The organism is Pseudomonas sp. Z1-29 (assembly GCF_051131995.1).
Taxonomy (GTDB): domain Bacteria; phylum Pseudomonadota; class Gammaproteobacteria; order Pseudomonadales; family Pseudomonadaceae; genus Aquipseudomonas.
Window position 1 is genome coordinate 2,741,489 of the sequence record NZ_CP071645.1, and the last position, 57,671, is coordinate 2,799,159.

Sequence of the window (57,671 nt, forward strand, 5' to 3'; positions counted from 1 at the left end):
ACCCGGACTTCGGTGTCATCGGTATCCCCCAGTTCATACAGGGTGAACAGGTAGTCCTGGCCAGCCAGATCATCCCGGGCCCGGCGATCTTCGGCCCGCAGGCCGACGCCGCAGATTGCCCAGTCGAGGCCTTCGCCGGTGTTCATCAACGCATCGGTGTAATACGCCTGGTGCGCACGGTGGAAACCGCCGACCCCGATGTGGGCGATGCCCTGGCGGCGGTCGCCCAGGTTGTAAGCGGGCAGGGCGACCTCGGCGTTGAGGTTGTGCAGGTTCTGTCGGTTGAGTTTCATCGCAAATCTCGGCAATCAGGCGGCAGCGCGCAGCGCGCGGGAAACCGCAACGCCTTCGGCATCGAATAAGTGGCAGTGTTCGGCGTCCAGGTGCAGCTCCAGTTGCTCGCCGAAACGGCTCGCCAGGTCACCACGCACGCGCATGGTCAGGGCTTCGCCGGAGGCGGTGACGACGTGGCAGAAGGTGTCGCTGCCCAGGCGTTCGCTGACATCGGCGGTGACCCGCAGCGTGCAATCACCCGGTTGCGCCAGGTTCAGGTGTTCCGGACGAATCCCCAGGGTTACCGCGCCGCCGACGCTCAGGTTGGCACCGCTGCGCGGCAGGCTGATGCGGGTGCCGGCGTCCAGCAGCACTTCACAACCCTGGCCGTCCAGGCCGGTGACCTTGCCCTTGAGAAAACCCATCTTCGGCGTGCCGAGGAACCCGGCGACGAACAGGTTGGCCGGTTGGTGATACAGCTCCAGCGGCGAGCCGACCTGCTCGATGCGACCGCCGTTGAGCACCACCACCTTGTCGGCCAGGGTCATGGCTTCGACCTGGTCGTGGGTCACGTAGATCATGGTTGCCTGCAACTCTTTATGCAGGCGCGCCAGTTCCAGGCGCATCTGCACGCGCAGGGCGGCGTCGAGGTTCGACAAGGGCTCGTCGAACAGGAAGATCTTCGGGTTGCGCACGATGGCCCGGCCGATCGCCACGCGCTGGCGCTGGCCGCCGGACAGCTGCTTGGGCTTGCGCTCCAGCATCGGCCCCAGTTCGAGGATGCGCGCCGCTTCGTTGACTTTCTTTTCCACCTCGGCCTTGGGCACACCGGCGAGGTCGAGGGCGAAGGACATGTTCTTGCGCACGCTCATGTGCGGGTACAGGGCATAGGTCTGGAACACCATCGCCAGGTCGCGCTTGGCCGGGCTGACTTCGGTGATGTCACGGCCGTCCAGCTCGATGGTGCCGTCGCTGACTTCTTCCAGGCCGGCGATCAGCCGCAGCAGCGTGGACTTGCCACAGCCCGAGGGGCCGACGAAGACCACGAATTCGCGGTCGTTCACTTCAAGGTCAATGCCCTTGATGATGGAAAAGCCTTCGAAGCCTTTTTGCAAATTCTTGATTTTCAGGTTGGCCATGATGATGGGCCTCCACTTCTGATGACTGTGTAGGGCGCGTTACTTCACCGCGCCGAAGGACAAACCGCGCACCAGCTGTTTCTGGCTGATCCAGCCGAAAATCAGGATCGGCGCGCAGGCCAGGGTCGAGACGGCGGACAACTTGGCCCAGAACAGGCCCTCGGGGCTGGAATACGAGGCGATCAGTGCTGTCAGCGGCGCGGCTTTGGATGAGGTCAGGTTGAGCGACCAGAACGCCTCGTTCCAGCACAGGATCAGCGACAGCAGTACCGTTGACGCGAGACCGCCCTTGGCGATCGGCAGCAGCACGCGGACCATTTCCTGCCACAGGGTGGCACCGTCCAGGCGCGCGGCTTCGAGGATGTCGCGGGGGATGTCCTTGAAGTAGGTGTAAATCATCCAGACCACGATGGGCAGGTTGATCAGCGTGTAGATGATGATCAGCGCGAGGCGCGTGTCCAGCAGGCCGAACTGCTTGGCCAGCAGATAGATCGGCATCAGCACGCCCACCGGCGGCAGCATTTTGGTGGAGAGCATCCACAGCAGCGTGCCTTTGGTGCGTTGGGTTTCGTAGAACGCCATGGAGTAGGCCGCCGGCACCGCGATCAGCAGGCACAGGGCGGTGGCGCTGAAGGAAATCACCACCGAGTTCCAGGCGAAGCTGAAGTAGTTGCTGCGCTCATTGATGTGCAGGTAGTTCTCCAGTGTCGGCGCGAAGATGAACTGCGGCGGCGTGGCGAAAGCGTCGATTTCAGTCTTGAAGCTGGTCAGCACCATCCAGAAGATCGGAAAGAAGATCAGGATCGCGATGGCCCAGGCCAACGTGCCCAGCAGCAGGCTTTGCAGGCGACGGGATTGTTGAAGAGTCATGGCGACGGCCTCAATGCTTGTCGGTGAGGTTTTTGCCGATCATCCGGACCAGGATGATGGCGGCGATGTTGGCGATCACCACGGCAATCAGGCCACCGGCTGACGCCATGCCGACGTCGAACTGCACCAGCGCCTGGTTGTAGATCAGGTAGGCGAGGTTAGTGGAGGCGTAGCCAGGGCCACCGTTGGTGGTGGTGAAGATCTCGGCGAACACCGACAGCAGGAAAATCGTCTCGATCATCAGCACCACGGCAATCGGACGCGCCAGGTGCGGCAGGGTCAGGTGCCAGAAAATCGCGATCGGTCCGGCACCGTCCAGGCGCGCGGCTTCTTTCTGTTCCTGGTCGAGGGACTGCATGGCGGTCATCAGGATCAGGATCGCGAAGGGCAGCCATTGCCACGACACGATGATGATGATCGACAGCAACGGGTAATGCGCCAGCCAGTCCACCGGCTGGGCACCGAAGAGTTTCCACACCGAGGCGAGGATGCCGGAGACCGGATGGAAGATCAGGTTCTTCCAGATCAGCGCACCGACGGTGGGCATGATGAAAAACGGCGAGATCAGCAACACCCGCACGATGCCGCGACCGAAAAACTCGCTGGCCTCCAGCAACGCGCTGATCAACACGCCGAGCACGATGCTGATCAGCAGCACGCTGCCCACCAGCAGCAGGGTATTGGTGGCGCCGGGCATGAAGCCCGAATCGGTCAGAAAGTAAGTGAAGTTCTCCAGCCCGACGAATTCGTTTTCGCCGGGGTAGAGCAGGTTGTAGCGGATCATCGAGAAATAGACGGTCATGCCCAGCGGCACGATCATCCACAGCAGTAACAAGGCGACCGACGGGCTGACCAGGAACCAGCCGGGGTTGGCCAGGCGGATCTTGCGGGCTGGCGGAGCTATTTCGATGGGAGCTTTGACTGTTGTCGTTGAGCTATTCATGAGCGCTTACTCTTATGCGACACATTCCCTGTGGCGAGGGAGCTTGCTCCCGCTGGACCGCGCAGCGGGCCCATGCCGATAGGCAATCTTTCTGATCGCCAGGGCGGGCTTTGCCCGCCAGCGGGAGCAAGCTCCCTCGCCACAAATGGATATTTACAAGTCTTTACTTTGGATACCCGGCGCGTTTCATCTCGCGCTCGGTGGTGGACTGCGCGGCGGTCAATGCCTGGTCCACGCTCTGCTGGCCGGTCAGCGCGCCGGAGAAGAACTTGCCGACCTGGGTGCCGATGGCCTGGAATTCAGGAATGGTCACCAGTTGGATGCCGATGTAAGGCACGGGCTTGAGCGTCGGTGCTTTCGGGTCGGCGACTTTCAACGACTCCAGCGTCACCTTGGCAAACGGCGCGGCCTTCATGTACTCGTCGCTGTAGGTCGAGGCGCGGGTGCCTGGCGGTACGTTGGCAATGCCGTCGGTCTTGGCGACCAGTTGGCCGTATTCCTTGGACGTTGCCCAAGTGGTGAAGACCTTGGCCGCGTCCTTGGCTTTGGAACTGGTCGGGATGGCCAGCGACCAGGAGTACATCCACGAAGTGCCCTTGTCGGTTTTTTCGTGGGGGGCGAAGGTGAACCCGACGTGATCGGCCACCTTGCTCTGGGTCTTGTCGGTCACGAACGAGCCGGCGACGCTGGCATCGACCCAAATCGCGCACTTGCCGCTGTTGAACAGGGCCAGGTTCTCGTTGAAGCCGTTGCTGGACGCGCCCGGCGGGCCGGATTTCTTCATGTTGTCGACGTAGAAGTTCAGGGCATCCTTCCACTCAGGCCCATTGAACTCCGGCTGCCACTTCTCATCGAACCAGCGCGCGCCAAAACCGTTGGCCAGGGTCGTGATCAGCGCCATGTTCTCGCCCCAACCGGCCTTGCCCCGCAGGCACAGGCCATACTGTTCCTTGGACTTGTCGGTGAGCTTTTGCGCGAATTCACCGACCTGGGTCCAGGTCGGGTGCTCAGGCATGCTCAGCCCGGCGTTCTTGAACAGGTCCGTGCGGTAATAGGTGATCGAGCTTTCGGCATAGAACGGCAGGGCGTACAACGAGCCCTTGACCGACAAGCCATCGCGCACGGAAGGGAAGACGTCTTCCAGGTCGTAGGACGCCGGCAGGTCCTTCATCGGCTCCAGCCAGCCCTTGGCTCCCCACAGTGCGGCTTCGTACATGCCAATGGTCAACACATCGAACTGTCCACCCTGGGTGGCGATGTCCGTGGTCAGGCGCTGGCGCAGGACGTTTTCTTCGAGCACCACCCAGTTCAGCGTGATTTCCGGGTGCTCGGCCTCGAAAGTCTTCGAAAGCTTTTGCATGCGGATCATGTCGCTGTTGTTGACGGTGGCAATGGTCAGGGTTTGCGCGCCGAAACTGACGCTGCTGAGGGTCATGCAGGTGGAGACAAGCAGAGCTTTTACCGAAGGTTTCATCGCGCACTCCTTTTCCGCGCCCACGGGCTGCAGAAGGACAGTTATTGTTTTTGTGTCTTCCGGATGAGAGGAAGAATGTGCGCTGATTACAGCCCTCAATGGATTGCATGACAAATCATTCGTCGCACTTTTACTGATACTTTTTTGCACTTAAGAGCAGGCAAGGTAGAGATCAGGCCTGGTTCTGCTCGGTCAGCCGCTGCACCGCCAGCCGCCGGTAGTGCGAGGGGGTCATGCCCTTGAGTTGCTGGAAGCGTCGGTTGAAGTTGGAAATATTGTTGAAGCCCGACTCGAAGCACACATCGGTCACTGGTTTGTCGCCATCGGCCAGTAGCTCGCAAGATTTGCTGATGCGCAGGCGATTGACGAATTCGATGAAGCAACGCCCCGTGGCTTGCTTGAAAACCCGGCTGAAATAGGTGGGTTTCATGCCCAGGTGCTCGGCGACTTCTTCCAGGGGCAACTCCCTGGCGTAATGGGCAAAGATGTAATCCACCGCGCGGTTGGTGCGGTCGATGCTGTGCTCGTCCGCCGCGTGTGGTGTGGTGGCGCCCGAAAGCAGCTGGAAGTCGTCGCAGGCCGCCAGCAGCTCCATCAGGATAAAAAAGTAGCCCAGCCGGCTCATGCCCTGGGCGTCGGCGATGCGTTGCATCAACGTCATGGCCTGGCGGATGGTGCGCTTGCAGCGAAATTCGATGCCGTGCTGGGCACGCTCCAGCAGCGGAGCGAGGGTCTTGAGCTCGGCGAACACCTGGTTGCCGCTTTCAAACAGCTCATCGGTGAAGTTCACCAGCATGTCGCGCTTGGGCACCACTTCGTCCTCGGCCACCTGGCTGATCCAGTTGTGGGGCAGGTTGGGGCCGGTAAGGAACAGCGACTGCGGAGAAAAATTGCCGATGTAGTCGCCGATGAAGACTTTGCCCGAACTGGCGACGATCAGGTGCAGCTCGTATTCCTTGTGGAAATGCCAGCGCACCAGCGGGCAAGGAAAGCCGTGCTGGCGATAGATGATGGACAGCCCGTTGTGGTCGTCCATCAACTCGTAGGAAGGGTCGGTGACTCTGGCTGTTCGGGTCATGGGCCTGGCGCTTTTATTGTTATCGCCGCTGGATAATGCCCCCTTCGCCGCGCAGGTTCCAGCCCCGGGACGAGGGCCGGTCAGCTGTTGCGGTTCTTCTCTTCGATCCACTGGGACATGTACTGGGTGCTCTTGTGCTGGTGATGGCGCAGCATGCTGCCGGTGAAGTTGTCCCGGCGTCGGCGCGCCAGATCGGCACGACAGGCATTGATGCTGTCGATCAGCGCCGGGCCGTGCACCTGCCGGCGAAAGCGCGCCGCCAGCAAAGCCAGCCCGGCGTCCTGGGCATCGGCCCAGCGTGCCTGATCGCTATACAAGTGTACGGCGGCGTTGGCGATGTCCTCGGCGCTCTGCGCGATGACACCGGGCCAGGGCATGCCGGCGTGCATGGCTTCGGCACCGATGGGCGTGGTGACGCTCGGCGTGCCGCAGAGCATGGCTTCGATCAGTTTGCCCTTGATACCGGCGCCGAAACGCAGGGGGGCCAGGCAGATGCGCGCTGCGGACATGACCTGCAAGGCATCCTCTGCCCAGTTCATGATATGGAAGCCTTGGGCCGGGTTATGCAACGCGGCGGCCTTGGGCGGGGTGTAGGCGCCATACAGGTGCAGCTGTGCACCGGGCAGTCGCTGGCGAATCAGCGGCCACACGGCATTTTTCATCCAGAGTACGGCGTCCCAGTTCGGTGCATGGCGGAAATTGCCGATGCTGAGGAAGTGCGCCCGTTCTTCGAAAGGTACGAAGGCTTGCTCAGGCAGGTCGAGCATCAATGGGCACCAGAGCAACAGCTCACGGGGCACCTTGAAGTGCTCCACCAACAGTTCGATCTCGACTTCCGACACCATCAGGTTCAGATCGCATCGATACAGAGCGGCAATCTCGCGCTTGGCCAGGTCGGTGTCGGCCATCAGCTCGAATTCTTCGCGCAGGGCGGGGGCGAACAGGTCGCTGAAATCCTCGCAGGTTTCATTGGCTTTCAAACGATCCTTCAAGCGCTGATGCCGCGCGTGGCGCAGGCTTTGCAGGTCGGAGGTTTCCAGCACGCGCAGGGCGTCGGGGCAGTGCTTCTCGACTCGCCAGCCAAACTGTTCTTCCATCATGTACTGGTCGAACAGGACGACATCGGGCGCGAGTTCGCTGATGAATGCGTCAAAACTGCTGCTATTGAGCTCGATCGGTACCTCGCGGATGCCCAGGGCGATCAGGTCGGCGCGGTTTTCCCCGGGCCTGGCGGGGCTGCTGAAAGTGATGTCCCAGCCTTGCCCGAGAAAAGCCTCCAATAACTGCATGACATGCCCACCGGCCGCCGATGAGCGTGGCTCGGGCCAGACATAGCCGATCACCAGGACTTTGGTGGCGGTGGGATGAGACATGAGGGACATTCCTTGAGGCGGGTCAGGCGCGGTCGGCGCGCGGGGCGCCGATAGTGACCAAGAATGCGCCTGGGCTCAAGAAAGAATCTTTTTGACCTTGTCGCGCAGTTGGTCGATGGAGAAGGGTTTGCCGATCACGTTCATGCCTTCGGGCACATCGATGCTTTCGGCATAACCGCTGGCGAACAGGATCGGCAGCCCTGGCCTGGCCAGTTGGGCCCGTTTCGCCAGTTCGCGGCCGTCCATGACCGGCAGGCCGACGTCCGTCATCATCAGGGCGATGGGCTGAGCGTCATCGTTCAGAAACTCAAGTGCCTGCTCGCAGCCGTCAGCTTCCAAAACCTTGTATTCCAGTTCTTCCAGGACATCGACAATCAACATGCGCACGATGTTGTCGTCTTCGACTACCAGGATGGTGGAGGGGGTGTCAGAAGCGGGGACGGACATAATAGACTTCTCGGAAGATGGAATCGGTAGGGGCGCGGCAAAAAGTAGCCGTATGCATGAGTAAGTAGCGAAGCGGTACAAGTTCCCGAGGTTGTACAAGAAAGGATCTATAGTACAAGAGCTGACAAGGATAGTCGCATCCTTATGACCCGGTCGTACCGTCAGGAAATTGTGGCATTGCCTTGTCAGATGTGTGGATCCAACCCGTATTTTTGGGCAAACTCCATCGTCTTCAACTGTCCACCAAGGCCTTTTCCATGACTCCTTCGTCTTCGGTCGACGAACAAAGTTTTCGCAAGCTCCTGAGCCGCAATATCAGCCTGCCGCTGGGCATGGGTGCACTCAGCGCGGTGTTTTTCATCGTGTTGATCACTTATCTGCTGTCGGTGATCCAGTGGGTCGGGCACACCGATCGCGTCATCAACAATGCCAATGAAGCGCTGAAGCTGAGCGTCGATCTGGAAACCGGCATGCGCGGCTACCTGCTGAGCGGCGACGAGCATTTCCTCGACCCTTACGAGGTGGCCAAGCCGCGCATCGCCGTGGCCCTGGATACATTGTTGGAACTGACAGCCGACAATCCCGTCCAGACCGATCGCCTGCGTAAGGTCCAGGCACTGCAGACGGAATGGGCCAACTATGCCCAGAGCATGATCGACCTGCAGCGCAGTAGCGGTGATTACCGCGGCGCGGTGAAGAAGGGGCGTGGCAAACGGTTGACGGACGAGATCCGCACGACCTTCGAAGACATCGTCGAAACCGAGCAGCAGTTGCGCGCCGAGCGCAACGAGCAGGTGCGTACCACCACGCTCTGGAGCATTGCCCTGTATTTGCTCTTCGTCGCGGCCATCAGCGGGTTGCTGGCCTACGTGGGGCGGCGCGATCTGTTGGCCCTGTCGAGCAACTACAGCGCGAGCCTGAAAGTCCAGCAAGAAAGCGCCCTGCATCTGGAAAAGCAGGCGTGGTTGCGCAACGGCCAGACTCAACTGGCCGAGCAGGTGCTCGGCCAACTGACGCTGAATCTGTTGGGGCGCAACATCCTGCAGTTCTGCGCCCAGTACCTGGGCAGCGTTGTTGCCGCACTGTATGCGCGGGAAGAAAACGGCGTGCTCAAGCGCATCGCCACCTATGGCATGTCCCGGGAAGACGACGAACAGCACCAGATGGTCATGGACGGCGAAGGCATCGTCGGGCAGGCCGTGCGCCAAGGGCGGCTCATCCGTCTGGATGACGTGCCACGCGATTACCTCAAGGTCAGCTCAGGGCTGGGCCAAGGGTTGCCCAATTGCGTGATGGTGGTGCCGACCCGCGACGACGACCGCATCAATGGTGTCATCGAGTTGGGCTTCCTGCGCCCCCTGGCCGGGCGGGACATCGAGTTGCTGGAACTGGTTGCCGGCAATATCGGCACCTCCATCGAGGCGGCCCGTTACCGTCAACGTCTGCAGGAAGTACTGGCCGAAACCCAGCAGCTCAACGAAGAGTTGCAGGTGCAGCAGGAAGAACTCAAGACGGCCAACGAAGAACTCGAGGAACAGTCGCGCATTCTCAAGGAATCCCAGGCCCACCTGGAAGCCCAGCAGCAGGAGCTGGAGCAGACCAACGAGCAATTGGCCGAGCAGCGCGACGCCATGGACCAGAAGAACAGCGAGTTGAACCTGGCCCAGATCCAATTGCAGGAGCGCGCCGAAGAGCTGCAGCGTTCGAGCAAGTACAAGTCCGAATTTCTCGCCAATATGTCCCATGAGCTGCGCACGCCGCTCAACAGTTCGTTGATCCTGTCCAAGCTGCTGGCGGAGAACCCGCAGAAGAACCTCAGCGACGAACAGGTCAAGTTTGCCGAATCGATCTACTCCGCCGGCAATGACTTGCTGAACCTGATCAACGACATTCTGGACATTTCCAAGGTCGAGGCCGGAAAACTCGAGGTGCGCCCGGAAAACACCAGCGTGCCTCGCCTGGTCGAGGGGCTGCGGGATATGTTCAAGCCGCTGGCGGCGGACAAGGGCCTGAGTTTCGAGGTGCAGTTGCAGCCTGACGCGCCGTCGATGCTGTATACCGATCGCCAGCGCCTTGAGCAGGTGCTCAAGAACCTTTTGTCCAACGCGGTGAAGTTCACCGAGCAGGGTTCCGTCTGCCTGACCATCACCGGCCAGCCCGGCTCGGGTATCGCGTTCATGGTGCGCGACTCGGGGATCGGCATCGCCGCCGACCAGCAGCAGAGTATTTTCGAGGCGTTCCGCCAGGCCGACGGCACCACCAATCGGCGTTACGGCGGCACAGGCCTGGGGCTGTCGATTTCCCGCGATCTGGCGACGTTGCTCGGCGGCTCGATCTCGGTCTCCAGCGAGCCGGGGCAGGGCAGTGTGTTCACGCTGGTGATGCCTGGGCGTTATGTCGAGCCAGGGGAGGCGCCTGTCGAACCGATGGCGTTCACCCCGACGACCACTGCCCCGGCCCATGTGCCGCCTCCGACACTGGTCGCCGAGGTGGAAACCCCTGTCCCGCAATTTGCCGATGACCGGGACAAGGCGCCTTTCGCTACCCGTTGCATTCTGGTTATCGAAGACGAACCGAAGTTCGCCCGTATCCTGTTCGATCTGGCCCATGAACTGGGCTATCAGTGCCTGGTCGCCCATGGCGCTGACGAAGGCTTTGACCTGGCCTTGCAACTGAGCCCGGACGCGATCCTGCTGGACATGCGTTTGCCGGACCATTCCGGGCTGACCGTGTTGCAGCGGCTCAAGGAGCAGGCCCAGACCCGGCACATCCCGGTGCACGTCATTTCCGTCGAGGACCGCGTCGAAGCGGCGATGCACATGGGCGCGATCGGTTATGCCGTCAAACCGACGACCCGAGAAGAGCTCAAGGACGTTTTCGCGCGCCTGGAAGCCAAGCTGACCCAGAAGGTCAAGCGCGTGCTGCTGGTGGAAGACGATGACTTGCAGCGCGACAGCATTACCCGGCTGATCGGCGACGATGACATCGAAATCACCGCGGTCGGCCTGGCCCAGCAGGCCCTGGACCTGCTGCGCACGCATGTCTATGACTGCATGATCATCGACCTCAAGCTGCCGGATATGCTCGGCAATGACTTGCTCAAGCGCATGTCCAGCGAGGAGATCTGCTCGTTTCCGCCAGTGATCGTCTACACCGGGCGCAACCTGACCCGTGATGAAGAAGCCGAACTGCGCAAATACTCGCGCTCGATCATCATCAAGGGCGCGCGTTCGCCGGAACGCCTGCTGGACGAAGTCACACTCTTTCTGCACAAAGTCGAATCGCGGTTGTCCCATGAACGACAGCGGATGCTGCAGACCGCCCGCAGCCGCGACAAGGTTTTCGAAGGCCGCAAGGTGCTGCTGGTGGACGACGATGTGCGCAACATTTTCGCCCTGACCAGCGCCCTGGAGGCGAAAGGCGCCGTCGTGGTCATCGGCCGTAACGGTTACGAAGCGATCGAACGCCTGAACGAAGTCGAGGATATCGATCTGGTGCTGATGGACGTGATGATGCCCGAGATGGACGGCTTTGAAGCCACCGCGCTGATCCGCAAGGACCCGCGCTGGCGCAAGTTGCCGATCATCGCCGTGACCGCCAAGGCCATGAAGGATGACCAGGAGCGTTGCCTGGCGGCGGGCTCCAACGATTACCTGGCCAAGCCGATCGACCTGGATCGCCTGTTCTCACTGATTCGCGTGTGGTTGCCGAATATGGAAAGAATCTAGTGGAACGAAACACTGACATCGAACTTCGTTTGTTGATCGAAGCGATCTATCTGAAGTACAGCTACGACTTTCGTGACTATTCCGGCGCCTCCATCAAGCGCCGGGTCCTGCATGCGTTGAATCAGTTCGAATGCAAGACCATCTCGGCCTTGCAAGAACGCGTACTGCACGACCCGAGCGCGTTCATGCAATTGCTCCAACTGCTGACGATTCCGGTCAGTGAGATGTTTCGCGATCCTGCGCACTTCCTGGCCATTCGCGAGGAAGTGGTGCCGCTGCTCAAGACGTATCCCTCGATCAAGATCTGGATCGCCGGCTGCAGCACCGGTGAAGAGGTCTACTCCATGGCGATCCTGCTGCACGAAGAAGGGCTGTTGGACCGCACGTTGATCTACGCCACGGACATCAATCCGCGTTCACTGGAGAAAGCCAAGCAAGGCATTTTTTCCCTGGAGAATGTCCGGGCCTACACCCAGAATTACCAGCTCGCCGGAGGCCGGCGTTCGTTTGCCGACTACTACACGGCCGCCTACGATTACGCCATGTTCGACAAAACCCTGCGTCAGAACGTGACCTTTGCCGATCACAGCCTGGCGACGGACAGTGTGTTTTCCGAAACTCAATTGATTTCCTGTCGTAACGTATTGATTTATTTTAATAAAAAGCTGCAAGATCGCGCATTTGGATTGTTTCATGAGTCCCTCTGCCATCGTGGTTTCCTGGTGTTGGGCAGTAAGGAAACACTGGATTTTTCGGCTTTCGGCAAGCAGTTCGAGCCGTTGGTCAAACAGGAACGGATCTATCGCAAGTTATGAGCCCAATGACGGACAGATCCAGGCCCCTGATCGAGGCCATCGTAGTCGGCGCTTCCGCCGGAGGCGTCGAGGCGCTGCTCAACATCTTCACGCCTCTGCGCAAGGGCTTCAGCCTGCCTGTCCTCGTGGTGCTGCATTTGCCCGACGAACGTAACAGCCAGTTGGCCCAGGTGTTTCGTCATCGCCTGGCGATACCTGTCGAAGAAGTCCAGGACAAGCAGGACATACGCCCGGGCACGTTGTATGTCGCAACGCCGGGTTATCACCTGTCGATCGAGGCTGATCGCAGCCTGTCACTGAGCCTTGAAGCGCCGGTGCACCATTCGCGGCCATCGATCGACGTGTTGTTCGAGTCGGCCGCCGATGTCTATGGTCCTCGTCTGCTGGCAGTGGTCCTGACTGGTGCCAACAGTGACGGCGCCAGGGGGCTGGCCAGGGTGAAAGAGCTGGGCGGCATCACCGTCGTCCAGGACCCGAGGGAGGCACAGGTTTCCACCATGCCCGAAGCGGCGCTTACGTTGCATGAGCCCGACCATATCCTAACTTTACAGGGCATCGGCCAGTTGCTGGCCGGGCTGGAATGAACCACATGCCAAGAGATATTCAAGCCAAACTGCTGATCGTCGACGATCTGCCTGAGAATCTGTTGGCCCTGGAAGCGCTGATCAAGCGCGAAGACCGCGAGGTCTTCAAGGCCTTGTCGGCGGATGAAGCGCTCTCGCTGCTTTTGCAACACGACTTTGCCCTGGCGATCATTGATGTGCAGATGCCGGGCATGAACGGATTCGAACTGGCCGAGCTGATGCGCGGCACGGAAAAGACCCGCAGCATCCCGATCATTTTTGTCAGCGCCGCCGGCCGCGAGCGCAACTATGCATTCACCGGCTATGAAAGCGGCGCGGTGGATTTCCTGCACAAGCCGCTGGACACCCACGCGGTCAAAAGCAAGGTCAGCGTGTTCGTCGAGCTCTATCGCCAGCGCAAGGCGATGAAGGAACAGGTGCTCGCTCTCGAGCAGAGTCGCCGGGAGCAGGAGCAATTGCTCCAGCAGTTGCAAGCCACCCGTGGCGAGCTCGAGCAGGCGGTGCGCATGCGGGATGATTTCATGTCGATCGTCGCCCACGAGGTTCGTACGCCGCTTAACGGCCTGATCCTGGAAACGCAGTTGCGCAAGATGCACTTGGCGCGCGACAACGCCTCGGCGTTCACCCTGGACAAGATCAAGGCGATGGTTGAACGCGATGAGCGCCAGATCAAGAGCCTGATCCGCTTGATCGAGGACATGCTGGACGTGTCCCGGATTCGCACCGGGAAGTTGTCCATCCGTCCGACCCGCTTCAACCTGACGGCGCTGGTGGAGAACCTGCTGCGCAACTTCCAGCCGCAGATCGCCGCTGCCGAATGCTCGGTGAATTGTACCGCCGAGCCTATGGTGGAAGGGCACTGGGATGAGTTTCGCATCGAGCAGGTGGTCTCGAACCTGCTGACCAATGCGTTGCGTTATGGCAGCAAGAGCCCGATCGAAGTGCGCGTCTACCAGACGCCCGACCACGCCTGCATCGAAGTGCAGGATCACGGTATCGGCATCAGCGAAGAGAACCAGAAACGCATCTTCCAGCAGTTCGAGCGGGTATCGTCCAAGGCCGCCACCGCTGGCCTGGGGCTGGGCTTGTTCATCTCCGAGCAGATTGTCACCGCCCATGGCGGTATCATCACGGTCAATAGCCGCCTCAACGAAGGGGCGTTGTTTCGCGTTTGTCTGCCTTTTCAGAAAACTGGCGAACGGACGCAACCTCTGAGTGGCCCCAAGGTCGTATCAGCAGCTATTGATCCAACAAAGGCTTCTCATGAGTGAAGATGCGCAAGACGTTGTACTGATTGTCGAGGATGATCCGTCGATCCTGATGGTGCTGTCGGCCTACCTGTCTGGCGAAGGGTACCGGGTGCTCCAGGCTGAAAACGGCGAGCAGGCGTTCGAGATTCTGGCGAGCAAGCCTCACCTGGACATGATGATTACCGACTTCCGTCTGCCGGGGGGGATTTCCGGGGTGCAGATCGCTGAGCCTGCGGTGAGGTTGCGTCCGGACCTGAAGGTCATCTTTATCAGTGGGTATGCTCAGGAAGTGCGCGAGACTGACAGCCCCATCACGCGCAAGGCGCCGATTCTGGACAAGCCGTTTGATCTGGATGTGTTGCAGAAGATCATGCAGGGGATGTTGTCGTAGTTCAGCCGGGCGGTTCGCTGTTGGGCTTGGGTGTATATCCATTTTTTGCGTGACGGCCGCTTAGGGTTCCGCCCTTACGGCGGGTCACTTTTTTCAGACGCCAAAAAAGTAACCAAAAAGGCTTTGCGGTATGACTCACCCACATAGGTTACAAATCAGTTCACTCACATAGGTAACAGTTTTTAACTGGCAGGGTCGGTTTTCGAGGATCTGACCATGCCATGGCGAGAGCTGAAACCTATGGACCTGAAACTGCTATTCATCGCGGACTACATCAAAGGCCCGCCAAGCTTCAGTGCGCTTTGCCAGGCTTACGAGATCAGTCGCAAGACTGGCTATAAATGGGTCGAGCGGTATGAGAAGGAAGGGCCGGCGGGACTGGAAGAACATAGTCGTCGTCGGCTTACCCAGGAATGGGTAGTGCCCCTGGCTGTCCGTGAGGCGATCATTGAATTACGCGGTCGGGGTGAGACAGAGCCTGGCCCCAAGAAAATTCAGGCGGCTTTGCTCGAGCGTTTCCCTGACCAGACGCCGCCATCAAAGACGTCGATCTACAACATTCTAAAGAAAGCTGAGCTGGTCAAACCACGCCGATTGCGTCAACGGGTGGCGGTTTATCCCAAACCACTGCAGAAAGCAGAGGCTCCCAACCAGCTATTCAGCGCCGATTACAAAGGCCAATTCCTGACAGGTGCGGGTGTCTGGTGCTATCCATTGACGATCATGGACCATGCCAGTCGTTTCTTGCTCGCTTGCCACAGCATGGCTAACACCAACTTCCAGGAAACCCAGGCGGTGTTTACTCAGGTGTTTCGTGAGCATGGTCTGCCGGAGCGCATTCGTACCGACAATGGTGTTCCGTTTGCGAGCAAAGGGCGTGCGGGCCTTTCCCAATTATCCATCTGGTGGTTGCGTCTAGGGATCATTCCTGAGCGGATCGCACCCGGCAGGCCGGAGCAAAATGGCCGGCATGAACGTATGCATCGAACGTTGAAAAGTACTCTTCCGTCACCACCAGCGGTAGCGTGGGAGGCCCAACAACGGCACTTTGATCGTTTCAGGCAACATTACAACTATGAGCGTTTCCACGAGGCTCTAAAGCAGAAGACACCCGCGTCCTGCTATGAGCCTTCGTCCCGCCAATACCCTGAGAAGCTTCCTGAGATGACCTACCCGAGCCATATCGATAGCCTCCAAGCGGACTGCTCGGGCATCGTCAATCGTCGTGGTCTAAGGATCTACGTCGGCTATGTGCTCAAGCACCAGACCATTGGACTGGAGCAAATAGAGGACGGGATCTGGGATGTTATCTTCGGCCCAATCATCCTTGGACGGATTGACGTAAGAGATGCCATTGATGGCTACGTGACACTCCGGGTGTTACCTATGTGAGTGCACTTTTTTGTAACCCATGTGGGTGATCCGTATATTGCCCCACCACTCGGTGCCTCGCCAAGGCTCGGCATGCCCTCACTTCGGCATTGCTCCGTGGGCCCGCCGCGAAGGGCCGTCCCTGGCCCAGCGCGGCTATCCCGGCATCCATGCCGGGATGCCCACTGCACAATGCCTGCGTTCGGCCAGCGTGGTTAACGGGGCGCTGAGATCAACATCAAAAGCACAGCAAGAGCAAGAGCAGCAGCGGGCACATGCAAGCATTTGCGTAGCTGACCCACCGCTATCGCGAGCAAGCTCGCTCCCACATTGGACCTTCGACAGACACAGGCCTCACGGCACACTCTAATCCCTGTGGGAGCGAGCCTGCTCGCGAAGGGGCCAGCCCATCCAACATCTGTATTGACTGACACTCAGTCTTCGCGAGCAGGCTCGCTCCCACGTTGGATTTTGGGGAGACACAGGCCCCACGGCACACAGGATCCCTGTGGGAGCGAGCCTGCTCGCGAAGGGGCCAGTCCATCCCACATCTGCATTGACTGACACTCAGTCTTCGCGAGCGGGCTCGCTCCCACAATTTGATCGACGTACAGCCGTAAGAATCGCCAGCCTGGCTGGAGGCGTTGATTCGGCGCCCCGTTAATGACGCTGGCTGAACGGAAGTGTCAAACCTTGATCATCTCCCGCACCTTCGCCGTCAACAGATCAAACGTGAACGGCTTGGTGATCATCTGCATGCCTGGGTCGAGGAAGCCACCGCGCACCGCCGCGTGTTCGGCGTAACCGGTGATGAACAGCACTTTCAGATCGGGGCGGATCTGCCGGCCGATTTCGGCCAGTTGCCGCCCATTCATGCCGGGCAGGCCCACATCGCTGATCAACAGGTCGATGCGCTGGTTCGATTGCAGGATCGGCATCGCCGCGTTTGCGTCGCCGGCCTCGACGAAGGCGTAGCCCAACTCGCTCAGCACTGCGCTGACCAACACCCGCACCGCCGCATCATCTTCGACGATGAGCACGGTTTCGCCATCCTGCGCATAAGGCGCCTGCTGGGTGACGGCGGCTGGTTCGTGTATCTCCTCACCCACAAAGCGCGGCAGATAAAGGTTCACGGTGGTGCCTTTGTCGACCTCGCTGTCGATGGTAACGTGGCCACGGGACTGCTTGCTGAAGCCATAGATCATCGAAAGACCCAGGCCGGTGCCCTGGCCGATCGGCTTGGTCGTGAAGAAAGGATCGAACGCACGGTGCATCACCGATTCCGGCATGCCGCATCCGCTATCCTGCACGCTTAACACCACGTAGTCCCCGGGCTCCAGGTTGGTGTAGGCGTCGGTGAAGCCGGTGTCCAGGTAACGATTGAACGTCTGCACCAGCAGTTTGCCGCCACCGGGCATGGCATCGCGGGCGTTGAGTACCAGGTTGAGCAGGGCGCTTTCCAGTTGATTGGGGTCGGCTTCGGCGATCCAGAGCTGCTCGTCCAGTTGCATCTCCAGGCGGATACTCTCGTTGAGGCTGCGCTGCAGCAACTCGCCCATGGATAATACGAGCGTGTTCATTTGCACAGCCTTGGAGTCCAGCGATTGCCGCCGGGAAAAGGCCAGCAGCCGATGCGTCAGGCCTGCCGCGCGGTTGGCCGAGGTCACGCCCAGGTCGATCAGGCTGTCCAGGTCTTCGGTGCGGCCGCGCGCCAGGCGTCGGCGCAGCAGTTCGAGGCTGCCGATGATTCCGGTGAGCATGTTGTTGAAGTCATGGGCGATGCCGCCGGTCAATTGGCCGACGGCTTCCATTTTCTGCGACTGGCGCAGGGCTTCTTCGTTATGTCGCAGCTGGGCGGTGCGCTCCTCGACCTGTTGTTCCAGGGTTTCGAGGGTCGTTTGCAGGCGCAGCTCGCTGTTGCTCAGGTCGATCAGCCGGTCCCGCGCTTCGTATTGCCTGCGGCGTCCGCGCAGCGCGGTGGTCACCAGGCTGACGAGCGTCACCGGATGGAACGGACGCTCCAGGAACGTCACGTTGCCCAGCTGCACGCCGATGCGTGCCACCGGGTTCTGCTCCGGGCCACCGTGATGAGTCAGCAGGACAATCGGCAAGTCGGACCAGGCCGGCTGCTGTTCGATGTGCTGGAACAGGGTCTCCAGATCCGGCCCGACCAGGGCTTCCGATGAAATCACCAAAAGGCCTGCGCCTTGCCCCAATTCTTCGCATAAATGGCCCAGATGACTGCAAACGAGGCCGTTGAAACCGGCTTCCTTGAGAATCATCAGGGCAATCTGGCTGTCCCGTCCGAGCGGCGCGAGAATCAGCGCCCGCTCGGACAGTGGCTCGGCCGACGTCACGGAGTGCCATCCTCAAGCAACGGGTTGTCCGCACCCATATAGGTCGGTACGCCACGCAACACGCCCTGGAATGCTTCCAGCGGTTGGCCGATGGTCATGCCCAGCTTGCTGATGCGATATTCACGGATAGTCGACTCATGGGCGCCGGTGCGCTTCTTGATAACGGAAACCGCCCGGCGAACCTTGCCCAGCGCTTCGAAGTAACGCAGCAGGATGACGGTGTCGGCGAGGTAGGTAATGTCCACTGGAGCCTGCATGTCGCCCACCAGCCCGTGTTGCGCGACGGTCATGAAGGTCGCCGCGCCTTTGCGGTTGAGGTAGAGCAACAGCTCATGCATATGCAAGACCAGGGCGTTTTCTTCCGGCATGGCGGCCTGGTAGCCGTTGATGCTGTCGATCACCACGGTCTTGATATTGCCGTCACTGACGCAACGCCGCACACGATGGGAAAACTCACCCGGAGACAGCTCCGCGGCATCGACCTGCTCGATCAGCAGATTGCCGGTTTTTTGCAATTCGTGCAGATCGATGCCGATGTTTTTCATGCGCTCGAACAGCAGGCCCAACTCTTCGTCGAAGATGAACAGCGCGGCTTTTTCTCCGCGGCGTACGGCAGCTGCAGCAAAGATCAACGAGATCAGCGATTTGCCGGTACCGGCCGGACCGAGAATCAGCGTGCTGGAGCCGGTCTCGATGCCACCGCCCAACAGGGCGTCCATTTCGGCGATGCCGCTGGACAGCTGTTGACGCAAGTACTGGCCACGATGCTCGGCGGCCACCAGGCGAGGGAAGACGTGCAGGCCGTCGCTCATGATGGTGAAATCGTGGTAGCCGCCACGGTATTTCTGCCCGCGATACTTGACCACCCGCAGCCGGCGCCGTTCGGCACCGTAGTTGGGGGTCAGTTCCTCGAGGCGGATGACGCCGTGGGCCACGCTGTGCACGGTCTTGTCCAGGGATTCAGTGGTCAGGTCATCCAGGAGCAGGACCGTGGCGTCATAACGCACGAAGTAGTGTTTGATCGCGAGGATCTGCCGACGGTAGCGCAGAGAGCTTTGCGCCAGCAGGCGAATCTCCGAAAGACTGTCCAGCACGACCCGGGTCGGCTTGATGCGCTCCACCACTTCGAAGATCTGCCGGGTCGCTTCCCCCAGTTCCAGGTCGGAGGAATACAGCAGGCTCTGCTGCTGATCGGCGTTGAGCAGGCTCTCGGGCGGGGTCAGCTCGAAGATGTGGATGCTCTCATCGAGCGTCCATCCATGGGAGGCCGCGCCCTGACGCAATTCACGCTCGGTTTCCGACAGCGTGATATACAACGAGCGTTCGCCGGCCTTGGCGCCGGCCATCAGGAAATGCAACGCGACCGTGGTTTTACCGGTGCCCGGCTCTCCCTCCAGGAGAAACACGTGACCCCGGGACAAACCACCGGAAAGGACATCGTCCAGCCCTTCGATCCCGGTGGCGGCTTTTGCGCTGATCGACTCGTTAGATGTAATCAAAAATAACCCTCTCATGACTAGGGAAGTGGGCAGCAGGCGGGGTATCGCCTGAAAATGAACTGCCTGAACACTTGACCTTTGGCAGTGATGGCGGTTCCGCTTCCTTTGACAAAACGCGCACTGCTGCACAACTTTCCACCCGCGCGAATGGGCCTACAGGCCTTGTTGTATCGCCGGGTCGTCGGGGTTCAGTTGTTCCAGTTGGGCCAATAAAACCTGGACATGCTGCAACTGACCGGTCTCCTTCCAATAATTGATCAGCAATACCCGCGCCTTGCGATCGGCGGGGTAGCGCTGGACGATTTCCTGTAGCTGCTTCTGCGCGGCTTCCACCTCCTGCTCGGCGTGCAAAGTGGTCGCCAGGTCATAGCGGTAGTGCCGGTTCTCAGGCTCAAGCTCCACCGCTTTGGCCAGGCCAAGCACGGCGTATTCGGTCTGCCCGTGCTGGAGCAGCCACATGCCCAGCGCATGTTGCAGATAAGCCGATGCCGGCTGGGTTTGCAACTGCCGGGCGAGCAGTTGTCGTGCAGCTTCGGCCTGGCCTTGTCGGTCCAGCACATCGACCTGCATGACCAGCGCCGGCAGGTTGTCCGGCTGCAGGCGCAGGGCCTGCTCCAGCGCCTGCTGGGCTTTTTCCAGGTCAGCGTTATGCAGGTACAGCCGGGCGAGCTGATAGAGCGACTCGGTGGTGGGCGGAGCGTCGCTGAGTACCTGCTTCCAGGTATCGGCGGCGATCTGCATCGCGCCGAAATACAGGCCCAGTTCATCTGGCGAAAGACCCAGCAGGGCATTCACGGCGGCAAACCGGACGTCCGGCTCGTTGTCCTCCAGGAGCGGGCCGAGCAACAGGCTGCGCTGGGCGTTCGGTACCAGCCCGACGATGCTGTCGATGGCCGCGCGGCGCACCTGCGGCGATTCGCTGTGCAAGTCCGCTTGTGCCAGTTTCAGGGCCTGGGGGCTCGGGTAGTTGGGTAGCTCGGCGTGCAAGCGTACGCGGCGCTTGGGCGAGAGGTCCGGGCGTCCGAGTTGCTGGTAAAGCATCCGCGCCGCGCCGGGCTGCCCGTTGCGGGCGTTGTCCAGGGCCTCACTGTAACCACGCTTGATTGCTTCGGGGATTTGCGGCGTGGTGCTGCGTAGCCATATCGCGACGAGACCGATGACCAGGACGACGGCGAGGCTGAGGAGCAGATAGCGGCGAGACGAGGACATTCAGGTAATCCGTAACCAGAAGCGTGAAGTGTCGCAAGCTTCGGTCAGGTCCGGGCTTGAGTCAAACCTGAATAGCGGTGAAGGACCTGTGGGAGCGAGCTTGCTCGCGATGACGGTGGGACAGGCAATGACATTTCATCGCCAGGAACCCGATATATCAGACAACGCTGTGGCGAGGGAGCTTGCTCCCGCTGGCCGGCAAAGCCGGCCCTGGCTGTCTTCAGGCAGACCGCGTCAGCCGGTTTTGCGACTGCTGCGCAGCCGAGCGGGAGCGAGCCCCCTCGCCACGGGGTATCTGGGCTGGCCTCATCGCGAGCAGGCTCGCTCCCACAACAGGCTTTTCCAAAAGCGCTGGTCGATAAACAAAAAAGCCCCGCGACCGAATGAGACGCGGGGCAAAGGGATTGGTTGGTTGCGGCCAACCAAAGGAGCTCGGTTGGGGAGGGCTCAGTTGCTGGCGACGGTTTCCGGTTGCCAGCCGCCGCCCAGGGCCTTGTAGATCGCGACGATGCCGCGATACAGGTCCACTTCGGCCTGGGCCTGGCTGTCCTCGGCAGCGAGGCGTTCACGCTGGGCGTCGAGCAGCACGAGGAAGTCCTCGGTGCCTTCACGGTAGCGAATCTCGGCCAGGTCGGCGGCCGCGCGGCTCGATTCGCTCTGGCGGATCAGCGAGATCAGCCGCTGTTGGCGTTTGCCGTAATCGCTGAAGGCGTTTTCCGACTCTTCCAGGGCCAGCAGCACCTGCTGTTCATAGTTCGCCAGGGCGCCATCAGCCTCGGCGCTGGCACCGCGCAAGCGCGCTCGCACACTGCCCAGGTCGAACGCGGCCCAGGTAATGCTTGGACCCAGCGCCCAGGCATTGGCCGCCGAGGAACCGATCTGCGAGCCACGCCCGGCGGTGAAGCCGAGGAAGCCGCTGAGGCTGACCCTTGGGAACAGGTCGGCCTTGGCCACGCCGATGCGCGCCGTGGCAGCTGCCAGTTGACGCTCGGCACTCAGGACATCCGGACGGCGTTGCAGCAGTTGCCCGGGGTCGCCAATCGGCAGGGCCTTGGCAATCGCCGGCAGCTGTTTAGGGCTCAGGTCCACGCTCAGCTTGTCCGGACGCTCGCCCAGCAATGTCGCGATGCGGTTGCGCTGGCGCGCCTGTTCGGCTTGCAGTTGCGGCACGCTGGCTTCCACCGCGGCCAGGCGCGCATCGGCACGCACCACGTCGAGCTGATCGCCGACGCCGGCATCACGCAGGCTTTCGGTGATCTTGCGCGACTCCTGCTGGTTCTGCAGGTTGGCCAGGGCGATTTTTTCACGCAGTTGGGCGCCGCGCAGTTGGCCGTAGGCGTCCACGAGTTCGGCGATCATGCTCACCTGCAACTGATAGAGATCGGCCTCGGCGGCCTGCTGGTCGGCATCGGTCGCTTCCAGGTTGCGCTGGATGCGGCCGAACAGGTCCAGTTCCCAGGCCATGTCCAGGCCCAGGTCATAACGCTCGGAGTTGACCCGGTCGTCGGTCTGCCCCATCGGGTTCTGGCCTTTGCCCAGTTCGCTGCTGGCGCGGCTGGTGATGGTCGGCATTGCATCATTGCTGGCGTCGTCGCGAATCGCCCGGGCGGCCCGCAGGCGGGCGAAGGCCACGCGCAACTCGCGGTTGCCGTCCAGGGAGCGAGTCACCAACGCGTTGAGGGTCGGGTCGTCGAACTGCTGCCACCAGATACCTTCGAACCGCGCGCGGTCGAAGTTCTTCTGGCCGGCGGCGCCGTCGGTGGCGGTGGTGATATTCGCCGCCTCCGTTTGCGGGGCCTTGTAGTCCGGGCCTACAGCACAGGCACTCAAGGCCAACACCAGCAAGCTCGGCACGAACGCTTTCAAACTCATTGTTGCGCCTCCAGTTTCAAGGCCCGGGCCGCTTTGCGGGCCTCGCTGCGCTCGACGAAGTTACGGATCAATACGTAGAACACCGGGGTCAGCAGCAGGCCGAAGAAGGTCACCCCAAGCATGCCCGAGAACACCGCGACACCCATGGCGTGGCGCATTTCCGCACCGGCGCCGCTGGAGAGCACCAGGGGCACCACGCCCATGATGAAGGCGAAGGAGGTCATCAGGATCGGCCGCAGACGCAGGCGGCAAGCTTCCAGTACCGCAGCCAGCGGGGTCATGCCTTCGAGCTGTTTATCCTTGGCGAACTCGACGATCAGAATCGCGTTCTTGCAGGCCAGTCCGACCAGTACGATCAAGCCGATCTGGGTGAAGATGTTGTTGTCGCCACCGGAGAGAATCACCCCGGTAATCGCCGACAGCAGCGTCATCGGTACGATCAGGATCACCGCCAGAGGCAGGCTCCAGCTTTCGTATTGGGCCGCGAGCACCAGGAACGCCAGCAATACGCAGAGCGGGAACACGAACAACGCGGTGTTGCCCGAAAGAATCTGCTGGTACGTCAGGTCGGTCCACTCGTACGTCATGCCGTTGGGCAATTCGTCCTTGAGCAGTTTCTCGATGGCTTTTTCAGCCTGGCCGGAGCTGTAGCCCGGGGCGGCGGCACCGTTGATTTCAGCGGTGATGAAGCCGTTGTAGTGCATCACGCGGTCCGGCCCCGAGGTGTCGCTGACCTTGATGAAGGTCGCCAGCGGGATCATCTCGCCACGGTTGTTGCGCACCTTGAGCTGGCCGATCTGGTCCGACTCGAGGCGGAACTGTTGCTCGGCCTGGACGTTGACCTGGTAGGTACGGCCGAAGCGGTTGAAGTCGTTGGCATACAGCGAACCCAGGTAGATCTGCAGGGTGTCGAAGATGTCGCTGACGGCTACGCCGTGGGTCTTGGCTTTTTCACGATCGATGGCGGCATCGACCTGAGGCACGTTCACCGTGTAGCTGGTGAACAACCCGGCCAGTTCCGGCACGTTGTGGCTCTTGGTGATGATGTTCATCGTTTCTTTGTACAGCTCGTCGTAGCCCAGGTTGCCCCGGTCTTCGATTTGCAGGCGGAAACCACCGATCGTGCCCAGGCCCTGTACCGGCGGCGGCGGGAAGATCGCCATGTAGGCTTCCTGGATCTCCGAATACTGGCCGTTCAACGCACCAGCGATGGCACCGGCCGACATACTCGCGTCCTTGCGCTCATCAAAAGGCTTGAGGGTCACGAAGACGATGCCGGCGTTCGGGCTGTTGGTGAAGCCGTTGATCGACAGGCCCGGGAAGGCCACCGCGCTTTCAACGCCCGGCTGCTTGAGGGCCATTTCGGACATGCGCTTGATCACGTCTTCGGTGCGGTCCAGGCTCGCGGCGTCGGGCAGTTGCGCGAAGGCCACCAGGTATTGCTTGTCCTGGCCAGGCACGAAACCGGTTGGCGTGTTGGAGAAACCGAAGAAGGTCAGCACCATCAAGCCAGCGTAAACGATCAGGGCAATGCCGCTGCTGCGGATCACGCGGCCGACGGTGCCCACGTAACCGTGGCTGGCGCGGTCGAAGAAGCGGTTGAACGGACGGAACAGCCAGCCGCCGAAGATCTTGTCGAGGAGCCGCGAGAAACGGTCCTTGGGCGCGTCATGGCTCTTGAGCAATACCGCGGCCAGGGCTGGCGACAGGGTCAGCGAGTTGAACGCCGAGATCACCGTCGAGATGGCAATGGTCAAGGCAAACTGTTTGTAGAACTGCCCGGTCAAGCCGCTGATGAAGGCGGCGGGAACGAATACCGCACACAGTACGAGTGCCGTGGCGATGATCGGCCCGGTCACTTCGCCCATGGCGCGCTTGGTGGCTTCCACCGGCGTGAGCCCGAGGCCGATGTTTCGTTCGACGTTCTCCACCACCACGATGGCGTCATCCACGACGATACCGATGGCCAGTACCAGCCCGAACAGCGACAGCGCATTGAGTGAGAAGCCGAACAGGTGCATGACCGCGAATGTACCGATCAGCGACACCGGCACTGCCACCAGCGGGATGATCGAGGCGCGCCAGGTCTGCAGGAACAGGATCACCACCAGCACCACGAGGATCAGCGCTTCGAACAGGGTATGCACCACCGCTTCGATGGAGCCGCGCACGAAGATCGTCGGGTCATAGACGATGCTGTAGTCCATGCCGGCCGGGAAGCCTTTTTTCAGCTCATCCATTTTCTCGCGCACATCGTTGGAAATCTGGATGGCATTGGAACCCGGGCGCTGGAAGATCGGGATCGCCACCGCCGGCTGGTTGTCGAGCAGCGAACGCAGGGCGTATTGGCTGGAGCCCAGCTCCACCCGTGCGATGTCTTTCAGGCGAGTGATTTCACCATTGGCGCCGGAACGGATGATGATGTTCTCGAACTCTTCCTCGCTGACCAGGCGCCCCTGGGTGTTGACCGAGAGTTGGAACGCCTGGGCATTCGGCGCTGGAGGCGCGCCCAGGGCACCGGCGGCAACCTGGCGGTTCTGCTCGCGGATCGCCGTGACAACGTCGGTAGCGGTCAGGTTGCGCGACGCAGTCTTGTTCGGATCCAGCCAGACCCGCAGCGAATAGTCGCCCATGCCGAACAACTGCACATCACCGACGCCGCCGAGGCGCGCCAGCTCATCCTTGATGTTGAGCAAGGCGTAGTTGGACAGATAAAGCATGTCGTAGCGTTTGTCCGGCGAGGTCAAGTGCACGACCATCGTCAGGTCGGGCGACGCCTTGTCCACCGTGATGCCGATCCGGGTCACTTCCTCCGGCAACTTGGGCTCGGTGCGGGTGACGCGGTTCTGTACCTGCACCTGGGCGTTGTCCAGGTCGGTGCCCAGGGCGAAGGTGATGGTCAGGGTGATCTTGCCGTCGGCGGTGGACTGCGAGGACATGTAGAGCATGTTCTCGACACCGGTGATGGCTTGTTCCAAAGGCGCGGCTACGGTTTCACCGATGACCTTGGGGTTGGCACCGGGGAAGTTGGCGCGCACGACCACGGTCGGCGGCACGACTTCGGGGTATTCGCTGATCGGCAGCTGGAACAGCGAGATCGCACCGGCGATCAGGATCAGCAGCGAGAGCACCGCTGCGAAGATCGGCCGCGAAATGAAGAACTGGGAAAATTTCATCTTGAGTTCAGTCCCTTAGCCGCGTGGGGACGCAGAAGCCAGTTTGCCTGCGGAGCCGGACGCTGCCTTGTTGGGCGCGACCTGGGGCAGGTTGCTGGCTTCGAGCGCTTTACGTTGTTGTGCCAGGGCGGCGAGTGTCTGCTCGCTGGCCATCGGCACGGTTTCAGGCGTGACCGGCGAACCCGGACGGGCCCGTTGCAGTCCCTTGACGATAATGGTGTCGTCCTTGCTCAGGCCGTTGCGCACGATACGCAGGCCTTCGATCTTCGGCCCCAGCTCGACGGCGCGGTACGCCGGCTTGTTGTCGGCGTCCATCACCAGCACGAATTTCTTGCCCAGGTCGGTGCCGACGGCTTCGTCGTTGATCAGTACGGCGGAGTAGGTGCCGCTGCCCACCAGTTTCAGTCGGGCGTACAGGCCAGGGGTGTAGGCGCCGTCCTTGTTGTCGAACACCGCGCGGCCACGGATGGTGCCGGTCTGCGGGTTGACCTGGTTGTCGACGAAGTTCATCTGGCCCAGGTGCGGGTTGCCTTCCTCGTTGGACAGGCCCATGTAGACCGGCGTGGCCTGGCCGCGCTGGCCCTGGCGGGCGAGTTGGGTGTACTTGAGGAAGACGCGCTCGTCGGCGTCGAAATAGGCGTAGACCTTGTCGGTGGAGACCACGCTGGTCAGCGGCGTGACGTCGGCGGTCACCAGGTTGCCGGCGGTGATTTCCGCCCGGCTGACACGGCCGTTGATGGGCGAGGTGACCCGGGTGAAGCTCAGGTTCAGCTTGGCCAGGTCCAGTTGCGCCTGGATGCCGGCCACGGCGGCGCGGGCTTCCTGGGCTGCGGTGGTGCGCGAATCCGCCAGTTCGGCGGAAATCGCATTGCTCAAGCGCAGGCGTTCGCCGCGCTGGGCCTCGTTCTCGCTGCGGGTCGCGGTGGCGCGAGCCTGGGCCAGTTGGGCTTCGAGACGACGCACTTCAGCCTGGAACGGGCGCGGGTCGATCTGGAACAGCAGGTCGCCTTTCTTGACCAGCGCGCCTTCGGTGAAGGCCACTTCATCGATCTGCCCGGAAACCCGCGGGCGGATCTCGACGGTTTCCGGCGCTTCGAGGCGCCCGGTGAACTCGTCCCATTCGTTGACGGGTTGCTCCAGTACCTTGGCCACACTGACTTTGGCCGCCGGCATCGAAGCTGCCGTGTCGGGGGTCTTGCCGCACGCGCTGATCACCAGCACTGCCAACAGTGCCAGGGGAAAGCGCAATTTAGAAAGTGAATGTTCCATGGATAGCATCCGCCAAGTGTATTGAGATGGGCGGATGATGCGTGGCAAGGCTGAAAGGAACGAATCGAATGAAGCAAAGGTAACTATCATTCGGAATGATATAAGCCATTGATGAGCCATGGCATACGGCAACTGTGCAGTGGATCGGTGCCAGCCGGCCATTCAGTCAGGCAGATATACCTCACGTATCCGCTTGATCGTGCCGTCCTTGCGCAGCGCCTCGACGGCCCCACGCAAGTCTTCGACGATTTTTTCGGAGCAGCGCCTGGAACACGCCAGATAGAGGTCGGCGCTGCTGCCAACCGGGCTCATCAGCAGTTTGCGCCTGGACACCTTCGGCCAGATATAGCGACTCTCCGGAACACCGTTGAACCAGGCATCGATACGTCCCATCAGCAGCATCTGGGCAGGGTTGTCACCGATGGCCAGCGGGTAGATCTGTTCGTCGCTGAAGCCTTCGGCGCGCAGGATGTCCTCCTGTGCACTGCCCAGGCCGACGCCGATCTTGCGGTAGGTTGCTTTCGCCTGGGCGAAACTGGTGACCTGCCGGTCGAGGCTGAAGAAGGCGCGCTCCATGGGCATGATCGAAGCGATCCAGCTGAAGCGATCCTCGCGCACAGGAATGCGCGACAAGGGAGCTATCAGGTAGTCGTGTTCTTCGCTGACATGTTTTTGTGCCCTTGCCCAAGGCAGCAGGTGGATCTTTGGCGTATACCCGGCCCGGGTAATCGCCTGCACCGCGACGTCACCGACGATGCCGTACCCCCTGGGGTCGTTGATGAACGTCAGCGGCGGTGCGTCCGGGATGTGCAGCTCGATGACTTGTGGCTCACCGTGCGCATGAAGGATAACCAATGACAAAAGCGAAAAGCAGAGCCGCCAGAGTGCCTTGGGACGACCATTCAATACGCGTGGGATCCGGCTCATGGTCGATACTTCAGGCATTGAAAAAAGGGCCGCCATTCTACATGCGCGGCGCAGGGTACATTATCGTTCAGGCCAGTGCCGGGGAGGGCGGTGTTTCCCTGGCGGTTCGGCCGTGCTTCCCGGGCATGTCTTTATTGTCGTGTAGCCCGGGTGCGTACACCTGTAGGTATAGATCATCCTGCCGGCGAAAGCCTGCGGGCTCGTAATTAATAGCCGGTTGTTGCAGCTGAAAAGTTTCCCTACAGAACTGCTCGTGTTTGCCGATACAGCGCACATAATCTTTGTCGCGCAGGCCTTTGCGACCTGTCCTGCGACTGTTTTTGAAGGCGTTCGTGTATCTGTACTCCCTACGATCCTCGCAGGTTTGAACATAAGCGGACCTCAGGGAATGAACCATGTCAGCCCACACCCGGACCGAGTTGGAAGGCGCGCTTGCCGCATGCAAGGGCAGCTTTCTTTCCGTGGCCTTTTTCAGTTTTTTCGTCAATTTGCTGATGTTGGTCCCCTCGTTCTACATGTTGCAGGTGTATGACCGCGCGGTAGCCAGCGCCAGCCTGTCCACCCTGTTGATGCTGACGCTGATCATGTTGCTGTTGATGAGCACGATGGGCGGCCTGGAATGGGTTCGTTCGCGGATCATGGTACGAATCAGCACGCGCCTCGACACGCTGCTGGGGCAGCGTCTGTTCGACGCCAGTTTCAGGCAGGCACTCAATACCAGCGGCATGGACGCCACAGCACAGCCATTGAGCGACCTGAACGCGTTGCGCCAGTTCCTGACCGGCAACGGTCTCTTTGCGTTTTTCGATACGCCATGGATTCCAATCTATCTGGCCGTCATGTTCATCTTCCATCCCTGGTACGGTTGGATGGGGTTGTTGAGCGCGGTCCTGCTGGGGGCGCTGGCCTTCGTCAACGAAAAGCTCACGCAAGTGCCGCTGCAGGATGCCAATCGCGAGCAGATGGCCGCCACCGCTTTTACCAACAAAAGCTTGCGCAATGCCGAGGTGGTCGAGTCGATGGGCATGCTTGCCAGCCTTCGCGAACACTGGAGCAGGCGGGTCCATACAGTGTTATCCCTGCAAAGCCTGGCCAGCGACCGCGCCACGACCGTTGCGGCGATATCCAGGACGTTCCGCCAGATTGTGCAATCGCTGGTGTTGGGCCTGGGCGCTTACTTGACAATCAATCATGAAATCACGCCCGGACTGATGATCGCCGGCTCCATTTTGCTGGGCCGCGCGCTGGCCCCCATCGACCAGTTGATTGGTGTGTGGAAAAACTTCCTGGGCGCACGCTCGCAATACGCACGACTGCATGAGTTGCTGGCCAGGCACGCCGCGGATCCGGAGCGCATGTCACTGCCTGCGCCGGAGGGCGCGGTCCGCGTCGAGGGCCTTTCGGTCGGTTCTCCGGGCAGTCGTAAACCGATTATCCGTGGCCTGGACTTCAACGTAGCTCCTGGAGAAGCAGTGGGCATCATTGGCCCCAGTGGGGCAGGCAAATCGACGCTGGCCAGGGCGTTGCTGGGAATCTGGCCAAGTCTGACCGGCACCGTGCGCCTGGACGGCGCGGACATCAGCCAATGGCGCCGGGAGGAGCTGGGTGCGTATATCGGTTACTTGCCGCAGGACATCGAACTGTTCGAAGGCACCATCAGCCAGAACATTTCGCGTTTCGGCCCGATGGACGCTTCTGCGGTGGTCGCCGCCGCACGCATGGCCGGGGTGCATGAGATGGTGCTGCAATTGCCCGATGGCTACGACACGCTGATTGGTGCCAACGGCGGTGGACTGTCCGGCGGGCAGCGCCAGCGTGTCGGGCTGGCCCGCGCCTTGTACGGCGAACCGCGCCTGGTAGTGCTCGATGAACCGAATTCCAACCTGGACGACGCCGGAGAAAAAATGCTCGCCGAGGCGCTGCGAAAGCTCAGGCAGAGCCGGGCCACGGTGTTTGTCATTACCCATCGATCCGGGATATTGGCCCAGGTGGATAAATTACTGGTTCTCAACCATGGCGAAAGGAGCCTGTTCGGGCCTCGCGACAGTGTCATGGCGCGGCTGCAGGGCGCTACGCCTGCGGCTCGCCAGGCTGGAGCCATTGAGCCGCAGGATGCGGATGGGCAGCGTTATGCAAAACAGTAAGCAGTTTTCCGTTGATGTGGCCGGGTTGGCCATAGATGACAGGCCGGTACGGCGCATCGGTTACTCCTTGCTGCTGGTCACCTTTGGCCTGTTTGGCGGCTGGGCGGCCCTGGCGCCGCTGGACAGCGCAGCCCTCGCGCCGGGTGTGGTCACGGTAAAAAGCTATCGCAAGACTGTGCAGCATCTTGAAGGCGGCATCGTGCGCGAGCTACGTGTGCGTGAGGGTGACCTGGTGAAAGCGGGCGATGTGCTGCTGGTGCTTGACAATACCCAGGCCCGTTCGGAGATGGAGGCGATGCGCAGCCAATTGATTGCTGCGCTCGAACTCGAAGCCCGACTGGTGGCGGAGCGTGACGCGTTGCCGGAGCCGCTGGCCGTGTCCACCCTCGACCCCGCCGACCCGCGCGTTCACGAAGCCCGCGACAGTGAAGCGCGGATCTTCCAGGCCCGAAGGACCTCGCTGCAGGGCGAAATTGCCTTGCAGGAGAAGTCCATCGGCCAGATCGAAGAGCAGATTCGAGGCTATAAGGCCATCGTCGCCAGCAAGCAAGCGCTGGCCACGTCTTATGAAGAAGAGATTGTCGACCTGCGTGCATTGTTGGCCGAAGGCTACGTGGATAAACAACGTCTGCGCGAGCAGGAGCGCAGCCTGTCGCGCTTGCAGGCCGAAATAGCCGAAAGCCAGTCGGAGAGCGCACGAGCGCGCGTCCATGCGGACGAAGCGCAACTGAAGATTCTCCAGCTGAAAAAAACCTTCGCCAGTGAAGTGGCAGGTTTGCTGGGTGAAGCGCGAAGCAAGGTCTACGAGTTGCGCGAACGACTGGCCACCTTGCAGGATCGCGACCAGCGCACCGACATCCTCGCCCCGGAGTCAGGCCGGGTCATAGGGATGACCGTGCACACCCTGGGCGCCGTGGTCAGCCCTGGGACCGCCCTGTTGGACATTGTCCCGGCCAATGAAGAGCTGATTGTCGAGGCGCAGGTTTCGACCGTGGACATCGACCGTATCGCGCCGGGCAGGCTGGCGGACATTCGCTTCAGCGCGTTCAAGAGCAGCACCACGCCTGTCATCGAAGGGCAACTGGTGCAGATATCGGCGGATCGTCTGGTCAACCAGGACACCGGCACGGCTTATTACCTGGCACGTGTAGCGTTGACCGACAAGGGACGCCAGGCGCTGGGCGAACGTGCCCTGGTGCCGGGGATGCCGGTCGAAGTGCTGATCAACACAGGGGCGCGGACGTTGTTGGAGTACCTGATGCAGCCTGCCAGCAATGCTTTCGCCCGTTCGATGATCGAGGATTGACATGAGATCTCTGATCATCCTGTGCGCGATCCTCGCGCCGCTCGGCGCCCTTGCGGACAGCGTGCCAACGTCTTCCCACGTGGATCTGTGGCAATTGCATCAGGAAGCGCAGGGCGCCGATCCACGCGTTCTGCGAGCACAGGCCTTGATTCGCAGCGGGAAGGGCAACGAGCGCGCCGCGTTCGGCCAACTGCTGCCGCAGCTCAACGCCAGCGGTAGCGTCAATCGCAGCCGGCGTGACGATGATGTCAGCCGCATCCAGTACAACGGCAAGCGCATGGCCGTGGTGCTCAACCAAGTGATCTACGATCCGCAGGTCTGGCGCAGCTACCGCAAATATGTGGAGCTGGCCCGGCAGAGTGAATACGAATCCGACGACACCCAGGTGCAGGCCAGTATCGATTTGTCTGAACGCTACTTTGCCGTTCTCGCGGCCGAGGATGAACTGTCCCTGGTGCGCAGTGAACTGGACGCAACCGAGCGCAACCTCAAGCGAATAAATGCCTTGTATGCGCGCCAGATGGCGATGGTAACCGACAGGCTTGATCTCGAGGCCCGCGTGGATGCGCTCAAGGCAGACGAGATCGAAGCCAGCAACAAGGTTGCGATCAGTCGTGAGGCTATTTCCGAGCTGGTGGGGCGTGATGTCCATGAGCCGTTCAAGCGCATCGCAGAGAATCCTGCCTTCAGCCTGCCGGCGCAAGCACAGGACTATTGGGTGCATGCAGCGCTCGATAGCAACCCGGCACTGCATGCCCGCGAACACAGTATCCTTGCAGCCGAGGCGGCTGTTGGTGAAGCCAGGGCCGGTCATCTGCCCAGGCTGGGCCTGAATCTCACGGCGCAACGTAGTGACATCGGCTACGAAGGTGCCTTGACTCCCCGCACGGATAACCTGGTCGCTTCCCTTGATTTGCAAGTGCCTCTCTACAGTGGCGGCTCCACCCGCGCGCGGGTGTCCAGTTCGGAAAGCGACAAGGAGGTCGCCCAGCAGGAATTGGAGGCCTTGCGCCGCCAGGTCATCAAGGAAACTCGCACTGCCTATCTGGGCATGACGGCCGAACTCAGCCGTATCAAGGCGACCCGACGCGCCCTGGAGTCCGCTGAAAAGTCCAGAATAGCTACCGAGAAAGCCTTCAACTACGGCGTCAAGCATGCCGTGGACGTGCTGGATAGTATCCAGGAAGAGTTTCGTGCACGACGCGATTTCTATCAGTCCCAATACCGCTTCGTGACCAGTCTGCTCGTGCTGCATCGCTGGAGTGGAAGATTGGCAGACGAGGATATCCGCAAGGCCAACGACTGGCTGGTTGCGCCTTGGTCAGACCGTTCGGCACAATAATGGCCAAATGATATTAATGCGTCAGTTTCTGATGCAAAATGATCCCTTTGTAGCGGTCGCATCCAGGATAGACCGCAGATTGCCCACAGGAAGCTCCCATGCCTAGTCCATTTTTCGGTTATTCATCTGTTTCGTCTGCCAGCCTGACCGGCAATGCGCAAGTCGATAGTTTGCTTTACGGCACTTATTGGTCAGGCAATTCAACGAACAATGGCATGCCCGTTACCTCATTGACGTACAGCTTCATTACCGATAATTCACGTTTCACCTTCGATTACAGCAACAACAACGAGGACCTGGCCACCTACGTCCTGACTCCGGCCCAGCAGAACAGCGTCGTCAGCGCGCTGGGTGCGTGGAGTTCGGTTGCCAACATTCAATTCACGCAGGTTGGCGAATCCTTCAGCGATGTCGGTGACTTGCGATTTGGTGGTTACCAAGGGATGGATGACGGCGTCGCCGCCTGGGCTTATATGCCTGGCACCAGCCCTACTGCCGGTGATGTCTGGATCGGCCCGTCGACGAATGATCCAGCGCCCGTCAAAGGCTCCTACGACTACTTGACCTTTGTGCATGAGATCGGGCACGCGCTGGGCCTCAAACATCCGTTTTCCACTAGCGGCTTCAACCCCACGGTGCTTGCTACCGAGTTCGACGACGTACGTTACACGGTCATGAGTTACAACGACCCGTACCTCTATGAACCGACCACGCCGATGCTGCTCGACATCGCTGCCATACAGAGCCTTTATGGGGCGAATAACCAATGGCAGACCGGGAATAACACCTATAGCTGGGCTGCTGGCCAGTCGGTTTTCGAGACAATCTGGGATGCGGGTGGCAATGACACCATCGACGCGAGTAATCAGGCGGCAGCGGTACGCATCAATCTGAATGAGGGCGCGTTCAGCAAGATCGGCCAGGCGTTCCTGAACGTCAACACACTGTCTCTCTTCAACGAAGGGTTGGCGATTGCCTATGGCGCAAAAATCGAGAATGCGGTCGGTTCAGCCTACGATGACACGCTGATTGGCAATGCGCTGGGTAATACCCTGGATGGCCGGGCGGGCAAGGATACGATGACTGGCGGAGCGGGCAACGATACCTACTTCGTTGACGACCTTGAGGACATCATCAGTGAAACCAGTACCCTGGCCAGTGAAGTCGACACCGTGCGCTCGTCGGTGAACTGGAGCCTGGGAACGAACCTGGAAAACCTCACGCTCACCGGCACTGCTGCCGTCAACGCCACCGGCAATGCGCTGGGCAACGTGCTGATCGGCAACGCGGGCAACAACGTGCTGGACGGTGGGGCGGGCAACGATGTCCTCAATGGCGTGGGCGGTATCGACACCCTGATCGGTGGCACCGGCAGCGACACCTACGTGGTGGACGACCTGACAGACATCATCAGTGAAACCAGCACCCTGGCCAGTGAGGTCGACACCGTGCGCTCGTCGGTGGACTGGAGCCTGGGGGCGAACCTGGAAAACCTCACGCTTACCGGCGTCGCGCCCGTCAACGCCACTGGCAATGCCTTGAACAACGTACTGACTGGCAATGCCGGCAGCAACGTGCTGGACGGTGGCAGCGGCATCGACACCCTGATCGGTGGCACCGGCAACGACACTTACGTGGTCGACAATCTGGCCGATGTCATCAGCGAAACCAGCACCCTGGCCAGTGAGGTCGACACCGTGCGCTCGTCGGTGGACTGGAGCCTGGGGGCGAACCTGGAAAACCTCACGCTCATCGGCGCCGCGGCCATCAACGCCACCGGCAATGCGCTGGGCAACGTGCTGATCGGTAACGCGGGCAACAACGTGCTGGACGGTGGGGCCGGCAACGATGTCCTCAATGGCGTGGGCGGTATCGACACCCTGATCGGTGGCACCGGCAGCGACACCTATGTGGTGGACGACCTTGAGGACATCATCAGCGAAACCGGCACCCTGGCCAGTGAAGTCGACACCGTGCGCTCGTCGGTGAACTGGAGCCTGGGAACGAACCTGGAAAACCTCACGCTCACCGGAGTTGCTGCCGTTAACGCCACCGGCAATGCGCTGGGCAACGTGCTGATCGGTAACGCAGGCAACAACGTGCTGGACGGCGGAGCGGGCAACGATGTCCTCAATGGCATGGGCGGTATCGACACCCTGATCGGTGGCACCGGCAGCGACACCTACGTGGTGGACGATCTTGAGGACATCATCAGTGAAACCAGCACCCTGGCCAGTGAGGTCGACACCGTGCGCTCGTCGATGAACTGGAGCCTGGGGGCGAACCTGGAAAACCTCACGCTTACCGGCGTCGCGCCCGTCAACGCCACTGGCAATGCCTTGAACAACGTACTGACTGGCAATGCCGGCAGCAACGTGCTGGACGGTGGCAGCGGCATCGACACCCTGATCGGTGGCACCGGCAACGACACTTACGTGGTCGACAATCTGGCCGATGTCATCAGCGAAACCAGCACCCTGGCCAGTGAAGTCGACACCGTGCGCTCGTCGGTGAACTGGAGCCTGGGGACGAACCTGGAAAACCTCACGCTCATCGGCGCCGCGGCCATCAACGCCACCGGCAATGCGCTGGGCAACGTGCTGATCGGCAACGCGGGCAACAACGTGCTGGACGGTGGGGCGGGCAACGACGTCCTCAATGGCGTGGGTGGTATCGACACCCTGATCGGTGGCACCGGCAGCGACACCTACGTGGTGGACGACCTGACGGACATCATCAGCGAAACCGGCACCCTGGCCAGTGAAGTCGACACCGTGCGCTCGTCGGTGAACTGGAGCCTGGGAACGAACCTGGAAAACCTCACACTCACCGGCGTGGCTGCCATCAATGCCACCGGCAATGCGCTGGGCAACGTGCTGATCGGCAACGCAGGCAACAACGTGCTGGACGGCGGAGCGGGCAACGATGTCCTCAATGGCGTGGGCGGTATCGACACCCTGATCGGTGGCACCGGCAGCGACACCTACGTGGTGGACGATCTTGAGGACATCATCAGTGAAACCAGCACCCTGGCCAGTGAGGTCGATACCGTGCGCTCTTCGATGAACTGGAGCCTGGGGGCGAACCTGGAAAACCTCATACTCACCGGCGTCGCGCCCGTCAACGCCACTGGCAATGCCTTGAACAACGTACTGACTGGCAATGCCGGCAGCAACGTGCTGGACGGTGGCAGCGGCATCGACACCCTGATCGGTGGCACCGGCAACGACACTTACGTGGTCGACAATCTGGCCGATGTCATCAGCGAAACCAGCACCCTGGCCAGTGAAGTCGACACCGTGCGCTCGTCGGTGAACTGGAGCCTGGGGACGAACCTGGAGAACCTAACGCTCATGGGCGCCGCGGCCATCAACGCCACCGGCAATGCGCTGGGCAACGTGCTGATCGGCAATGCGGGCAACAACGTGCTGGATGGCGGGGCGGGCAACGACGTCCTCAATGGCGTGGGTGGTATCGACACCCTGATCGGTGGCACCGGCAGCGACACCTACGTGGTGGACGACCTGACGGACATCATCAGCGAAACCGGCACCTTGGCCAGTGAGGTCGACACCGTGCGCTCGTCGGTGAGCTGGAGCCTGGGAACGAACCTGGAAAACCTCACGCTCACCGGCACTGCTGCCGTTAACGCCACCGGCAATGCGCTGGGCAACGTGCTGATCGGCAACGCAGGCAACAACGTGCTGGACGGCGGAGCGGGCAACGATGTCCTCAATGGCGTGGGCGGTATCGACACCCTGATCGGTGGCACCGGCAGCGACACCTACGTGGTGGACGATCTTGAGGACATCATCAGTGAAACCAGCACCCTGGCCAGTGAGGTCGATACCGTGCGCTCTTCGATGAACTGGAGCCTGGGGGCGAACCTGGAAAACCTCATACTCACCGGCGTCGCGCCCGTCAACGCCACTGGCAATGCCTTGAACAACGTACTGACTGGCAATGCCGGCAGCAACGTGCTGGACGGTGGCAGCGGCATCGACACCCTGATCGGTGGCACCGGCAACGACACTTACGTGGTCGACAATCTGGCCGATGTCATCAGCGAAACCAGCACCCTGGCCAGTGAAGTCGACACCGTGCGCTCGTCGGTGAACTGGAGCCTGGGGACGAACCTGGAGAACCTAACGCTCATGGGCGCCGCGGCCATCAACGCCACCGGCAATGCGCTGGGCAACGTGCTGATCGGCAATGCGGGCAACAACGTGCTGGATGGCGGGGCGGGCAACGACGTCCTCAATGGCGTGGGTGGTATCGACACCCTGATCGGTGGCACCGGCAGCGACACCTACGTGGTGGACGACCTGACGGACATCATCAGCGAAACCGGCACCTTGGCCAGTGAGGTCGACACCGTGCGCTCGTCGGTGAGCTGGAGCCTGGGAACGAACCTGGAAAACCTCACGCTCACCGGCACTGCTGCCGTTAACGCCACCGGCAATGCGCTGGGCAACGTGCTGATCGGCAACGCAGGCAACAACGTGCTGGACGGCGGAGCGGGCAACGATGTCCTCAATGGCGTGGGCGGTATCGACACCCTGATCGGTGGCACCGGCAGCGACACCTACGTGGTGGACGACCTGACAGACATCATCAGTGAAACCAGCACCCTGGCCAGTGAGGTCGACACCGTGCGCTCGTCGGTGGACTGGAGCCTGGGGGCGAACCTGGAAAACCTCACGCTCACCGGGGCCGCGGCCGTCAATGCTACTGGCAATGACCTGAGCAACGTGCTGATCGGCAACGCAGGCAACAACGTGCTGGATGGTGGGGCGGGCAACGATAGCGTTGATGGCGGAGCCGGCGCTGATGTCCTCATCGGCGGAGATGGCGCTGACCGTTTTGTTTTCAGCGTGCTGAATGAGCTGGGCATAGGTAGCACTCGCGACAGTATCTTCGACTTCAACAGTCTTCAGGGCGACAAGATTGACCTGTCGAAACTGGATGCCAGTCTCCTGACGCCGCTGAACGATACGTTCAGCTTTATCGACTCGGCTGATTTTACCGGGGCCGGGCAATTACGCTTCGTCGACCACGTGCTTTATGGCAACGTCAATGGCGACCTGAACGCGGATTTCGAGATTCAGTTGCTAGGCGTCAATTCCTTGAGCTCGAACGATCTGCTGGCTTGATACAAGCGCGAGAGTAAACGGCTGAGGTGGAGGGGCGCATGCCTCTCCATCGAGCCTGCGGTCCTCCCCCTGCCATCACCTGCGTTTCCAAGCGCCTAGCGGCGCGGGCCGACGACGATTCTCCCTCAACGCACTGCACCGCGTCGATCTGCCGCTGGTGATTATGCCCGCCTGTCGCTCTCGTAAATTAGATGTCAGTCGAAATCAAAAGTATTGACGTCTATAATTATGATCATCATCATAGAGTTTCCCGACACGCGTTGATGCCGGATCCCGCCAGGCAGCCAGAGGAACACTGTATGACCACCATTAAACCCGTAGCGTTGGTGACCGGCGCTTCGTCCGGCATCGGGGAGGCCATTGCGAACAGACTCGCGGCGGCTGGCTACTCCGTATATGGCACTAGCCGGCGAGGTACACCGGCGCTTCATCAGGCATTTTCGATGCTGGCGCTGGACGTGACCGACGACGCCAGCGTCGACGCCGCTGTCGCCGAGCTGCTGCGCCGGGAAGGGCGTATCGATTTGCTGGTCAACAATGCCGGCTTCGGGCTTGCTCCGGCCGCGGCGGAAGAAAGCTCGATCGAGCAGGCCAAGGCCGTCTTCGATACGAATTTTCTCGGTGTCGTGCGCATGACCCGCGCCGTTGTGCCCCACATGCGACGTCAGGGCAGCGGTCGAATCATCAACATCGGCTCCATTCTTGGTGTCGTATCCGTACCTTATGTGGCGCTCTACGTGGCCAGCAAACATGCGGTGGATGGCTATTCCCAAGCGCTGGACCACGAGTTGCGCACCCATGGCATCCGGGTGGTCGTCATCGAGCCCGGCTATACGCGCACGGCATTCGAAAGCAACAGCCTGCAGGCCGACGCCAAGCTGGACGTGTACGAGGACATTCGGGTTAAGGTAACGAAGGTCGTCAACCAGGCAATGGCGACCGCCGAGGGCCCCGACGTGGTGGCTGACGTGGTGCTCAAGGCTGTTCGCGCCGAGCGGCCGAAGCTGCGTTACACCGCCGGCAAGACAGCCGCGCAGTTGCAGTTCATGCGTCGCTTCGCGCCGGCTGGCGTGCTGGACACGGGCATCCGCAAGGCCCTGCAGCTCGCGTGAATTGCCAGCCGGGCCAGCGCCTGCATTCGCTGCGTTGACCCCGACCCGCTCAGAATGAAGAGGAAACCAACAATGACCTTCAAAGCGCTGCTTTGCACCAAACCCGCTGATGTGATTTCCACCAACCTGGTCGACTTCAAGGATGAGGACCTGATGGCCGGCGACGTCACCGTCGCGATCGAGTACTCCACCGTCAATTACAAGGACGCCTTGGCGCTTAGCGGTCGCACACCAGTGATCCGCCAATTTCCGCTGATTCCCGGCATCGACTTTGCCGGCGTTGTCGAAAGCTCAAGTCATGCCGCTTTCCAGGCTGGCGATGGGGTGCTGCTCAACGGCTGGGGGCTGAGCCAGACCCACCACGGCGGCTTTGCCCAGAAGGCGCGCGTGAGCGGCGACTGGCTGGTGAAGGTTCCGGAGGTTTTTTCGACCCGCCAGGCCATGGCCATCGGCACCGCCGGCTATACCGCGATGCTCAGTGTGTTGGCCCTGGAGCATGGCGGCCTGACGCCTGAGCGTGGCGACATCCTGGTGACCGGTGCCAATGGCGGAGCGGGCTCGGTGGCGATCGCGCTGCTCTCAGGCCTGGGCTACCGGGTGATTGCCTCGACCGGCCGCCCGGAAGAAGCCGATTATCTGCGCGATCTAGGCGCCTTCGAGATCATCGATCGCCACACCTTGTCCGAGCCGGGTGCTCCGGTTGCCAAGGAGCGCTGGGCCGGCGTCATCGATTCGGTCGGTAGCCATACCCTGGTCAACGCCTTGGCACAGACTCGATATCGTGGCGTTGTCGCCGCTTTCGGCCTGGCCCAGGGGGCGGATCTGCCCGGCTCGGTGCTGCCCTTCATCCTGCGCAACGTGACCCTCGCCGGTATCGACTCGGTGAACGCTCCGCAAGATGTTCGCCTGCAGGCATGGGCGCGACTGGCCCGGGATCTCGATGTGAACAAGCTCGCCCGGACTACCCAGGTCGTCGGCCTGGCGCAGGTTCCGCAGGTCGCCGCTCAGGTGCTGGAAGGAAAGGTGCGCGGGCGTACGGTCGTTGATGTGAACGCATAATCAAGGCCTCCCGCGGTGTCCGACGAGTGTTTGCAAAGCCGTCAGAGCATGCGGCGCAGCACGTCGCTTCGGGGATCGCGGTCGAGGAACCGGTGCTTGAGCGCGCCGGCAACGTGCAGCAGGATCAGGCCGAGCAGCGTGTAGGCGAGCACCTTGTGCAGCCATTGGAAGACGACAAACCAATCGTCATTTTTCCCAAGCAGCTCCGGGAGGTTCACGCCAAAGAAGAACACCCCGTCGCTCATCGTGTAGGTGCTCGACATCGAATAGCCCATCAGCGGCACGATCACCAGCAGCGCATACAAGGTACGGTGGGCGAGTCTTGACGAAACCCGTTCATAGCGCGCCAATGATTCCGGTGGCTGCGGCAGCCTGGGGGTTCGCACGCGCAAGACGATCTGGACCAGGACCAGCAAGAATGCCAACACCCCGAACGATTTGTGCCACGGATAATAAAGCTCGTATTTGCTCGCCACCTCGTCATCCAGCCCGGTCATGTGCCAGCCTGCCCAGAGCAGGCCTGCGATGAGCACGGCGCGCGTCCAATGCAGGAGTCGCAGGGACGTAGGATACCGATCAACAGGGGTTTGATTTGCCGGATTCATCGCGGTCTCTCCATCGGTAACAAAAATGCACCTGAGCGACCCTCGGGTAATCAGCGCATCGAGGGTCGCTCGGTCAGTGCAGGGATGGCTATCAGGTGGGCAGCAATACGGTGATGACTTTTTCTTCGGTGTAGGCCACCGCGCCGGAAAATCCGCCCTCACGGCCAATGCCGCTGGCTTTCACCCCGCCCCAAGGCAGGTTGGCGTCCAGCGGGCTCCAGCAGTTGACGCCCACGGCGCCGGCCTTCACCGCCCCAGCCACGCGATGCGCTTTTGCCAGGTCGTTGGTCCAGACCGTCGCCGCGAGGCCGTAGGCCGAATCGTTGGCCAAGGCAAGAGCCTCGTCTTCGCTGTCGAAAGTGATCACGGTGCCGACCGGGCCAAAGATCTCGTCCCGGGCGATCGCCATGTCATTGCGTGCATTGGCAAAGATGGTCGGTTGGACAAACCAGCCCCTTTCGGGCGTCGATACGCCGCCAGCCAACAGCGTGGCACCTTGCTCGATGCCCAGTTGGATGTACCGGTTGACGCGCTCGAATTGGGCCTTTTTGGCCACGGGGCCCATCTGTATGTCAGCTTGCCGAGGATCGCCGACCTTGACCGCTCGTGCCGCATCGGCAAGCGCCGCGGCGAAGCGCTCGGCGATGCCGCGCTGGACCAGGATGCGCGAGCCGGCCGCGCAGATCTGTCCCTGGTTGACGAACAGGCCGAGCGAGCAGCCATGCAGCGCATCGTCGAAGGGTGCGTCATCGAAGACAATCTGCGGACTCTTGCCGCCCAGCTCCAGGGCGACGCGCTTGAACAGCACACCGGCGGTGCGCTGGATCTCGCGACCCGCTTCGGGGCTGCCGGTGAAGCTGATCTTGGCGACGTGGGGATGTTCGCACAGGGCACGGCCGACTTCATCGCCGTAACCGGTCACCACGTTGATCACCCCGTCTGGGAAGCCCGCTTCCTGGGCCAGCGCCGCCAGGTGCAGGGCCGATTGCGGGGTTTCTTCCGAAGGCTTGATGACCACCGTGCAGCCTGCCGCGAGTAACGCGGCGAGCTTCCAGACGGTGATCATCAGCGGTGAGTTCCAAGGCACGATGGCGCCGACCACGCCCACCGGCTCGCGCACCGTATACGACAGGGTCCTGGTGCCGAAATAGCCGCCGGAAGGGATGGTCCGGCCCTCCAGCTGATTGGCCCAGCCGGCGGCGGCGCGCAGGTTCGCAACGGCGTTGGGGATGTCCATCCGGCGGGGTTCGAGGGGGGAGCGGCCGATGGCATTGGCGTCGAGGTCGGCGAGCTGTTCGGTGTCGCGCTCGACCAGGTCAGCCAGTTTCGACAGCAGTCGCGCGCGCTGGGCGCCGTCAAGCCGACTCCAGGCGCCACGCTCAAGTTGGTCAAGTGCAGCGTTCACCGCACGGTCGACGTCCTCGGCGGTGCCACGCGCGGAGCTGCCGTAGGCCTGTTCCGTCACTGGATCGACGAGGGGGATGCGGCGGCCGCCAGAGGCTTCGACGGCCGCGCCTTCGATGAAGTGCTTGAAGTGCTGGGTCATTTTGCGATCCGTTATAAGGTGAAGTGGACGGTCATGCCTTGAGGGTGGCCAGGGCGTCGCCAAAAATGTCCAGGGCCTTGAAGAACAGCGAGCGTGGGATCGTCAGCGAAGGCATCACCCGCATCACGTTGCTGTAGCGACCGCAGGGAATCATCAGTACGCCGTGGTTCAGCAGGTAGCCCATCAGTTGGCCGATCCTGGCCGGCGCCAGCGGCGCCTTGGTGACCGGGTCCTCGACCAGCTCGATGCCGATCATCAGGCCGCGACCGCGTACCTCGCCGATGAACGGGCTGTCGAAACCGCGGATGCGTTCCTGTGCTTCCAGCCCGAGCGTGTGGGCGCGGTTGAGCAGGTCGAGCTCGGGGTCCTGGAGGATGCTGATATTGGTCAGCGCCACGGCCGCCGAGAGTGAGTTGGCGGCAAAGGTATTGGGCACCGAGCCGTCAGGAATCGCCGCCGCCAGGTCCGAGCGCATGATCAGGCCCGCCATCGGCAGGTCGCTGCCGATGCCCTTGCCGAAGGTGAGCATGTCGGGCTTCACGCCTGAATGTTCGACCGCCCACATCTTGCCGGTGCGTCCCGCGCCGGACTGCACTTCATCGACGATCAGCAACGCGCCACTGCGGTCGCAGGCCTTGCGCAACAATTGCAGGAACTCTGGCGACGGGGGCACGTAGCCGCCTTCGCCCTGGACCGGTTCGACGATCACCGCGGCCACGTCATCGGCCGCTGTGTAAGGGGTGTTCAGCAAGTAATCCACGTATTCGCCGGCGATCTGCTCGGCGCTTTTGTGCGTGGTGTCGAAGGGAAAACGATAGGCGTAGGGGTAGGGCGCATGAATGACCCCGCCCATCTGGGCACCGTAGCCCTTGCGGTAGGCCGTGCCAGTGGTCAGCGCGCCCGAGGCGTTCCAGACGCCGTGGTAGCCACCGTGGAAAGCGATGATCTGATGCCGCCCGGTAATGCGCTTGGCGAACTTGACCGCGGCTTCCAGCGCGTCGCTGCCGCTTTGCGTGAAGAACGTTATGCAATCGCCGCGCAAGCCGTCGGGAGCGATTTCGGCAATCTTCGCCGCCAGTTCGGTGCGCCGGGTACTGTTCACTTCCAGGGCGTGCATCAGCACTTCGGACTGTTCACGGATCGCTTGCACCACCTTAGGATGGCAGCGGCCTACGCTGCTGACGCCCACGCCGGCGGACAGGTCGATATAGGTGTTGCCATCGGGGTCCTTGAAGGTCGCGCCAAAAGCCCGGTCGATGGCCACGGGCATGCGTCCGCCGCCGCGCGCCATCGACTCGGTACGCGCCGATAACGCCAGGGCCTCGATGGTCCGGGGGCCGGGAATGGCGGAGGTGATCCGCGGGGCATCCGCAAAATGCAGGGATTCAAGTTTGGCTTCACTCATGACGGTCTCTCAGGATGTCGGTTTCAGTGTCCCGATCATCCCCGTCGCCCGTGCGCGGCCGGTAGCCCGAATCGGCACATTGGCTGGCCGCCACAAGCGTTCCGGCATGAGTGCTGACAGCTAATCAAATAAATTTGCGGAATTCTCCTATCGTGAGAATATTGCGCACAAAGACGATCCCAAAAACAAGAATATCGGCAGAGGCTTTTGTCATCATGAAAAACCACAACATCAGCCATTTCCGCGATATTCATGTTCACGCCGCTACCGTCCAGGAGTGGAACCAGGATTACAACCAACTGACCGCCGGCTCGGCCGAGAGCTCGCTCATACAGCTGAGCACCGCGCGCTGCCACGTATTCCGCGAGAAGATCAACCAGCGTGTCGTGCAGCACGGCGTCGCGCCCCGGGGCAAGATGTGTTTCGCCGTGCCCATCACGGTTCCGGGCTCGATCCGGATGCAAGGGCGGGAGGTCGACGACAGCAGCCTGTTCTTCCTGCACGGGGGCGAGGAGTTCATGTTCCATATGCCGATGGGCATGGAGCTGCTGGCCATTACCTTCGAGCGCGAATGGTTCGAGCAGGCGCTGGCACAAACCACCTCGGCAAAGGAAATCGGTCAATTGCTGCGGCAGCCGGTCATCAGGCTGCCCACTCAACGTTATGCCGACGCCCGCCGTCGCATGCTGGCGGCATTCTCCCTGGCTGTCTCAAGCGAAGAGCTCGACCCGACGCAAGATCGCGAGCTGGCGCTGGAACAGGCCATGCTCGGCGAGTTGCTGCAACTGATGACCGATCCGGCCTGCGACAAGCAGCAGCGCACGCCAAGCTCGACGCGCAGTTACATTGTCGAAAAATGCCACCGTCTGGCGACCGCGGAACTGAACAACGTGCCCAGCGTGGACGACCTCTGCCAGCGCCTCCAGGTGAGCCGGCGTACCGTGCAGAACAGCTTCCGCTCGGTTGCCGAGACCACGCCAATCAACTATCTGCGCTCCGTCAGGCTCAACGGTGTGCGCCGGACCTTGATGTCTACCCGGGCGTCCCGTCTGTCGATCGGCGACGCCGCCGCCCAATGGGGTTTTTATCACCTCAGCCATTTTGCCGCGGAGTATCAGGAGCTGTTCGCGGAATTGCCCTCCCATACGGCCCGCGCCGCCATTCCCGATTGCGCCCATGCCTGAAGGTTTTCCTGGCGCAATCGGCGGTGCGCTGGCGTCGATTCCGGGCGGGACGCTTGTCGCTTCTGATGGAAGGCGAGGTTATCGATTCATTGAGCATGGGCGTGTTTTTCCTTGTCCGATTTTTCGATCGCAGGTGCCATGCAGGAGGCAATGATGAAAACTGTTAAAGCCGGTGTTCTGGAAATCGCCTATCTGGAGGTCGGTCCGGTCGACGGGGCCCCCGTGGTGTTGCTCCACGGCTTCCCCTATGACGTGCATGCCTACGATGAAGTCGCCAGGATCCTGGCTTCAGCTGGAAAGCGATGCTTGACGCCTTACCTTCGTGGCTACGGCCCCACCCGATTTCTGGATGAGCAGACAATGCGCTCTGGAGAGCAGGCGGCAATAGGAGCCGACCTGTTGGCTTTTCTCGACGCACTGAAAATCGAAAAAGCTGTACTTGCGGGTTATGACTGGGGCGCAAGAGCGGCTTGCATCGTCGCCGCGCTATGGCCGGAACGGGTAAGCGGTTTGGTCAGCTGTGGTGGCTACAGTATTCAGAATATCGCTGAAGCGTACCGGCCTGTTTCTCCCGAGGCTGAGCACCTCCTCTGGTATCAGTACTATCTTCACGGTAGCCGTGGTCGCGCTGGATTGACCTCGAACAGAAGGGATTTCTGCCGCTTGTTATGGCGCATGTGGTCGCCAACCTGGAGGTTCACCCAGGAGGCGTTCGAAACGACCGCTGCAGCGTTTGAGAACGACGACTTTGTTGACGTGGTAACACACTCGTACCGTCATCGTTTCGGATTGGTCGAGGGAGATCCAGCCTATCGGAACATAGAATCCCGGCTTGCCGCACAACCCGGGATCGGGGTGCCTTCATTGGTTCTGGAGGGTGGCGCTGATGCGGTTGATCCGCCTGCCGAGGAGGACCCATTCGCCCGTCATTTTACCGGGTCGTATCGCCGGGAAATCCTGGAAGACATTGGCCACAACGTGCCTCAAGAGGCGCCAGGAAAATTTGCTGACGGGATCTTGAGCGTCGGTGGATGACTTCCTTGGCAGGCTGCCCAAGTCGTGAGACTTAGGCTCGATGCTGCTGGTCATCCCGATCCAACCCCAGCAACAACCCGGAACCAGCGCCCCCACAACATCCTGGGCAAATGAGCAGGCAAGTAAGTTAGGCTGTTCGCACGACAGGCCGTCGGTAGTCGACGGCCTGAAAACAAAGGCGCTATCAATGTCGAAGCATTTGCTGTTGGGCTGGACCCGTTCCTTGTGCGTGCTTGCTGCCTTGAGCGGCGCGGCCACCATGGCAGTTGCTGCCTCGCCTGAAAAAACCGCTACGACGGCATCGGATACGCAAGCGGTGTCCCTGGCAGGCGGCAAGCTGAAGTTCGTGCTGAACGGCGTCGAGGCCCGTACCTTGAACAGCGACAACGGCGGCACGATGTACTTCGATCCGAAAAGCGAGCGGGCCATCATCGTTACCGAAGGTCCGGCGCCGACTGCGGGCACCACCCAGGACGCTGCGTTTCGCCTTGCCGTGGATACCGTGAAGGAAAAGCAGCAGGCCGCGTCAGCCAACTTTCGCATGACTGGCGAGAAGACCATTCAGGTGAACGGCCTGAAGATGTACCGCCTGGACGGCACCGACGATTTCAACGGCCTGAAACTACTGATGGCCTCGTTGATGACGATGAACGATCAGAACATCACTATCATCGAAGTGATGTCCAGCGTAAACGACCCGTCCGGCCACACCGCTGCGTTGGAGAATATTCTGGGCAAGTAAACCGCTGGTTTCCGGATAGTTCGCTATTCCTGGCCAGTTAAGCCGTTGGGCCAGGTTGCTGATCACAGCCTGAAAAAATCGACTTGTGCCCCAGTTTTGCCCCAATTCGAACCGAGTGTGCGAGCGATCGCGAGTGACGATTCCTGCCGCTGAGGCCCTGAGTAACCAGATCGTATTGCGCCTGAAGCCGCTGACAATAATTGACACCACGCAAACCAGGCGCCAGCTACCGACTGCGGAGACCGCTAAGGAAAGAGCAACTGACACAAGCTCGCTGCATGGTCAATCAAGACGGCGCCAGAAGGGATAGCGTTTAACTCCGATTTCGGTCAACTCTATTTCCTACTCCAGACTCCCGAGATAGTTATATAAGTTCATTGCTTCCGGTGACAGACGCGAGGCGTCAGCCACGCCGACATATAACGTACGCGTCGCCCAGGCCCCCTCCAGCGGTATCGCTCGTAGTTTCGATTCGAGCAGTTCGGGATGGACCGACCCGAGCGGCAGAATGCCAATGCCTAATCCAGCCTCGATCATGCGGCAGATACCGTCAAAACTGCTGACTTGAATCCGTACTTTCAGCAGCCTCCCAGTGCTGGCAGCTGCGTCGTTGATGCGACGCAGCAGTGAGCTCCCCTGATTCAAAGCCACGTAATCAAAATCCAGCGTGTCAGCCAGGGTCACGGCGGCACGCTGCGCCAACTCGTGGGCTTGGGGCACCAGCACCACGAGGCGGTCGCGTCGATAGGGCTGCATTTGCAGCCCGGGAGCAGGCGCATTGTCGGCAAAGATTCCTATCTCGGCCTGGCCGCTTTCCACCGCATGGATGGTGCTGTCGCTGAGCGCTTCCGCAAGCTCGATACGTACGTGGGGGTTGGCCGCCAGAAATATCGCCAGGTCATGCGGCAGGAATTGGATCACTGCCGAGGTATTGGCAAACAACCGCACATGGCCGCGAACACCATTCGCGTAGTCGGTGGCGTCGTGGGCCATCTGCTGTGCGACGTCGAGGATGGCCCGCGCATGTTCTGCCAGGCCGCGCCCAGCGGGAGTGAGCTGCAGTCCTCGGGCCATGCGGGTGAACAAGGTGCAGTGGGTCACCCTTTCAAGTTCAGCTAGCCGCTTGCTCGCTGCGGAAACGGTCATGTGCGCACTGTTTGCGGCCTGGGTCAGGTTCTCCGTCTTGGCGGTCAATACCAACAGGCGTAGCGACACCAAATCGAGCTGCAACAAATTGAACATATCCACCTCTGTGTTTCCAGTTTGGAAAGAGTAGTGGAAATCTTTGAAATTCTCACGCCGTGCGTTTGAGTGGATTATCCGACCATCACCTCCAACAAGAACGGAAAACGTCATGAGCCTACCGCTAGAAGGCATCAAGGTGGTCGAAATGGGCCAACTGATTGCTGGGCCTTTCGCCGCCAAGATCCTCGCCGAGTTCGGCGCTGAAGTTATCAAGATCGAACCGCCGGTCACCGGCGACCCCCTGCGCAAATGGCGCTTGCTGCACAACGGTACGTCAGTTTGGTGGGCGGCCCAGTCGCGCAACAAGCAATCGGTCACCCTCGATCTTCGTCAGGCCGAAGCCCGGGAGGTGGTCAAGCGGCTGGTCAAGGGCGCCGACATCCTGATCGAGAACTTCCGTCCTGGAACACTGGAAAAATGGGGGTTGGGCTGGGATGAGCTGTTCGCTATCAACCCTGGCCTGGTGATGCTGCGGGTGTCCGGCTACGGCCAGACCGGGCCTTATCGCGACTTGCCAGGCTTCGGCGTTATCGGAGAAGCCATGGGCGGTTTGCGTCACCTATCCGGCGAGCCAGGGCGCACACCGGTGCGGGTCGGGGTGTCGATAGGCGACTCGTTGTCCGCACTCCATGGTGTGATCGGAGTGCTGCTTGCACTACGCCATCGCGAACAAAATCGCGGTGTTGGCCAGCAGGTAGATGTGGCTTTGTATGAGTCGGTTTTCAACATGATGGAAAGCCTGATTCCCGAGTATTCGGTGTTTGGCACGGTGCGCGAGCCGGCCGGTAGCAGCCTTCCGGGTATTGCGCCGACCAATGCCTACCGTTGCAAGGACGGAAAGTACGCATTGATCGCGGGCAACGGCGACAGCATCTATCGCCGCCTGATGGAAAAGATCGAACGCCCGGACTTGGCCGAGGACCCGGAACTGGCGCAGAACGATGGCCGTGTGCGCCATGTGGCGCGCATTGATGCGGCAATTTCCACGTGGACGGCCGAGCGGAACCTTGAGGATGTGCTCGCCGCGTTGAAGGACGCCAACATCCCCTCCGGCAAGATCTATGACGCCGCCGACATTGCCTGCGACTCCCATTACCAGGCACGCGACATGCTACTTGCCAGCCAGTTGGACGACGGCACTGCCGTCACCTTGCCCGGCATCGTTCCCAAGTTGACGGCCACACCCGGCCGTGTGCGTTCGCGTGCGCCGAGTCTTGGACAACACACAGATGCGGTGCTTGAGAGCATCGGTATCGATGCGCCGACCCGTAGAGCCTGGCGTGCTCGCGGCCTCATCTGAAACCAGGAGTACCTCAATGAAACGCTTATACCTGCAGGAAGTCGCGACCCGTGACGGCTTCCAGAACGAAAAGACCTTTATCGACACCGAAAAGAAAATCGCCTTGATCGATGCGCTGAGCCAGTGCGGCTACGCCAAGATCGAAGTGACTTCCTTCACTTCGCCCAAGGCCATTCCCGCGTTGCGCGACGCCGAGGCCGTGATGGCCGCGATTCAGCGGCATAAAGATGTGGAATACACGGTGCTAGTGCCCAACATTCGGGGGGCAGAAAGAGCGCTGGGGTGTGGAATCGACGAAGCCAACCTGGTGATGTCGGTGAGCGAACCGCATAACCGCTCCAACCTGCGCATGACGCGTGAACAATCGTTCGCCCAGCTCAGAGATGTGGTGGGGGTAATTGGGCGCGGGCCGGTGGCGGTCAACGTGTCGCTGTCCACGGTATTTGGCTGCCCGATGCTGGGCGACGTGCCGGCCGACGATGTATTGGGTTGGGTCGGGCGTTTCGCCGAATTGGGCGTGCGTGGCGTCACCCTGTGTGACACCACCGGCATGGCCTATCCCTCGCAAGTGGAGGCGTTGTCGCGCCAGGTGCGCGAGCGCTTTCCTGAGTTGCAACTGACTCTGCATTTTCATAACACGCGTGGCATGGCCCTGGCCAATACCCTGGCGGCGCTGCAGGCCGGCATCGACCGCTTTGATGCATCCCTGGGCGGCTTGGGCGGTTGCCCGTATGCCCCTGGTGCCAGCGGTAATGTGTGCATGGAGGACCTGGTGCACATGCTGGACCTGATGGGCTACGACACCGGCATGAACCTGGACCGCGTACTGGCGGCGTCCGCCCAGTTGCCCGGTCTGATTGGTCACGACATCCCCAGCCAGATCCTCAAAGCCGGCAAACGCCTGGACCTGCATCCCATCCCCGATCACGTACACAGCCTAAGCAAGCAAGTGGCCAACGCTGAACTGGAGCGCACCCCATGATTGATCATCTAGACCACTTGGTTCTTACCACGATCGACGTAGCAGCCTGCAAAGACTTTTACATTCGCGTCATGGGCATGCACCTGGAGAGCTTTGGCAACGGCCGACTCGCGTTCCGCTTCGGCAACCAGAAAATCAATGTGCATCAGCGTGGGAAAGAGTTCGAGCCCAAGGCCCATCTGCCCGTGCCCGGTGCGCTGGACCTGTGTTTTATCACCAGCACCTCGCTGGAGGAAGTGATCGCCCATCTGCAGGCCCAGGCCTGGCCGATCATCGAAGGCCCGGTGCCGCGTACAGGCGCCACTGGGCCGATTCGTTCGGTATATGTGCGCGACCCAGACCTGAACCTCATCGAAATTTCTGAACAGGTGCTCGTATGAATATCGTGTTTCTCGACGGTGCAAGCTTGCCGTCGCCATTGGCGCGCCCGGCCCAGGCCAGCGCGTGGACTGAACGAGAAAAAACCACTCCCGACCAGGTTGTGCAGGCGTTGGCCGAAGCCGATGTGGCCATTACCAACAAGGTACGCATCGACCGAGCTACCCTGGGGCAACTGCCACGCTTGAAGCTGATCTGTGTGGCTGCGACTGGCTACGACTGCATCGATATTGCCGCTTGCCGTGATCAAGGCGTGACGGTGTGCAACGTGCCGGCGTACAGCGCGGTCAGCGTGGCCGAAGCGGTGATCGGTTCGCTGTTTGCGCTACGTCGTCACCTCATGGCGTATCGTGCGGCGTCGACCACGTTGTGGCCACAGTCATCGCACTTCTGCGTGCATGCGGCGCCGGTCCAAGACCTGCAAGGCTCGACCCTGGGTATCATCGGCCGAGGTGATATCGGCAGCCGCGTGGCGCGCCTGGCCAAGGCCTTGGACATCACCGTGCTGTTTGCCGAACACCGTGGCGCGTCGCGGGTGAGGGAAGGCTACACGGCGTTCGACACGGTATTGGCCAAGGCCGATGCGCTGACCTTGCATTGTCCATTGACGCCGCAGACCCGTAACTTGATCGGTTGCGCCGAGATCGCACGGATGAAATCCGGTGCCTTGCTGATCAACACCGCACGCGGTGCACTGGTAGATGAAAACGCCGTGCTCGACGGGCTCGCCCGCGGCCGATTGGGCGGGGCTGCGCTGGATGTACTCCAGGTGGAACCGCCCCAATCCGACCATCCCTTGCTGCACTGCGAACATCCCAATTTGCTGGTTACGCCCCACGTCGCTTGGGCCAGCCAAAGCAGTGTCGAGCGGCTCAAAGCCGTGCTGGCAGCCAATATAGCGGCGTTCGCCGCCCATCAACCGATCAACGTGGTGACTTGAACCTTCAGCTCCCCCAATTACAACCCCATAAGGCAGAGCCATGACAAAAATAATCAGCTCGTCAGTCGAATCCGTGGATGAACCGCTTCCACGGCGCAAAGCGTTTTACCAGCACCTCTACGTGCAAGTCCTCGCAGCGATCGTGCTGGGGGTGATCCTCGGTCACTTCAGCCCCGGTCTCGGTGAGCAGATGAAACCCTTGGGCGATACGTTCATCAAGCTGATCAAGATGCTGATAGCACCGATCATATTTTGCACGGTGGTCAGCGGTATCGCCGGCATGCAGGATCTTAAGCGCATCGGGCGTATCGGTTTCAAGTCTCTGATTTACTTTGAGGTGCTGACCACCATAGCCCTGGTGATCGGCTTGATCGGGGTGAACCTGCTCAAGCCAGGTGTCGGCATGCACATCGACCCGGCCAGCCTCGACGCTTCGGCTATCGCGGGCTACACCAAGGCGGCCCATGATCAAAGCGTGGTCGGGTTCCTCACGCACATTGTGCCGACCACGGTGTTCGGCGCGTTTACTGAGGGCGATATCCTCCAAGTGCTATTCATCTCGGTGCTGTTCGCCTTCGGCCTGCAATTGTTGGGCGAGACTGGCAAGCCGCTGCTCAATACCATCGACCTGGTGGCCAAGGCGTTCTTTCGCATGCTCAAGATCGTCATGTACCTGGCTCCTCTGGGAGCCTTCGGCGGCATGGCTTTCACGGTGGGCAAGTACGGCGTGCAATCGCTCGGGGCCTATGTGAACCTGCTGGTGTGTTACTACCTTACCGGGCTGGTATTCGTATTCGTGGTGCTGAATCTGGTGGCGCGGCTGGCTGGTTTCAGCCTGTGGAAGTTCCTCAAGTACATTCGCGAAGAGCTAGTACTGGTGCTCGGCACTTCCTCGTCGGAGTCGGCGTTGCCGCGCCTGATGGGCAAGCTGGAGAAGCTCGGCTGCGAGAAGTCCACCGTCGGCCTCGTGGTACCTTCCGGCTACTGCTTCAATCTTGACGGCAGTTGCATCAACATGACGGTGCTGGCGATCTTCATTGCCCAGGCCCTGGACATCGACGTGTCTCTTTATCATCAAGTAACGCTGTTACTGATCCTGTTGCTGACGTCCAAGGGCGCCGCGAGTGTGACCGGAGGCGCGTTCATCACCCTGGCGGCAACCCTCGGTTCGATCGATGTAATACCGGCGGCAGGCCTGGTACTGGTGCTAGGCGTCTACCGGTTTATCTCCGAAGGCGGCGCGCTGATCAATGTGATCGGTAACGGTGTCGCCACGCTGTTCATTGCCCGCTGGGATGGGGCTCTGGATCGTGAGCAACTCAGCCGTGAACTAGGTTAGGTTTAACGCAGAGACTCTTTGTTGCTGGCCACCACGCCTGGCTGATGCCCTGGAGGCTCTGCGTTTTTTCCGAGATTGAGTCATATGGCGGCAATATAAAAAGCCCTCACACTGCACTGTCGTGGGCAGGCCGTGAGGGCAAAGGGGAAGACGTCCGGGCAGGGTCAGGATTTGCGCTGCAAGGTGTGGTAATTCAGTGCTGTTCTGGCGTCCTTAAGAGATTTGCCTTCAGCGAGCAAGGCACGAATACGCGATTCGACTTCTTCGATCGAGCGGGCGCAGGCGGCCACTTCACGGGCCCTTTCTCGAGGAACGATCACCACGCCGTTGGCGTCGGCGACTACGATGTCCCTGGCGCAGACCCGGGCCTGGCCGATGGAGACCGGCTGATTGACCGAGGCGACTTCGACCCGATCCTTGCCTGTGCGCATGAACCGGCCTTTGCTGAAGACCGGATACCCGTCGCCCAATGCCTTGCTGACGTCCCGGCACACGCCATCGATCACCGTCGCGGCGATGCGTTTGCTGCCGGCATATTGGGTCATGATGTCGCCCCAGACCGTGCAGTCGGTGCGCCCGTCGTTGTCGATGACCACGACATCGCCTTCGGCGACATCCTCGATGAAATCGCCGACCGTTCCCGGCGGGCTACTGGCGCTGACGTAGCGCACGGTGAATGCCGGGCCGATCACCACCTGACGGTAGTTATCCAGCGGCATGACCCCAAGGCATTGTCCGGGCAGATCGAGTTTGTCCAGGGCGTCGGACACACCGGGTGTATCCAGGCCTTCAAACAGTGCAACCAGTTCCTGGTCTTCGGGAGACATAAATAATTCCTCTTGTTCTTCAAATCAGCGCAGCTCAAGGTGCTGCGCACGGGTGGTTAGATGCGTCAATCGGCACGGGCGGCGGCGGGCCTTGGCTCGGCGATGGTCAGCAGGATGATGAAGCTGATGAACGAGCCGATCGCCAACCAGGCGAACACATAGTTCCAACCATAGTTGTCCAGCAACAGGCCGGTAATGAACGGCGTCGCGGCCGCGCCCAGTTGTCCGATCATGTTCACCACGGCGTTGGAAATGGGAAACGTTTTCTTGGTGGTAAGCCCCATCGGGTAAACCATGTAGGAGGAAAACCCGAGGCTGAGGACCACGCCGGTCAGCATCAGCAGCAGCCCATAGGGCAGGGGCTCGGCGGGGGAGTTGATCAGCAGGTACATCATCACCGAGGTGCCCAGCGCTGACAGGAGCATGCCGGGTTTGCGCCGACCGCCCATCAACCGGTCCGAGCAGAGGCCGCCGAGCAGGTTGCCCAGTACGGCACCCACCCACGGCGCGGCCGACACCAGTCCCATGTTCATGATCGAGAACTGTTTGACGGTCATCAAGTAGGTCGGAATCCAGGCCAGTAGCACGCTCGAGACACCGAGCTGGAAACAATAGCTGGTGGCGCAGCCCCAGATATTCCACGACTTGAACACCTGCCGGTTGGTTTCAAGGGCAACCACATCACGGGTGCGAATGAACCGATCGAGTTTCTTGACCCACGTCGGCGGTTCCGGTGGCCGCACGGCCTCGGCGGCCTGGGCAACGGGTTTGTCGTCGGCGATGTAGTTGAGTTCGGCTTCGTTGACGAAGCGACTGCGGGACGGATGGTCCGCCACCATGAAATACCAGACCACGGCGAGGACGATGCCCGGTATGGCGAAGAAGTAGAAGATCTCTCGCCAGCCCCAGACGGAGATGATCACTGCGCAAAGTGGCGGCACGATCACCGGGCCGAATTTGACGGCAGACAGGAAGATGCCCGACGCCGTGCCTTTTTCCCGTGGTGGGAACCAGTTGTTGATGGTGGTCGTCATGCTGATCGGCAATGGACCTTCAGCCAGGCCGAGGCCCAGGCGATACAGTTTCAACGCCAGCAACGAACCAGCGGTGCCGACCAGACCGGTCATCACCGAGGTCAGGATCATCGCGCCTGGGAGAATCTTGCTGACGCCAAACCGTCCGAAGGCGAAACCGGAAGGAATCTGTGCCATGGCATAAGCCAGCAGGAACAGGCTCATCAGGCCGCCCGCTTCGGCGTTGCTCATCTCGAATTCTTTACGGATGAAAGGCAGCGCCACGCCGAGGTTGGCGCGGTCGGCGGCGGCAATGGTGTAGATCAGGAAAATCAGCGTGGCAACGACCCAGCGGTATCTGCTGCGCACCGCAGGCTTCAAGACTTCGGGCATGGACATGGAAGCGGACCTTGTTTTTATCGGTTGTCTGGTCAAGCGGTTCTTGGTGCGGCTGGGGGCATCGCCAGCGCACCGGTAAACCGGGCGTCAGTTCGCCAGCCCGGCTTTTTCCAGCACCCTGTCCAGCCAGGACTGATCAATTGCTCCGGTGGCGATTTCGGCTTTGACTTCCTGTTCATGGGCGTCGTGTTCGTGGGCCTTGCGCAGGAGTTCCTCAGCGACGTCTGGAGGAAACGCCACCAGGCCATCCTCGTCGCCGACCAGGATGTCGCCGGGGTTGACGATCATTCCGCCGATCGACACCGGCACGTTGATCTCGCCCGGGCCGCTTTTGTAAGGGCCGCAATGCACTACGCTGCGCGCATAGCAGGGGGTGTCCTGGAAGCTCGCGACATCGCGAATAGCACCGTCGACGACGAAACCGACACAGCCACGTTGTTGCGCGTAGAGCTTGATCAGCTCACCGATCACGGCGTTGGTGTCGTCTCCCTGGGCGTCGATCACCAGCACATGGCCCGGTTCGATCAGCGTCAATGCCTTGTAGATGTACAGGTTGTCGCCAGGGCGGGTTTTCACCGTGAGCGCGGTGCCCACCAGCTTGCCGGTGAGGTTGTAGCGCGTCAGGCCCCGGGCGCCGATGTGGCGTCCCAGGTTGTCGCTGATATGGGGCGTGACAACCGATCGGAATGCGTCCAGCAAGGAGCCCGGAGCCTGGGGCGGAGATGGATGGATGCGTGAACCGGGCAATGACATGGCGACCTCACTTACGAATAACCCTGGCGGGCGATAAGCGCATCTTAAGAAAGGTCGTTGGCCAGGATTAGCGATATTTATCTATGCAACCCCATCACTTTTTTTCTCCTTTCGGGTGCGGGATTACCAGACCATCTTGCTGAAATCACAGAGCTCGGCGGCCAGGCGCGCGACCTCGACGCTCAGGCCCTGGAGCCGGTCGGCACGGTGTGCGGCGATGTAGTGGATCGGCGGCAACCCGGGCTCGGTTTCGATCACCTGCAACCGTCCCTGATCGACCAGCGGCGAGAGGCATTGGCGCGGCAAATAGCTGATGCCGACGCCGGAGAGGGTCAGGCCCAACTGGGCGATCAGGTAGTTGCTCTTGAGGGTGCGGTTCAGGCGCACGTCGTTCTGGGCGAGCCAGCGATCGTAGATCAATCCCGTGCCGGAGCTGCCGCCTTGGGTGAGCACGGTGTACGACGACAGGGTCTGCATGTTCACGCTGGCGCCGCCCTGGTGCAGCGAGGGCGCACACATCCAGGCGTTTTCCACCGAGCTGAGCGGCGTGCTGACGAAGCGCGCGTCGGCGAAAATGTCGGGCACGATAATCAAGTCGAGCTGATCGTTCTCCAGCTTGGCCACCAGTTCAGTGCTGAGCTCCACCGAAGGTTCCAGCACCACTTTCGGGTAGGCGCTGCGAATGGCTTCGATCAGCGCCGGCAACCAGGTGATGGCGGTCAGTTCGGTCACGCCGATACGAAAGCGCCTGACCAGCACTTCCTTGGCGCTGATGCGCTCAAGCAGAAAGTCGCGCTGGCGCAGGATCTGCGACGCTTCCTCGAACAGCTCGGCGCCTTTCTCGGTGAGCCGGGCGCTGCGCCTGGAACGGTCGAAGATGGGCATGTCGAAAACCTCCTCCAGTTCCTGGATACGCTTGGAGATGGCCGACTGGGACATGTTCAGCTTCATGGCCGCCGACTCGAAATTGCCCAGTTCGACGATCCAATAAATGGCTTCCAGTTGTTTGAAGGTAATCATGCGCAGTCAGACCCGGTAGGAAGTGATTCGATGCCGATCCGCCGAGTCTGTTCGTCCGGCCCGGTCAGCGCAAGGCCTCGCAAAAACGCCGGATTGCCTCGCAGGCCTGGCGCAAGGAAGCATCATCCAGGGCGTAAGCGATGCGAAGGTAAGGGCCGAGGCCGAACGCGCTGCCATGGACCACCGCCACGTTCGCTTCATCGAGCAAGGCGTGGGCGACGTCTTCATCGGTGAGCAACCGCCGCCCTGCAGGCGAGCTGCGACCAATCAGGCCGGCGCAGGAGGCGAACGCATAAAACGCGCCGCCAGGGCTGGCGCATTCCAGGCCCGGCGTGGCATTGAGCAGCGCGACCATCGTGTCACGACGCTCCTGGAACGCGGCGCGGCTTTGCTGAATGAAATCCTTCGGGCCGCTCAGCGCGGCCAGTGCCGCTTGCTGGGAAATGGAGCAGGCCCCAGAGGTTTGCTGGCCCTGAAGCTTCTCCATGGCTTGCAGCAGCCAGCGCGGCCCGGTGGCAAAACCGATGCGCCAGCCGGTCATGGCGTAGGCTTTGGAAACGCCGTTCATGGTCAGGGTTCGCGGGGCCAGTCGCGGTTCCACCGCTGCCAGCGTATGGAAGACCTGATCGTCGAAGATCAGGTGCTCATAGATGTCATCCGCAAGTATCAGTACGTGGGGATGGGCCAGTAGCACTTGCGCCAAGGCGAGCAACTCGTCGCGGCTGTACACGGCCCCGGTCGGGTTGGACGGTGAATTGAGGAGCAGCCATCGCGTCTTTGGCGTGATCGCCTCGGCC

Annotated in this window: 44 protein-coding genes (2 of these 44 running past the window's edge); 20 read left to right on the forward strand and 24 right to left on the reverse strand. The window is 61.0% G+C overall.

The features are described from left to right. The 8 genes from J3P84_RS12625 to J3P84_RS12660 all read right to left on the reverse strand — a co-directional run. Window positions 1-293, reverse strand: partial view of a mannitol dehydrogenase family protein gene (locus tag J3P84_RS12625; RefSeq protein ID WP_434630635.1) — the beginning only. Its footprint begins 1,189 nt before the window's first position; 293 of the gene's 1,482 nt are visible here — the first part of the coding sequence; the start codon lies at window positions 291-293; its stop codon lies beyond the left edge, outside the window. Window positions 294-308: 15 nt separating this feature from the next. Then, window positions 309-1,412 (reverse strand): ABC transporter ATP-binding protein, encoded by a 1,104-nt coding sequence (locus tag J3P84_RS12630; protein WP_434600949.1) that lies wholly within the window; start codon window positions 1,410-1,412, stop codon window positions 309-311. 39 nt (window positions 1,413-1,451) lie between these two features. Beyond that, window positions 1,452-2,282 (reverse strand): carbohydrate ABC transporter permease, encoded by an 831-nt coding sequence (locus tag J3P84_RS12635; RefSeq protein WP_014338173.1) that lies wholly within the window; start codon window positions 2,280-2,282, stop codon window positions 1,452-1,454. Between the two features lie 10 nt (window positions 2,283-2,292). Then, complete coding sequence (locus J3P84_RS12640) at window positions 2,293-3,225, reverse strand: carbohydrate ABC transporter permease (protein ID WP_434630638.1); 933 nt, start codon at window positions 3,223-3,225, stop codon at window positions 2,293-2,295. Between the two features lie 163 nt (window positions 3,226-3,388). Continuing rightward, window positions 3,389-4,699 carry an ABC transporter substrate-binding protein gene (locus tag J3P84_RS12645; RefSeq protein WP_434630641.1) on the reverse strand — a complete coding sequence of 437 codons (1,311 nt, stop codon included), beginning with the start codon at window positions 4,697-4,699 and terminating at the stop codon, window positions 3,389-3,391. 172 nt (window positions 4,700-4,871) lie between these two features. Continuing rightward, complete coding sequence (locus tag J3P84_RS12650) at window positions 4,872-5,777, reverse strand: AraC family transcriptional regulator (RefSeq protein WP_305500721.1); 906 nt, start codon at window positions 5,775-5,777, stop codon at window positions 4,872-4,874. Between the two features lie 80 nt (window positions 5,778-5,857). Then, window positions 5,858-7,150: a glycosyltransferase gene (locus J3P84_RS12655; protein WP_434630644.1), complete on the reverse strand. Its 1,293-nt coding sequence runs from the start codon at window positions 7,148-7,150 to the stop codon at window positions 5,858-5,860. A gap of 75 nt (window positions 7,151-7,225) precedes the next feature. After that, entirely contained in the window at window positions 7,226-7,597 is a 372-nt protein-coding gene (locus J3P84_RS12660) for a response regulator (RefSeq protein ID WP_434573892.1), read from the reverse strand. 257 nt (window positions 7,598-7,854) lie between these two features. On the opposite strand from J3P84_RS12660, the gene J3P84_RS12665 reads away from it, so the two are divergent. The 6 genes from J3P84_RS12665 (at window position 7,855) to J3P84_RS12690 (ending at window position 15,757) form a co-directional block, all read left to right on the forward strand. Further along, on the forward strand, window positions 7,855-11,325 hold the full coding sequence (locus J3P84_RS12665; RefSeq protein ID WP_434630648.1) for a response regulator: 3,471 nt from the start codon (window positions 7,855-7,857) through the stop codon (window positions 11,323-11,325). Continuing rightward, a complete protein-coding gene (locus tag J3P84_RS12670) occupies window positions 11,325-12,140 on the forward strand; it encodes a CheR family methyltransferase (protein ID WP_434573896.1) in 816 nt (271 codons plus the stop codon). The genes J3P84_RS12665 and J3P84_RS12670 overlap by 1 nt, the downstream gene beginning before the upstream one ends. After that, complete coding sequence (locus tag J3P84_RS12675) at window positions 12,137-12,724, forward strand: chemotaxis protein CheB (RefSeq protein WP_434630651.1); 588 nt, start codon at window positions 12,137-12,139, stop codon at window positions 12,722-12,724. Before J3P84_RS12670 ends, J3P84_RS12675 begins: the two co-directional genes overlap by 4 nt. A 5-nt stretch (window positions 12,725-12,729) precedes the next feature. Beyond that, on the forward strand, window positions 12,730-13,995 hold the full coding sequence (locus J3P84_RS12680) for a hybrid sensor histidine kinase/response regulator (RefSeq protein ID WP_434630654.1): 1,266 nt from the start codon (window positions 12,730-12,732) through the stop codon (window positions 13,993-13,995). Then, window positions 13,988-14,365 carry a response regulator gene (locus J3P84_RS12685; protein ID WP_434573902.1) on the forward strand — a complete coding sequence of 126 codons (378 nt, stop codon included), beginning with the start codon at window positions 13,988-13,990 and terminating at the stop codon, window positions 14,363-14,365. Before J3P84_RS12680 ends, J3P84_RS12685 begins: the two co-directional genes overlap by 8 nt. Before the next feature lie 216 nt (window positions 14,366-14,581). Continuing rightward, window positions 14,582-15,757 carry an integrase core domain-containing protein gene (locus J3P84_RS12690; protein WP_434623684.1) on the forward strand — a complete coding sequence of 392 codons (1,176 nt, stop codon included), beginning with the start codon at window positions 14,582-14,584 and terminating at the stop codon, window positions 15,755-15,757. A gap of 665 nt (window positions 15,758-16,422) precedes the next feature. Here J3P84_RS12690 and J3P84_RS12695 read toward each other — a convergent pair. From J3P84_RS12695 to J3P84_RS12725, 7 genes are all read right to left on the reverse strand, one after another. After that, window positions 16,423-18,093, reverse strand: coding sequence for a response regulator (locus J3P84_RS12695; protein WP_434600945.1), 1,671 nt, complete (start codon window positions 18,091-18,093; stop codon window positions 16,423-16,425). Further along, window positions 18,090-19,592, reverse strand: a complete 1,503-nt coding sequence (locus J3P84_RS12700; protein ID WP_434600944.1) for an ATPase domain-containing protein — start codon at window positions 19,590-19,592, stop codon at window positions 18,090-18,092. The genes J3P84_RS12695 and J3P84_RS12700 overlap by 4 nt, the downstream gene beginning before the upstream one ends. 153 nt (window positions 19,593-19,745) lie before the next feature. Continuing rightward, entirely contained in the window at window positions 19,746-20,801 is a 1,056-nt protein-coding gene (locus tag J3P84_RS12705) for a tetratricopeptide repeat protein (protein WP_434630659.1), read from the reverse strand. A gap of 447 nt (window positions 20,802-21,248) precedes the next feature. Beyond that, the gene (locus J3P84_RS12710; protein ID WP_434630662.1) at window positions 21,249-22,673 is read right to left on the reverse strand and encodes an efflux transporter outer membrane subunit; all 1,425 of its coding nucleotides are present in this window, start codon (window positions 22,671-22,673) and stop codon (window positions 21,249-21,251) included. Next, on the reverse strand, window positions 22,670-25,849 hold the full coding sequence (locus J3P84_RS12715; protein ID WP_434600941.1) for an efflux RND transporter permease subunit: 3,180 nt from the start codon (window positions 25,847-25,849) through the stop codon (window positions 22,670-22,672). Before J3P84_RS12715 ends, J3P84_RS12710 begins: the two co-directional genes overlap by 4 nt. 15 nt (window positions 25,850-25,864) lie before the next feature. Continuing rightward, window positions 25,865-27,118: a multidrug efflux RND transporter periplasmic adaptor subunit MexE gene (gene mexE / locus J3P84_RS12720; RefSeq protein WP_305500743.1), complete on the reverse strand. Its 1,254-nt coding sequence runs from the start codon at window positions 27,116-27,118 to the stop codon at window positions 25,865-25,867. A gap of 162 nt (window positions 27,119-27,280) precedes the next feature. Then, complete coding sequence (locus J3P84_RS12725; RefSeq protein ID WP_434630667.1) at window positions 27,281-28,045, reverse strand: substrate-binding periplasmic protein; 765 nt, start codon at window positions 28,043-28,045, stop codon at window positions 27,281-27,283. A 395-nt stretch (window positions 28,046-28,440) separates the two neighbouring features. Here J3P84_RS12725 and J3P84_RS12730 point away from each other — a divergent pair, with 395 nt between their 5' ends. From J3P84_RS12730 to acuI, 6 genes are all read left to right on the forward strand, one after another. Then, window positions 28,441-30,189, forward strand: coding sequence for a type I secretion system permease/ATPase (locus J3P84_RS12730; protein WP_434630670.1), 1,749 nt, complete (start codon window positions 28,441-28,443; stop codon window positions 30,187-30,189). After that, complete coding sequence (locus tag J3P84_RS12735) at window positions 30,176-31,495, forward strand: HlyD family type I secretion periplasmic adaptor subunit (protein WP_434630673.1); 1,320 nt, start codon at window positions 30,176-30,178, stop codon at window positions 31,493-31,495. Before J3P84_RS12730 ends, J3P84_RS12735 begins: the two co-directional genes overlap by 14 nt. 1 nt (window position 31,496) lies before the next feature. Beyond that, entirely contained in the window at window positions 31,497-32,837 is a 1,341-nt protein-coding gene (locus J3P84_RS12740) for a TolC family protein (protein ID WP_434630676.1), read from the forward strand. A 98-nt stretch (window positions 32,838-32,935) separates the two neighbouring features. Continuing rightward, window positions 32,936-37,990 carry a M10 family metallopeptidase C-terminal domain-containing protein gene (locus J3P84_RS12745; RefSeq protein WP_434630679.1) on the forward strand — a complete coding sequence of 1,685 codons (5,055 nt, stop codon included), beginning with the start codon at window positions 32,936-32,938 and terminating at the stop codon, window positions 37,988-37,990. Window positions 37,991-38,289: 299 nt separating this feature from the next. Continuing rightward, complete coding sequence (locus J3P84_RS12750; RefSeq protein ID WP_434630682.1) at window positions 38,290-39,102, forward strand: oxidoreductase; 813 nt, start codon at window positions 38,290-38,292, stop codon at window positions 39,100-39,102. A 72-nt stretch (window positions 39,103-39,174) separates the two neighbouring features. Next, entirely contained in the window at window positions 39,175-40,161 is a 987-nt protein-coding gene (gene acuI, locus J3P84_RS12755) for an acrylyl-CoA reductase (NADPH) (RefSeq protein ID WP_434630685.1), read from the forward strand. 41 nt (window positions 40,162-40,202) lie between these two features. On the opposite strand, the gene J3P84_RS12760 is transcribed toward acuI, so the two are convergent. From J3P84_RS12760 to J3P84_RS12770, 3 genes are all read right to left on the reverse strand, one after another. After that, window positions 40,203-40,766 carry a cytochrome b gene (locus J3P84_RS12760; RefSeq protein WP_434630688.1) on the reverse strand — a complete coding sequence of 188 codons (564 nt, stop codon included), beginning with the start codon at window positions 40,764-40,766 and terminating at the stop codon, window positions 40,203-40,205. Between the two features lie 91 nt (window positions 40,767-40,857). After that, the gene (locus tag J3P84_RS12765; protein WP_434630690.1) at window positions 40,858-42,312 is read right to left on the reverse strand and encodes an aldehyde dehydrogenase family protein; all 1,455 of its coding nucleotides are present in this window, start codon (window positions 42,310-42,312) and stop codon (window positions 40,858-40,860) included. Between the two features lie 31 nt (window positions 42,313-42,343). Continuing rightward, window positions 42,344-43,717, reverse strand: coding sequence for an aspartate aminotransferase family protein (locus J3P84_RS12770; protein WP_434630692.1), 1,374 nt, complete (start codon window positions 43,715-43,717; stop codon window positions 42,344-42,346). A gap of 215 nt (window positions 43,718-43,932) precedes the next feature. Here J3P84_RS12770 and J3P84_RS12775 point away from each other — a divergent pair, with 215 nt between their 5' ends. From J3P84_RS12775 to J3P84_RS12785, 3 genes are all read left to right on the forward strand, one after another. Beyond that, the gene (locus J3P84_RS12775; protein WP_434630695.1) at window positions 43,933-44,901 is read left to right on the forward strand and encodes a helix-turn-helix domain-containing protein; all 969 of its coding nucleotides are present in this window, start codon (window positions 43,933-43,935) and stop codon (window positions 44,899-44,901) included. Between the two features lie 150 nt (window positions 44,902-45,051). After that, window positions 45,052-45,936 (forward strand): alpha/beta fold hydrolase, encoded by an 885-nt coding sequence (locus J3P84_RS12780; protein ID WP_434631283.1) that lies wholly within the window; start codon window positions 45,052-45,054, stop codon window positions 45,934-45,936. 187 nt (window positions 45,937-46,123) lie between these two features. Further along, on the forward strand, window positions 46,124-46,678 hold the full coding sequence (locus J3P84_RS12785) for a hypothetical protein (protein ID WP_434630698.1): 555 nt from the start codon (window positions 46,124-46,126) through the stop codon (window positions 46,676-46,678). Window positions 46,679-47,020: 342 nt separating this feature from the next. Here the strand turns inward: J3P84_RS12785 and J3P84_RS12790 are convergent, their stop codons facing one another. Next, a complete protein-coding gene (locus J3P84_RS12790; protein ID WP_434630701.1) occupies window positions 47,021-47,920 on the reverse strand; it encodes a LysR family transcriptional regulator in 900 nt (299 codons plus the stop codon). A gap of 112 nt (window positions 47,921-48,032) precedes the next feature. Here J3P84_RS12790 and J3P84_RS12795 point away from each other — a divergent pair, with 112 nt between their 5' ends. From J3P84_RS12795 to dctA, 5 genes are read left to right on the forward strand one after another with little or no spacing between them, the layout of a single operon-like run. Continuing rightward, window positions 48,033-49,223 (forward strand): CaiB/BaiF CoA transferase family protein, encoded by a 1,191-nt coding sequence (locus J3P84_RS12795; RefSeq protein WP_434630704.1) that lies wholly within the window; start codon window positions 48,033-48,035, stop codon window positions 49,221-49,223. A 16-nt stretch (window positions 49,224-49,239) separates the two neighbouring features. Then, the gene (locus J3P84_RS12800; protein ID WP_434630707.1) at window positions 49,240-50,205 is read left to right on the forward strand and encodes a hydroxymethylglutaryl-CoA lyase; all 966 of its coding nucleotides are present in this window, start codon (window positions 49,240-49,242) and stop codon (window positions 50,203-50,205) included. Continuing rightward, window positions 50,202-50,585 carry a VOC family protein gene (locus tag J3P84_RS12805; protein WP_434630709.1) on the forward strand — a complete coding sequence of 128 codons (384 nt, stop codon included), beginning with the start codon at window positions 50,202-50,204 and terminating at the stop codon, window positions 50,583-50,585. Before J3P84_RS12800 ends, J3P84_RS12805 begins: the two co-directional genes overlap by 4 nt. Continuing rightward, window positions 50,582-51,523: a D-2-hydroxyacid dehydrogenase gene (locus J3P84_RS12810; RefSeq protein ID WP_434630712.1), complete on the forward strand. Its 942-nt coding sequence runs from the start codon at window positions 50,582-50,584 to the stop codon at window positions 51,521-51,523. The genes J3P84_RS12805 and J3P84_RS12810 overlap by 4 nt, the downstream gene beginning before the upstream one ends. 40 nt (window positions 51,524-51,563) lie before the next feature. Next, complete coding sequence (gene dctA, locus J3P84_RS12815; RefSeq protein WP_434600927.1) at window positions 51,564-52,862, forward strand: C4-dicarboxylate transporter DctA; 1,299 nt, start codon at window positions 51,564-51,566, stop codon at window positions 52,860-52,862. 164 nt (window positions 52,863-53,026) lie between these two features. On the opposite strand, the gene J3P84_RS12820 is transcribed toward dctA, so the two are convergent. The 5 genes from J3P84_RS12820 to J3P84_RS12840 form a co-directional block, all read right to left on the reverse strand. Then, a complete protein-coding gene (locus J3P84_RS12820; protein WP_434630715.1) occupies window positions 53,027-53,689 on the reverse strand; it encodes an RraA family protein in 663 nt (220 codons plus the stop codon). 65 nt (window positions 53,690-53,754) lie between these two features. Further along, window positions 53,755-55,101, reverse strand: a complete 1,347-nt coding sequence (locus J3P84_RS12825; RefSeq protein ID WP_434630718.1) for an MFS transporter — start codon at window positions 55,099-55,101, stop codon at window positions 53,755-53,757. An 87-nt stretch (window positions 55,102-55,188) separates the two neighbouring features. After that, the gene (locus J3P84_RS12830; protein ID WP_434630721.1) at window positions 55,189-55,854 is read right to left on the reverse strand and encodes an RraA family protein; all 666 of its coding nucleotides are present in this window, start codon (window positions 55,852-55,854) and stop codon (window positions 55,189-55,191) included. Window positions 55,855-55,977: 123 nt separating this feature from the next. Continuing rightward, window positions 55,978-56,874, reverse strand: a complete 897-nt coding sequence (locus J3P84_RS12835; protein ID WP_434600923.1) for a LysR family transcriptional regulator — start codon at window positions 56,872-56,874, stop codon at window positions 55,978-55,980. Between the two features lie 64 nt (window positions 56,875-56,938). Continuing rightward, window positions 56,939-57,671, reverse strand: partial view of a pyridoxal phosphate-dependent aminotransferase gene (locus tag J3P84_RS12840; protein ID WP_434631285.1) — the 3' portion only. The gene runs 482 nt beyond the window's last position; 733 of the gene's 1,215 nt are visible here — the last part of the coding sequence; its start codon lies off the right edge, out of view — the gene reads right to left on this strand; its stop codon occupies window positions 56,939-56,941.

Bases quoted from the DNA above. Each gene is read 5' to 3' on its own strand.
- J3P84_RS12630 (WP_434600949.1), bottom strand. From the start codon at position 1,412: ATGGCCAACCTGAAAATCAAGAATTTGCAAAAAGGCTTCGAAGGCTTT.
- J3P84_RS12635 (WP_014338173.1), bottom strand. From the start codon at position 2,282: ATGACTCTTCAACAATCCCGTCGCCTGCAAAGCCTGCTGCTGGGCACG.
- J3P84_RS12640 (WP_434630638.1), bottom strand. From the start codon at position 3,225: ATGAATAGCTCAACGACAACAGTCAAAGCTCCCATCGAAATAGCTCCG.
- J3P84_RS12645 (WP_434630641.1), bottom strand. From the start codon at position 4,699: ATGAAACCTTCGGTAAAAGCTCTGCTTGTCTCCACCTGCATGACCCTC.
- J3P84_RS12650 (WP_305500721.1), bottom strand. From the start codon at position 5,777: ATGACCCGAACAGCCAGAGTCACCGACCCTTCCTACGAGTTGATGGAC.
- J3P84_RS12655 (WP_434630644.1), bottom strand. From the start codon at position 7,150: ATGTCTCATCCCACCGCCACCAAAGTCCTGGTGATCGGCTATGTCTGG.
- J3P84_RS12660 (WP_434573892.1), bottom strand. From the start codon at position 7,597: ATGTCCGTCCCCGCTTCTGACACCCCCTCCACCATCCTGGTAGTCGAA.
- J3P84_RS12665 (WP_434630648.1), top strand. From the start codon at position 7,855: ATGACTCCTTCGTCTTCGGTCGACGAACAAAGTTTTCGCAAGCTCCTG.
- J3P84_RS12675 (WP_434630651.1), top strand. From the start codon at position 12,137: ATGAGCCCAATGACGGACAGATCCAGGCCCCTGATCGAGGCCATCGTA.
- J3P84_RS12680 (WP_434630654.1), top strand. From the start codon at position 12,730: ATGCCAAGAGATATTCAAGCCAAACTGCTGATCGTCGACGATCTGCCT.
- J3P84_RS12685 (WP_434573902.1), top strand. From the start codon at position 13,988: ATGAGTGAAGATGCGCAAGACGTTGTACTGATTGTCGAGGATGATCCG.
- J3P84_RS12690 (WP_434623684.1), top strand. From the start codon at position 14,582: ATGCCATGGCGAGAGCTGAAACCTATGGACCTGAAACTGCTATTCATC.
- J3P84_RS12705 (WP_434630659.1), bottom strand. From the start codon at position 20,801: ATGTCCTCGTCTCGCCGCTATCTGCTCCTCAGCCTCGCCGTCGTCCTG.
- J3P84_RS12710 (WP_434630662.1), bottom strand. From the start codon at position 22,673: ATGAGTTTGAAAGCGTTCGTGCCGAGCTTGCTGGTGTTGGCCTTGAGT.
- J3P84_RS12715 (WP_434600941.1), bottom strand. From the start codon at position 25,849: ATGAAATTTTCCCAGTTCTTCATTTCGCGGCCGATCTTCGCAGCGGTG.
- mexE (WP_305500743.1), bottom strand. From the start codon at position 27,118: ATGGAACATTCACTTTCTAAATTGCGCTTTCCCCTGGCACTGTTGGCA.
- J3P84_RS12725 (WP_434630667.1), bottom strand. From the start codon at position 28,045: ATGAGCCGGATCCCACGCGTATTGAATGGTCGTCCCAAGGCACTCTGG.
- J3P84_RS12730 (WP_434630670.1), top strand. From the start codon at position 28,441: ATGTCAGCCCACACCCGGACCGAGTTGGAAGGCGCGCTTGCCGCATGC.
- J3P84_RS12735 (WP_434630673.1), top strand. From the start codon at position 30,176: ATGCAAAACAGTAAGCAGTTTTCCGTTGATGTGGCCGGGTTGGCCATA.
- J3P84_RS12740 (WP_434630676.1), top strand. From the start codon at position 31,497: ATGAGATCTCTGATCATCCTGTGCGCGATCCTCGCGCCGCTCGGCGCC.
- J3P84_RS12745 (WP_434630679.1), top strand. From the start codon at position 32,936: ATGCCTAGTCCATTTTTCGGTTATTCATCTGTTTCGTCTGCCAGCCTG.
- J3P84_RS12750 (WP_434630682.1), top strand. From the start codon at position 38,290: ATGACCACCATTAAACCCGTAGCGTTGGTGACCGGCGCTTCGTCCGGC.
- acuI (WP_434630685.1), top strand. From the start codon at position 39,175: ATGACCTTCAAAGCGCTGCTTTGCACCAAACCCGCTGATGTGATTTCC.
- J3P84_RS12760 (WP_434630688.1), bottom strand. From the start codon at position 40,766: ATGAATCCGGCAAATCAAACCCCTGTTGATCGGTATCCTACGTCCCTG.
- J3P84_RS12765 (WP_434630690.1), bottom strand. From the start codon at position 42,312: ATGACCCAGCACTTCAAGCACTTCATCGAAGGCGCGGCCGTCGAAGCC.
- J3P84_RS12770 (WP_434630692.1), bottom strand. From the start codon at position 43,717: ATGAGTGAAGCCAAACTTGAATCCCTGCATTTTGCGGATGCCCCGCGG.
- J3P84_RS12775 (WP_434630695.1), top strand. From the start codon at position 43,933: ATGAAAAACCACAACATCAGCCATTTCCGCGATATTCATGTTCACGCC.
- J3P84_RS12780 (WP_434631283.1), top strand. From the start codon at position 45,052: ATGATGAAAACTGTTAAAGCCGGTGTTCTGGAAATCGCCTATCTGGAG.
- J3P84_RS12785 (WP_434630698.1), top strand. From the start codon at position 46,124: ATGTCGAAGCATTTGCTGTTGGGCTGGACCCGTTCCTTGTGCGTGCTT.
- J3P84_RS12790 (WP_434630701.1), bottom strand. From the start codon at position 47,920: ATGTTCAATTTGTTGCAGCTCGATTTGGTGTCGCTACGCCTGTTGGTA.
- J3P84_RS12795 (WP_434630704.1), top strand. From the start codon at position 48,033: ATGAGCCTACCGCTAGAAGGCATCAAGGTGGTCGAAATGGGCCAACTG.
- J3P84_RS12800 (WP_434630707.1), top strand. From the start codon at position 49,240: ATGAAACGCTTATACCTGCAGGAAGTCGCGACCCGTGACGGCTTCCAG.
- J3P84_RS12805 (WP_434630709.1), top strand. From the start codon at position 50,202: ATGATTGATCATCTAGACCACTTGGTTCTTACCACGATCGACGTAGCA.
- J3P84_RS12810 (WP_434630712.1), top strand. From the start codon at position 50,582: ATGAATATCGTGTTTCTCGACGGTGCAAGCTTGCCGTCGCCATTGGCG.
- dctA (WP_434600927.1), top strand. From the start codon at position 51,564: ATGACAAAAATAATCAGCTCGTCAGTCGAATCCGTGGATGAACCGCTT.
- J3P84_RS12820 (WP_434630715.1), bottom strand. From the start codon at position 53,689: ATGTCTCCCGAAGACCAGGAACTGGTTGCACTGTTTGAAGGCCTGGAT.
- J3P84_RS12825 (WP_434630718.1), bottom strand. From the start codon at position 55,101: ATGTCCATGCCCGAAGTCTTGAAGCCTGCGGTGCGCAGCAGATACCGC.
- J3P84_RS12830 (WP_434630721.1), bottom strand. From the start codon at position 55,854: ATGTCATTGCCCGGTTCACGCATCCATCCATCTCCGCCCCAGGCTCCG.
- J3P84_RS12835 (WP_434600923.1), bottom strand. From the start codon at position 56,874: ATGATTACCTTCAAACAACTGGAAGCCATTTATTGGATCGTCGAACTG.